We start from the raw sequence: 40926 nt of genomic DNA on the forward strand, positions 1-40926 counted from the left end.
AAGGCGCCTTCGAGCACATAGACCGTCACCGGAAAACGGTGGGTATGATAGACGGTCTTGTCACCCGGCTTGAACGTCGCCGTCATGACCCGCACGGTTTGCTTGTCGTCCTTAGGCAATCCCTCGACGACCTGCTGCAGCACCATATTGGGCTTGGCGATATTGGACGTTGCCGCGCCGTGCTGTTGCGCCAGTGCCGGATTGCTTATGCCGATACCGGTGAGCAGGGCGATGCCCGGGAGGAGATGGCTGCGCATGTATCGCTCCTTTGTTGGCCAATCGCCGCGTTGTTTCGATGCAAAGCTTAAGGGGACATGGCCGTGCCGCGGGAGCCGCAAGATTGCTAGGGCCCGCTCCAAAAGTGCATAATGGGTCCATGTTCGACTGGAACGACCTGAAATATTTTCTCGCCGTTGCGCGCCATGGCAGCACGATCGCTGCCGGCAAGGCGCTTGGCACCAGCCAGTCGACCGTGCACCGCCGGCTCGAAGAGCTCGAACGCCGGATCGGGCAGGCGCTGGTGACCCGGCAGGCGAGCGGCTATCGCCTCACCGAATACGGCACCACGCTATTGCCTTTCGCCGAACGCATCGAGGCCGCGGTCGGGGATTTCCAGCGGCGGGCAACCGATGTCGAGCAGGACATGAAGGGCGCGATCCGCGTCACCTGTCCGGAGCCGATCGTCATCCGCATGACGCAGGCGGGCCTGATCGAGCGGTTTCATGCCCGCCATCCGCATCTGCGCGTCGAATTCATCACCAGTGACCGCTATCTCGATCTATCAAAGGGGGAGGTGGACATAGCCTTCCGCTCCGGCGATACCGATGACGAACTGATCGGCCGGAAGATCGCGGATTCGTTCTGGGCCGTCTACGCCAGCCGTGACTATGTCGAGCGTCACGGCAAGCCCGACCGCGTCGAGGACTTGTCGCAACATCTTCTCGTAGGCTTCGACGAGACGCTGGCTGGTCACCGCGCCGCGAAGTGGCTGAAGGACGTCGCGCCAGACGCCAGGATGCCCGTGCGCAACAACAGCGTGCTTGGCCTGGTCTCCGCGGTGAAGTCCGGCGCAGGGTTAGGGCCGCTGCCGACGGCGCTCGGCGATGCGGAGCCGGACCTGGTCCGCGTGCTCGGCCCTGTTCCGGAGCTGACGCGTAGCTGGCGGCTGTTGACGCATCCCGATATCCGCCGCGTGCCGCGCATTGCCGCGTTCTTCGACTACATCGTCGAACAGCGCGACGCGTTGAAATCGATTTTGACGGGATGAGGTCACAGATCGATCGTGATCTCGATCGTCGCCGCCTCGCCGAACCGCGCGCGGACATGCTGGCCGCCGCGTACCGGCAGCATGCCGGTCATCGAGCCGGTGCTAACAGTCTCGCCGGCGCGAAGCCCGTCGCCCCATTGGCGGCGCTGTTCGGCCAGCCACCACAATGGCCGCAGCGGATCGCCCATCACGTCAGCGCCCACACCCTCGCGCCGCAATGCCCCGTCGATCTCGAGCCGGACTGGCATGGACGCAAGTCCCTCGCGCCAATTCTCGATTCTGTCGCCAAAGACGTAGCGTCCCGACGCGCTGCCGTCGGCGAGAATGGCAGGCAGCGGCGGCAGGGCCTTTCTCGGATAGCGGCATTCCGCCACTTCGATGCCGGCGTGAACCTCGGCGATCGCCTCGATCGTCTCGGCAAGCGTCCAGGGTTCGTCTCGCGGCGGCAGGTCGCGCGCCAGCGTGACGAAGAACTCGCATTCGATCAGCGGGTCGAGCAATTCCGCCGCCTTGAAACGCATGGGCGAGGTGCAGGCAAAGCGGCGGAACGTCCGGCCATAGATTGGTCCGTCCAGTTGCAGCTTGCCGCGCACGGCGTCCGTCGTGCCGGCAATCTTCCAGCCCAAGGGCTCCCAACCAAGCCGCTCCGCGACGGCCTGGTTGACGGCGTAGGCGTCGCTGGTTGTTTCAGGTACGAGATCATCGGGCAGGGTCACTTGGCTGACGTTGCGCCGCGCGTGCGCGAGCAGGTTCGCCAGCTCTTCCTGTTTTCCGGAAATTGCTTTCACGTTCGCCTCATCGCCCCTGAAACACCGCGGCGCGCCGTTCGATGAAGGATTGAATGCCTTCTTTTGCGTCGGCGCTGTTCAGCACGCGTTCGCGTACGGTCGGAATATAGGCGATGGCCGCCTTCTCGCCGTGCTCGACATACTTGAGGGCCGCTTCCTTGGTGACCTGAATGCCGAGCGGCGCATTGCGGGCAATGATCGCGGCGAGCGCCATCGCGCGTTCGATCTGCTGGCCTGCCGGCACCACCTCCTGGATCAACCCGATCTCGCGGGCGCGCGAAGCCGTGAACTCATCGCACAGGAACAGATGATACATCGCGTTGCCCCAGCCGGTACGCGACAGGAAGCGGAAATGAGCGCCGCCGAGCGGCGCGATGCCGCGTTTGGATTCCATCTGGCAGAAGCGGCTGTCATCGGCGGCAACGACGATGTCGCCCGCCAGCATCAGTTCGATGCCGATGGTGAAGACGATGCCTTGCACCGCTGACACGATCGGCTTCTTGCAGCGCTTGCCGAGACCGAACACGTCGACATTGCCTTCCCTGATATTCCGCTTCTCGGCGGTGGGGCCGAAGAATTTCGGCATGTCGAGCCCGGCCGTGAAATCCTTGCCTTCGGCGCAGATGACGCCGACCCAATAGCTGTCATTGTTGTGCAGTTCCGTCAGGGCGTCCGACAATTGCTCCATCATGGCCGGCGAGAACGCGTTCTTCTTGGCGGGGTTGTCGATGATGATCTTGAAAATGCGATCATGGGTTTCGGTGCGGATTTTTCCTTCGCTCATGGTCTATCCTCTCGGTCCTGAATATCCTGGAAATGGCGGTGCGCGTGTTCGCTATCGCTCGTATTTGACGGCGAGCGCGGTGCGGATCGCCGCGGCGCGTTCCGGCGAAAAGTGCGATGCGCCGTGTTCGAGCAGGTCAATGAACGATAGCACGCCGCCGCGCGAGCCCCAGCTTCCTTCCTCGATGATGCGGAAATTGATCCACCAGGCGGGCGAGGGCGCCTTCATCCCGCAAGCCGCCGCAAGCGCGGAATGGATGTTGCGGATGACGGTGGCGCGATCTTCGCGCGTCCAGCAACAATCCATAACCACGACGTCGAGCACCATGACGTCGCTTGGCGTGTCCGAAAGCAGCTCTCCGCCATGCGCGATCATATCGAGCGGACGCTCCGCAAAATGCACCTGATAGCCGCGGCGCGCCTCTGGCGTGAGTTTGCCGACCTCCGGCATCAGCACGGCATCCGTCAGCGTCTTCGCCAATACGCGGCGCTGATCGGACATCAGCCGCCCCTGCGGCGTCATCACATGGATAAACGTCATCGATCGTTGCCTCCCGCTACCGGCTATGACAGCTGGCATAGTGCGATCGGGCTGGCTGGCTATGTCAAGCGTCATATTCTACAATGGCGCGACTCAAAGGGAGTTCCGATGTCGTCCGATACCCGCGCAAAAATGGTGGCCGGCGCCGCAGACCTGATGAGCCGGCGTGGCGTCAATGCCACCAGCATGCGCGAGGTGGTCCGCCATACCGGCACGCCGCGCGGCTCGATCGGCCATCATTTTCCGCGCGGCAAGCAGCAACTGATTGAGGATGCGCTGGTGTTTGCGGGCAAACAGGTCAGCGGGCCGCTACAGCATCTCACAGAGACACGCGGGGCCGTTGCGGGCCTGCGCGCCTTCATCGCGCTGTGGCGCGGGACGCTGGAGCGGACGGAATTCCAGGCCGGCTGTTCGGTGCTTGCGGTCGCGGTTGAGCAATATGTCAACGATGCCACCGAGAAGGATAGCGAGCCTGATGAAGCCGCGCAGCAGCATCTGCTCGATCTCGCTGACGGCATCTTCGCCGATTGGCAGCGGATCATGTTCACGGCGCTGCGGCGCGAGGGCGTGGCGCCGGCGCGCGCCCGGCGGCTTGCCGCGCTCGTCATCGCATCGACAGAAGGAACGGTCGCGATGTGTCGCGCCGCGCGCAGCGCCCAGCCGCTCGATGATGTCAGGCAGGAGCTCGAACTGGTGCTGTCAAGCGCGCTGGCGAAGTGACAGCGAAGCCGCGCTTGCTGCCGTTCAGGTCATCGCGGCTTCGTGACTCCTCAAGGAAACGACTGTCCATTCAGAATAACTCACGATGCCAACGCGGCTAGAAGCATCCGCGCCAGGTTTGCGCTGAGGTAAGGCTTCGGCAGCAGCAGCACGCCAGCATCGAGACGGCCGTGATGTACAAGGGCGTTCTCGGCGTAACCAGAGGTATAAAGCACCTTGAGCTCTGGCCGCCTTTTGACGGCCTCGGTCGCGAGCTGGCGGCCGTTCACTCCCCCGGGGAGCATGACGTCGGTGAACAGCAGGTCAATGCGTTCCGGTCCATCGATGATGGCCAGCGCCTCGGCCGCATTGCCGACGGCGAGCGTGCGGAATCCGAAACGGGTGATTTGCGCCAGGACATATTGGCGGACCAGCGGATCGTCCTCGACAATCAAGATCGTCTGGTCGCTATGTTCGCCCGCATATCCGCCAGTCTCGCCGGCAGGCTCTTCCGGACCGCCACCCGTGGCCTGCGGCAGGTATAGCTTCACGCTCGTGCCGTGGGCCTCTTCGCTGTAGATCTTGATATGTCCGTTCGACTGTTTGGCGAAGCCGTACACCATGCTGAGGCCGAGCCCCGATCCCTTCCCGGCCTCCTTGGTGGTAAAGAACGGTTCAAACACTTTTTCGAGCAGGTTGCTCGGAATACCTTCCCCGGTGTCACTCACGGCAATCATGACATAGTTGCCAGGTCTCACCTCGCTGTTCAGGCGGGCATAATTTTCATCGAGCACCACGTTCTTTGTTTCCAACGTCAGCTTCCCGCCGTTGGGCATGGCGTCCCGCGCATTCAGGGCGAGGTTCAGGATCGCGGTCGAGAGCTGACTGGGATCGATCAGAGCCGGTGCGGAATCGTGCGCCAGCATCGATTCAATCTCGATGTGCTCGCCGAGGGTCGGCCGCAGCAGCCGCGCTGCATCGATGATCAACGCGTTGACGTCGGTATTGCGCGGCTGCAGCGGCTGCCGGCGGGAGAAGGCCAACAAATGCTTCGTCAGCTCGGCCCCTCTTGCTGCGGCCCCGCCCATCAGATCGGTGATCTGAGTGAGATGTGGGCGATCCTTGACGGCATCGCTGAGGATTTCGATGGTGCCGGTGATCACGGTCAGAATGTTGTTGAAATCGTGCGCCACGCCACCGGTGAGCTGGCCGATGGCTTCCATCTTCTGCGCTTGCCGGACTTTGGATTCGGTGGTCTCTTTCTCTTCAAAACGCTTGACCATGGCCTCGGCCTCGCGGCGTTGCCTGACTTCCTCCTCGAGTGCGGCATAGGCGTTCGCAAGCTGAATGCGTGTGGGCAGCACCAGGATCCGCGGCAGCGCCAGCAGTAGTGCTGCCGTGACCGGGACCGAGATCAGCGCCAAGAAGGCTTTGGTGAGGGCCTCGATTTCATAGGCCGGCGCCCACATGGTGTAGATCGACAGCAGGCGTGTCACTCCGCAAACCGCGACGAAGATCGCGAATATCAAAAATACGCCCCGGAACATCAGCTCACGGTGGCGCCGCCACACGAAGAACGCGAGGACGAAAGCCGTGGTAAAGAAGGCGACGGCGACCATCGCGTCGGAAACGACATTCAGCCAAATCAATTCCGGCTTCCACAGCAGGCCCGCGCCGTGCTCGGTGAGCTTCGACATGCGAAAAAGCTCCAACAAGCGGCTGCATGCGCGCAGCCGCACGCTTCCGATCTCTCCGTCGGATGACGCAAACTATTCAGCTTTTTCGCAACCTGCGCAAGCGCAGCGCCGGTTCGACGAATATTGTCGCGCCGATCTGAGAGGCATCAGAACCTGCATGTTGTTCCCGGGAGCAGGCGTGCCTGATTGCAAGGGCAATAGCAGCCTTTGGGATCGAATCAACTCGCGGGGTTTTGGGCTGAGGACGCGGCCAGTGCCTGCCGCATCTCGGCAGGCGTAGCAGGCTCGGCACCATGACCGCGCACCATCCGCACGGCCTCTTCGACCAGTTCGAGATTGGTCGCCTGCGTCCCCAGCGGGGCATCTTCGAGGCCAACGCGGATATGGCCGCCGCGTACGATCGTATCAGTGAACAGCGGGCGAAGATCGGCGCTCACGCCCGCAATCATCCAGGGCGCGCCGGGCGCTTCCTCCTCCAGCAGTGCGTGGTAGGCCGCGAGCGCATATGGCTTTGGTGGAAGGCCGACCGCGATCAGATTGCAGAACATGAGACGATAGATCGGCACCTTGACGCCGGCCACGCGCGCCAGTGCTGCGCCGGCACGCAGGAAGCCGGGCTCGTAGATCGCAAAGTCGGTATGCAGGCCGTGGCGCGCCGCGAGATCGAGCGCATACCGGATCTGGGATTCAGGATTCATGTAGGTGCCGCCGGGCGCTGCGGTCGCTGTCGTTTTTGTCAGGCTCAAATTCGCGCTGCCGGGATCGATGACGGCAAAATCCAAGAGGCCGCGCGCGGCAAGTTCTTCGATGTCGGCAAATCGAGCCGCGACATCGGCGAGCGGGCTGCTGTCGTCGCCTGTGGTTATGAAAGCCGGATAGGAGGGATAGACCGGCACATCGACCTGGTTGCGAATGCCTTCGATGATGCGGGCATAGACCTGCCAGTCGTAGGTCTGCGGGCCGCCGCCATCATAGGCATGGACGTGAATGATGGTGGCGCCGGCACGCGCGCAGGCGACGCCCTCGGCGATGATGGTCTCAACGGTATCGGGAATGCCGGGTTGGAGCGCGCGGCCCCACGAGCCGTTCAACGCCGCCTCGATCCAGACCTTGCGCACGCTATTACTCTCCTGAAGATTTGGTCCTCCCATCTATAGGGCATGTACACATGACGAGCGATATCCGATTTTCCCGAAGTTCTGGAGACAGCATCAGGTTAGAGTCACCGAAGCCGTTCCAATGAATCAGATTTCGCAGTCGGCTGAGTTCAAAGCCTTGCGCAAGCCACCAAACGCGCTTAGCCGACAGGGCTCGGTGTCGCTGGCGGCCTTTCGCCGCTCGGAAATGGTAGTTCGCTTGATAGTGGTTGTCTTTGGCTTCGGCTTAGGACGGGCGACAATGACCTTCTTTGGTTTTGGATCGTGCCGATTGCGGTTGATCACCCTCGGGGGCTTCGAAGAACCGACACTGATGCCTTCTGACGGAGAAATGCGTTCGTCGACGAGAGCATGATGACTTTTCTTATCGTCATCCCGCTCCATCTCTTTGATTTGAGCATGATCTCCGCGCAAACGCGTTTCGCGTTTGTCGCGAGGGAGAACCGGTACCGACTTTTCGCTAACGCGGCCCTCTGGGTCCGGATCATGCTCTAGAGCAGGCTGCGCCGGCGTCTCGCTGCTCGCAGCGGCGATTTCAAGTCGATCAGCCTTCGCCAACGCAACATGTGAATCGGAAACGCCTACGGTTGTATCGGCAAGGGGCTGGACGACCACTGCTGCACTGCGCACTGGAGTTCTGAGTTCCATTGCCGCTAGCACGCCTACACCCAATGGGATGAGGAGGCCCAACAACATCATTCTCAGCATGATGCTCCTCCGGCTTGTTTAGTGCCGGTGAAAATTCTCCGATCTAATGAGGCAACTTGGCGGCGGCTCGCGTAACAACTTGGCCCACGTACAGGCCGTTTGCCGACAGGGTTAACCGTTAACTGCCGGCCTGGATGTTCCTCACGCGCGAACATTGAATGGAGGAACAGGATCGTCCATCAGAACGTCGGCGGCGTGCAGGCCGAGATCACTTCACAAGGCTTGGCGCCGACGCAGCGAAAACGATGCGGCCGGCGGCTTTCGAAATAATAGGCGTCGCCGGGATCAAGGATGCGGCGCTCGTCATCGACGGTCACCTCGAGCCGGCCTGAGACCACGATGCCGCCTTCCTCGCCGTCATGGGTCAGCGGCACCCGGCCGGTGTCGCTGCCCGGCTCGTAGCGCTCCTTGAGAATTTGCAAGCTCCGGCCGAACATGGTGTCGCCGACCTGGCGATAGGAGATCGGTTGCTTGCCGATCTCGGTCAGTTCGTCGGAGCGGTAGAACGCCTTTCGCGGCCGCTCCGGCTCGATCGCGAAGAATTCGGCGAGACCCATCGGCAGCCCGTCGAGGATGCGCTTGAGCGCGCCAACCGACGGGTTCATCTGGTTCGATTCGATCAGCGAAATTGTCGAATTGGTCACGCCGGAACGCTTCGCCAGTTCGCGCTGCGACAGCTTGTGCCGGGCGCGCACGAAGCGGAGTCGCCCGCCGATATCGACACTCATCGACAAATCCCTGTTGCAAGTGTTTCGGATCGAACAAATATGCCTCGATGGGGCCAGCAAAATCAATGGGTTGCAGGAGCGAAGAAAAGGACTTGTTGTGCCTTCCCGAGCGTGGCCCGGTGGTACCTTGAGCTGCCAGCAAAGGAGCTACCCGTGACCCTTCATCAGAAGCCGAACACCCTGCAAACCGATTCGTTCTGGATGCCGTTCACGGCCAACCGGCAGTTCAAGAAAGCGCCCCGCCTGTTCGCCTCCGCCGAGGGTATGCACTACACCACCGTCGACGGTCGCAAGGTGATCGACGGCTCGGCCGGCCTCTGGTGCGTCAATGCCGGCCATGGCCGCCGCCAGATCGCGACGGCCGTCGAGCGGCAGTTGATGAATCTCGACTTCGCGCCCTCGTTCAACATGGGCCATCCGCTCGCGTTCGATTTCGCCGAGCGGCTCGCCGAGATCGCGCCCAAGGGGCTCGACCGCATCTTCTTCACCAATTCCGGTTCCGAGTCGGTCGACACCGCGCTGAAGATCGCGCTCGCCTACCAGCGCGCCATTGGACAGGGGACGCGGACGCGCCTGATCGGCCGCGAGCGCGGCTATCACGGCGTCGGCTTCGGCGGCATGTCGGTCGGCGGCATGGTGGCGAACCGCCGGGCGTTTGCGACCCATCTGCCTGGCGTCGACCACATCCGTCATACCCATGATCTCGGCCGCAACGCCTTCGCCAAGGATATACCGGAGCATGGTGCCGAACTCGCCGATGATCTCGAGCGGATGGTGGCGCTGCATGGCGCCGATACCATCGCCGCTGTCATTGTCGAGCCGGTGCCGGGCTCGACCGCGGTGCTGCCGCCGCCGAAGGGCTACCTGAAGCGCTTGCGCGAAATCGCTGACAAGCACGGCATTCTCCTGATCTTCGACGAAGTCATCACCGGCTTCGGCCGCCTCGGCACGCCGTTCGCAGCGGATTATTTCGGCGTCACGCCTGACATGATGACGACCGCCAAAGGCATCACCAACGGCACTGTTCCCTGCGGCGCGGTGTTCGCCAGCCGCAAGATCCACGACGGGCTGATGAACGGTCCGGAAGGAACGATCGAGCTGTTCCACGGCTACACCTATTCGGCGCATCCGACCGCCTGCGCCGCGGGGCTGGCGACACTCGACATCTACAAGGACGAGGGGCTGCTGACCCGCGGCGCGTCGCTCGCCGAATACTGGCGCGATGCGTTGCATTCGCTGAAGGGCCTGCCGAACGTGGTCGATATCCGCAACATCGGCCTGATGGGCGCGGTCGAAGTCGCGCCGCGCAAGGATGGGGTTGGTGCGCGCGGCTATGACGTCATGGTGGACTGCTTCAATCGTGGGCTTTACCTGCGCATGAGCGGCGACTCCTTTGCGATGTCGCCACCCTTGATCGTCGAGAAGAGCCATATCGACGACATCGTTTCGATCCTCGGCGACGCGATCAAGCGTGTGGCCTGATCCTTGCTCGCAAGGCATAGCGTTTTCAAGCGAAGTGGACCCCGGTTCGCGTGAAGAAAACGCGTCAAGATAAAACCTGGACCCCTGTTTCGATTTCAATCGGAGCAGGGCGCCAGAAGCCGCGGCGACCTTGCCGCGGCGGATGCGTGAGGGATCGTGAAAGTCATCGTTCTCGGCAGTGGCGTGATCGGCGTCACGACAGCCTATTATCTGGCGCGCGCCGGCCATGAGGTAACGGTCGTCGACCGTCAGGCCGCGCCTGCGCAGGAAACCAGCTTTGCCAATGCCGGCGAGGTGTCGCCCGGCTATTCCTCGCCCTGGGCGGGGCCGGGCGTGCCGGTGAAGGCGATCAAATGGCTGTTGATGCGGCACGGCCCGCTGGTGATCTGGCCCAAACTCGATCCTGTGATGTGGATCTGGGGGCTGAAGATGCTGCGCAACTGCACGGCAGAGCGCTATGCCGTCAACAAGAGCCGGATGATCCCGATCGCCGAATACAGCCGCGACTGCTTGCGCGCGCTGCGTGCCGAGATCGGCATCAAGTACGACGAGCGCAGTCGCGGCACGCTGCAGCTCTTTCGCAAGCAGAAGCAGCTCGATGGCACCGGCGACGATATCGCGGTGCTCAAACAATATGGCGTGCCCTACGAAGTGCTCGACCGCACCGGCTGCATTGCCGCCGAGCCGGCGCTCGCTGGCGTGAAGGACAAGTTCGTCGGCGGGCTACGGCTGCCGCAGGACGAAACCGGCGATTGCCACATCTTTACGCAGGCTCTCGCCCAGGAAGCCGCAAAGCTCGGCGTGCAGTTCAGGTTCAATACTGATATCGAGCGGCTGGTCGCGGATGGCGGCAAGATTTCTGGTGTCGTTACCAGCGCAGGCCTGCTGCAGGCCGATGCCTATGTCGCGGCGCTGGGAAGCTGGTCGCCGCGGCTGCTGAAACCGATCGGCATTTCCGTTCCGGTCTATCCGGTGAAGGGCTATTCGATCACGGTGCCGGTCACCGATCCCGACGGCGCGCCGGTCTCGACCGTGATGGACGAGAGCTACAAGGTCGCGATCACGCGGCTGGGTGATCGCATCCGCGTCGGCGGCACCGCGGAAATCTCGGGCTATTCCAACCGGCTCGACGCGGCACGGCGGGCGACGCTCGATCACTCCCTGACCGATATGTTTCCGCGTGGCGGGGACCTCGGCAAGGCAACATTCTGGTGCGGCCTGCGCCCGATGACCCCGGACGGACCGCCGATCATTGGCGCGACACGCTACAGCAATCTGCATCTCAACACCGGACACGGCACGCTCGGTTGGACCATGGCGTGTGGCTCGGGGAGGGTGATGGCGGATCTGATATCGGGGCGGAAGCCGGATATCGACGTGAGCGAGCTCAGCGTGAGCCGGTACGATCACCGGTTTGGGTGAGGGCGCACAACGCCCGCCACCGTCATTGCGAGCGAAGCGAGCAATCCATCTCACAGCGCGGGGATAGATGGATTACTTCGTCGCTTCGCTCCTCGCAATGACGGTGGCGCTAGCTCGTTTCCGTCACCGCATCACCCGTGATCGGGAGGATCGAAGGCGCGGATAGCAGGCAGCGTGCCGGAATACTTCTCGCACTCGACCACCGTCACCTGACCGCAGCAACCTTGTGCCAATCGCGATGTGCCGATGTCGCGGGTGAGCACGTTCGGATTGCCATGGACGCAGAGCGGATGTTCACCGGCTTGCGGATCGTACCAGGCGCCGGTGGACAATTGCACGACGCCGGGCATGACGTCGTCTGTAACGGCGGCGGCCGCCAGGCACGCGCCCCGATCATTGAACAGGCGGACGATGTCGCCATTGGCGATGCCGCGGCGCGCCGCATCGACAGGGTTGAGACGGACCGCTTCCCGGCCGGCAATTTTTTTGGACTGGCTGTAGGCACCGAAGTCGAGTTGGCTGTGCAGCCGGGTCGCCGGCTGGTTGGCGATCAGCGTCAACGGGTGGCGCGAATCTGGCGCTTCGGTCGAGGGCAGCCATGCCGGGTGGGGCGGGCAATCATCGTAACCGAAGCCTGCGATGGTTTTCGAGTAGATCTCGATCTTGCCGCTTGGCGTCGGCAGTTTGTTGCCAACGGGATCGTTGCGGAAGGCGCGCAGGAAGCCGCCGTCATCGGGGGCTGACGGCAGCGCGAGTTCGCCGCGTTGCCAGAACTCCTCGAATTCAGGCGCATCCCAGCCGGCATCGGCCAACGCGCGCCGTGTCGGCTCGTAAAGATGCGCCAGCCATTGCCTGGTGTCGCGACCTTCCGTGAAGGCGTGTTCGACGCCCAATCGCCGCGACAGTTCGGCAAAGATGTCGAAATCGTCGCGCGCTTCGCCGACCGGGTCCATGGCCTTGCGCATCGCGATCAGCCTTGGATCGGTGCCCGCGGCGCCGATGTCATCGCGCTCCAGCGTCATCGTCGCCGGCAGCACGATGTCGGCAAACTTCGCCATCGGCGTCCACGCGCTCTCGTGCACGATGATGGTTTGCGGGACATTGAAGGCCCGCCGCAGCCGGTTGATGTCCTGGTGATGATGGAAGGGATTGCCGCCCGCCCAATAGACCAGCTTGATATCAGGATATTGCATCGACCGGCCGTTGTATTCGAACCTCTCGCCCGGATGGAGGAGCATGTCGGCGACGCGCGCGACCGGGATGAAGTCGCTGGTAGCATGCCGAGGGCACCGAGCGCGTAATTATAACCCCCGCCGGGCAGGCCGATCTGGCCGAGCATCGCCGCAAGCACCGCGCCCATCCAAACCGGCTGCTCGCCAAATTGCGCCCGCTGCAGGGAATGCGAGACCGTGATCAAGGTGCGCCCGCGCGGCAACCGGCGGGCGAGATCGACGATCGTGGCAGCGGGAATGCCGGTGATAGCGGCCGCCCATGCCGCGTCCTTTGGCGTGTTGTCGTCGCGGCCGAGCAGATAGCGTTCAAAGATTTCGAAGCCGGTGCAGTAGCGCGCGACAAAGTCGCGGTCCCATAGATTTTCGATGCGGAGCGTATGCGCGAGCGCCAGCATCAGCGCCACGTCGGTGCCGACCTTGATCGGCAGCCATCGGGCGCCAGCCTCTTCCGGCATGTCGTCGCGCAAGGGAGTGATGCCGTAGAAGACGGCGCCGCGGCGCGCGGCCTTCTCCATCGCGTCGCGCTCGATATGCCGGCTGATGCCGCCGCTTGCGACATCCGAGTTCTTCAGCGCCATGCCGCCGAACGCCAGCACCGTATCGGTATGCTCGGCGATCTGATCCCACGTCACGTTTCGGCGCGAGATGTCTTCGTAGCTGCCTAGGACATGCGGCAGGATCACGGCCGAGGCGCCGGCGCTGTAGCTGTTCACCGAACGCACATAGCCGCCGAACGCCACGTTCAGGAAGCGGTGAACCTGGCTCTGCGCGTGGTGGAAACGTCCGGCGCTGGCCCAGCCATAGGAGCCGCCATAGATCGCGGCAGCACCATGTTCGGTTCGGATCCGCGACAATTCGTTTGCGAGCAGGTCGAGCACTTCGTCCCAGGGGCACGCGACGAATTTCTGGTCGAAGGTGCGCGCGCTGGGGGCGCTCCGATCCAGCCATGCCTTGCGCACCATCGGCCGCAGGATGCGCGCTTTATGGCGCATCGCAGTCGTGAAGTTCGCCAACATCGGTGAGGGCCCCGGGTCGTTCTCGTAAGGCCTGATATCCAGCGTCGCGCCGTTCCACCGTGCCGAGAAGGCGCCCCAATGCGCGCTGTGCGGGCTCCAATCCTCGCGAGCTTGATCCATGTCTTGTTCCAGACTGTCGTTCATGACGCCTGCGTCACGCAATTCACCCACAGCACGACCGCTTTCGCATCTTCCGCCGGATTTGAGAAGCGGTGGGGCCGGCGGCTGGCGAAGCGAAAACTATCGCCGGTTTTCAGCAACCAAGTCTCGGCGTCGACCGTCAGCGTCATCTCGCCTTCCAGCACCAGGCCCGCTTCTTCGCCGTCATGGGTATAGAGTTCGTCGCCGGTGTTGCCGCCGGGTTCCATGTGCACGAGAAACAGGTTCAGGCGGTTTTCCGTTCCGGCCGGGCTCAGCAATTGTTTGGAAATGCCGGTGCGCCACAGTTTCAGTTCGGCGCGCTGCAACTGGCGCGTCACCACGCCGCCGGAAGCGGCATCATCGCTTGGCCGCGAGCCGAACAGTGCGGCAATGCCGACGCCGAGCACGTCCGCCAGCGTCGCCAGCACGCGAAGCGAAGGCGAGGACAGGCCGCGCTCGATCTGGCTGAGGAAGCCGATCGACAGATCGGTGCGCGCCGCGATCGTCTCCAGCGAAAGTCTGTGTTCGCGGCGCAGATCGCGAATACGGCGACCGACCGCAAGGTCCATCGCGGGCTCTGCCGGCCTGGCGGCAGCCTTCGCCCTCGGCCTGCCCTTTGCCTTGCCGGCCTTCACTTTGGCCTTGGGCGCCGGTTTTCGCATTCTGTTGCCACCGCTCACGTCAGACTGCTTCCTTCATGTGCATGAAAATCGCTTGCAATGCCGCGGCAAGTGTGACCACAATTTCATAATGGTGAAAATAGGCCGGAACGGCATCGACCGCAACTCTTTGGTCTAAAAGGCGGGCGAAAGTTCGGACCGGCGTTCAATCCGGGAGGTGGTGCGATGGCTCTCAAACGTCTCGTTCAGGCCGCGATCGCGGCTTTTGTTCTTGCCGCCGCGGTGCCGGCATCCGCGCAGCAGGTGTTGAAAGTGGGATCGACGCCGACCGGCGTGCCCTTCACCTTCCTCGATACCAAGACCAACAGCATCCAGGGCATCATGGTCGATCTCATCACCGAGATCAGCAAGGACGCCGGCTTTAAGGTGCAGATCGAGCCGATGCAGTTCTCGACACTGATCGCCTCGCTCACGTCAAACAAGATCGACATCATCTCGGCGGCGATGTTCGTCACGCCGGCGCGCAAGGAAGTGATCGATTTCTCCGAACCTTTCTACAGCTATGGCGAAGGACTGCTGGTGCCGAAGAGCGACAGCAAGAGTTACACCAAGCAGGATGATCTGAAAGGCGAGGTGGTCGGCGCGCAGGTCGGGACCGCGTTTGTCGACGCGCTGAAGAAGTCGGGCCTGTTCAGCGAGGTCAAGGCCTACGACACGATCCCGGATATTTTGCGCGACGTGAATGCCGGACGGCTGAAGGCCGGCTTCGCCGACTACCCGATCCTCGCTTACAACCTGAAGCAGGGCGGTTTTCCGGAGGCGCGCATCGTCGAGAGCTACAAGCCTGCGACCATAGGTTCGGTCGGCATCGGCGTGCGCAAGGGCGACACCGAGCTGCTCGCCAAGATCAACGCGTCGCTGGCGAAGCTGAAGGCGAAAGGGACGGTGGAAAAGATCCTCGATAAATGGGGCCTGAAGGCGCAGGGTACCTGATGCAGGCGTTCTGGCGCGACACGGTCGAGTTCCTGCCGATTCTGATGAGCGGCGTGGCGCTGACGATTATCGTCACGATCGGCTCGCTCTTGCTGTCGACCACGCTCGGCCTGGTCTGGGCGCTGATGCGGGTATCCGGTATCGGCGTCCTCACGGGCTTCAGCGCCGGGCTGATCAACGTGATCCGCGGCATCCCGATCATCGTGCTGCTGTTCTATCTCTATTTCGTGATGCCGGAACTCGGCCTCACGCTGACGGCGCTGCAGGCCGCGATCTTAGGGCTGGGCATCGCCTATTCGGCCTACCAGGCCGAGAATTTCCGCGCCGGCATCGAGGCCATCGACAAGGGACAGATCGAGGCGGCGCAGGCGATCGGCATGGGCTGGTGGCAGACCATGCGCCGCGTGGTGCTGCCGCAGGCGGTCAAGATCGTGCTGCCGCCCTACGGCAACATCATGATCATGATGCTGAAGGATTCCTCGCAGGCTTCGACCATCACGGTCGCCGAGCTCGCGCTGCAGGGCAAGCTGATCGCGTCTTCCACCTTCAAGAACACCAGCGTGTTCACGCTTGTGGCACTGATGTATCTGACCATGAGCATTCCGCTCATTCTTCTGGTCCGTCACTTCGAAAAGCGGGCGGGCCAGAAATGATCGAGCTTGCCAACGTTCACAAGAGTTTTGGCAAGGTCGAGGTGCTGAAGGGCATCACGGCGTCCGTCGAGAAGGGCGAGGTGGTCTGCATCGTCGGCCCGTCTGGCTCAGGCAAATCCACCATCCTGCGCTGCATCAACGGGCTGGAAAGCTATGACAGCGGCGACATCCTGGTCGAAGGCGCGCGGGTCGATCGCAATGCGCCCTCGATCGTTGCGATCCGTACCCAGGTCTCGATGGTGTTCCAGCGCTTCAACCTGTTTCCGCACCGCACCGCGCTCGAGAACGTCATCGAGGGACCCATCTTTGTGAAGAAGGAGCCGCGCGCCGCGGCGTTGGAGCGCGGCCGCGCGCTGCTGGCGCAAGTCGGGCTTTCCGACAAGATCGAGACCTATCCGCCGCAACTGTCCGGCGGACAGCAGCAGCGCGTCGCGATTGCGCGGGCGCTGGCGATGGAGCCGAAGGCGATCCTCTTTGACGAGCCGACCTCGGCACTCGATCCGGAGCTGGTTGGCGACGTGCTGTCGGTGATGCGCAAGCTTGCCGATGACGGCATGACCATGGTGGTCGTCACCCATGAGATGGGATTTGCCCGGGATGTCGCGGATCGCGTGCTGTTCATCGACGGCGGCGTGATCGTCGAGCAGGGGCCGGCGAAATCCGTCCTCAACCAGCCGCAGCATGCGCGCACGCAGGATTTTCTGCGGCGCGTGCTGCATCCCTTGTAAGCATCCGGTTACTACTCATGAACGCGCCTGCAACTCTGCCGCTGCCGCCAAGTCTCTACGCCGATACAGCGGTGGCGCCGACACCGGCGCCGCCGCTCGATGGAGACAAGAACGTTTCGGTCGCGATCATCGGCGGCGGCTTCACCGGGCTGTCCACGGCCTTGCACCTGACCGAGCAAGGCGTGGATACAGTCGTGTTGGAGGCGCAACAGCCGGGCTGGGGCGCATCGGGCAACAATGGCGGCCAGGTCAATCCGGGCCTCAAGCATGATCCCGATCAGATCGAAGCCGATTTCGGCACCGAGCTCGGCGGCCGCATGATCGCGTTTTCCTACGGCACCACCAACTATACGTTCGACCTGATCCGGCGTTACCAGATTCCCTGCGAGGCGCGGCAGAACGGCACGCTGCGCGCGGCTTACAATGAAGCAAGCGCGGCAGGAATCGAAAACACCGCCAAGCAATGCATCCGCCGCGGCATGCCGATAAAACTTCTGAACCGCGAGCAGATGCGCGAGATTACCGGCACCGACCGCTATCTCTGCGCCATGCTGGACAATCGTGGCGGCGACCTGCATCCGCTGAGCTATGCGCGCGGGCTGGCGCGCGCGGCGATCGCGGCCGGCGCTGCCGTGCATGGCGAAACGGCGGCGCTTTCCTTGTCTCGTGCAGGCGCCGGCTGGCGTATCGAGACGCCGCGCGGAACGGTGCGCGCAGAGAAAGTGCTGCTGGCGACCAACGGTTTTACCGGCGATCTCTGGCCGGGCCTGCGCCGCAGCATCGTACCGGTATTCTCCTCGATCGCAGCCACAGCGCCGTTATCCGAAGAAGTCGCGCGCACGATCATGCCGACGCGGTCCGTTCTGTACGAGAGCGGGCACATCACGGTCTATTACCGCATCGATCAGCATAATCGCCTGCTGATGGGCGGCCGCGGACCAATGCGCTGGATCAATAAGCCTGCCGACGTCGCCTATCTCATGCGTTACGCAGAACGGCTTTGGCCGCAGATAAAAGGCGTGAGCTGGACCCACGGCTGGAACAGCCGGCTCGCGATCACGCCCGATCACTATCCCCATGTGCATGAGCCCGCCGAAAACTTGCTGATCTCGCTCGGCTGCAACGGCCGCGGTGTCGCGCTCTCGACCGCGATGGGCGCGCAGCTCGCGCGTCGCCTCATCGGCGGGAAGAATGCCGAGATCGACATGCCCATCACCGGCATCAAGCCGATGGCGCTGCATGCGTTTTGGCCGATCGGCGTCACCGCCGCTGTCGTGGCGGGGCGAGTGCGGGACCGGCTCGGGACCTAGCGGCACGGCGGCCGAAGACCTTCGATCGACCAAAGAGGCATCACACTCGTCTTGGACGGAACCTTCCATCCCCGGCGAACGTTCGCTTGCGCAGGGCCAAATTCGAGGAGGTCAAGATGCGCAAGCAGCTATTGTTGTCGACGGGGATTATTTGCCTGATGCTGGCGCCGGGTCTGTCGTACGGTCAGGCCCCCGGCGGAAGAAGTGAGGAACCGAAGCAGATGCAGCCGAGCGATCGTGGCAAGGGTGCTGCATCGCAAGAACGCGGCGCCGAGCGGGCGCAGGAACGCGCCAAGGGTGCGGAGCAGAAGGCTCAAGGCGCGGCGGATCGTGAAGAAAGAGGAGCCGGTTCCCGGCAGGCGGGGGAGAAGGGCAAGGCGGCACCTGGGGCCGAGCGTCCAACGGCTGCGAGCGAAGACAGCAAACGTGGCCGTGGCGATGACGCGAAGAGGGCCACGGAGCAAACCAAGGGCGCCCGCCCGGGTGATCGGGAGGCCGACCGCGGTCGGGATGCCAAGGAGAGCGCTAAGGACAGTGCCAAAGACAGCACCAAGGGTACCGCCGAGTCCGGGAAGACCAAGAGCGGAACAACGACGTCCCAGAAGGAGCGCGAGGGCACAACCACCACCCAGAAGGAGCCGAGCCGCGATCAACGGGACAGAACCTCAAAGGATGCGGCTGAGCAGGGCAAGGAGACGGACCGGCCGGGCACCGCGACTGACACCACACGGACACAGACCCAGACCACCCAGACGCAAGACCGCCAGCAGATATCGACCGACAAGCAGGTGCGCATTTCTGAGACGTTGACCCGTGAGCGGCTGGCGCCGCCTCAGCGCAATCTCAACGTCTCGATCCGGGTGGGCGAGCGAATCCCGCGGCACGTGCGGGTCCAACGGCTGCCGGCCGCAATCGTCTCGATCGAGCCGGAGTACCGCGGTTATGACTACTTCACGACCGAGGAGGAAATCGTGATCGTCGAACCCCGCACGCAGCGGATCGTAAGCCAGATCCCGCGTGACGCGTCGCGCATTCGCGCGGCGGGCGGCGAGACCGGCAGTGGACGCGCGGCCGACGCGATGGCCCAGGCCGGCGGTGCGCCTTGCCGTATCATGCGCCGGGATACTGCGGGCAATATCACCGAAGACTCACCTACAACCGTTGGTTCGACTGCGCCGCAGGATTCGATCAGCGTCACCGTTCGCGCGCCGGGCGGCGGAGGGCAGACGAACCCGATTGCATTGGGTGCATCCGATGGACAGATCGTGGTCGCAATGCAAGGCGGCGACTGCACCGTAACGATTGAGCCGCAGACGCGATAGGTCTGCGGCCTCACGTCAAACGGCAAGATGAATCGCCTCTTTCGTCATGGCCGGGCTTGTCCCGGCCATCCACGTCTTTTCTCGGTTGATTGAAGCAAAGACGTGGATGCCCGGCACAAGGCCGGGCATGACGGTTTCCATGAGAGCCCTTATCTCATTCCGCCACGGCTTCGCTTCAGCTCTCCGCTACCGCCTCGCTCCAGGCGTGGAACGGCTCGGTGGCGCCGCTGTTGGTGCTACCATCGCGCAGCACGACGCTGGGGCAAGCGAACTTCATCGGCAGGTTCTGGATCCGCGCCTCTTCATAGTCGAACCGCGCGCCGAGCGCCTCGCGCGCAGCCTGAGGCAGACGCTTGTCGCCGATTACGACTGCGCCTTCGCTCGCGTCGATGCGCGGCTGATGGATCGCGGCGTCGAGGTCCATGCCGTAATCCATCACGAAGGACAGAAGCTGGCTTACGGCCGGCAGAATGCGCCGGCCGCCGGAAGCGCCGACCGCGAAGCGGCGGCCGTCGGCCGCCTGCGCCAGCACCGGCGTGTAATTGGTCAGGCAGCGCTTGCCGGGGGCCAACGAGTTTGGCGTGCCCGGCGTCGGGTCGAACCACATGATGCCGTTGTTCATGGTGATGCCGGTCTGGCTAGATACGAATTTGGAGCCGAACGTGGACAGCAGGGTCTGCGTCACCGCCGCCATGTTGCCGTCGCGATCGACCGCCGAGAAATGCGTGGTGCAAGCCGGCGCCAGCGCTTCCGCGCCGAGCGCGCGCCTGCCGTCTTCGTCGCCCATATCTTTCAGGCGCGCGCGATAGGCCGACTGCAGCGCCGATGCATAGGCGAGGTAGGCCGCCGCATCCGGTCCGCCGCGCGCCGGCTTGAGATCGTTCTGCAGCAGGCCGAGCGTGCGCGCCAGCGTGGGACCGGCGGTGAGTTCGGGCGTCGCGAACACCTTGCCGCCGCGATAGGGGATCGCCAGCGGCTCACGCAGATGCGCGCGAAACGGCGCGAGGTCTTCCACTGAGAGTGCGCCGCCGGCGGCCCGGATATCCTCAGCGAGACTCTTCGCCAGATCGCCTTCGTAGAAGTCGCGCGGGCCGGTGCTGGCGAGCTGCGCCATCGTGGCCTTGAGCCGGTCCCGCGGCAGGCGGACCACCGACCTGATGCCCCATTGCGGATTCGGCGGCAGCCCGTCCTGCAGATAGGCCGCGGCGCTTGCGGGATAGCGCCGGAGGTCCGCCGCTGTGCTCGAGATCATCAGCGTCGTCCACCAGTCGACCAGGAGGCCTTCGCCGGCGAGCTTGACGCTCGGCGCCAGCAACTCCTTCCACGGCAATTTGGCGTGACGGCGATGCGCTTCATCCATGCCCGCGACCACGCCGGGAACGGCAATCGAGCCGGGGCCATGAATGTTGCGGTCGTCCTTCACCCGCGGCCAGGGAAAAATATCGGAAGCCGCGCCACCGCCGGTCAGCGGATAATCCTCTGGCCGCAGGCTTAGCGGCGCACGCATGCCGTAGTCGATCACCTCATAACGGTCTTCGCGCGCGCGGTAGAGCACCATCGCGCCGCCGCCGCCGGGTCCGCTCATCCAGGGCTCCAGCACGCCAAGCGCAAACGTCGTCGCAATCACCGCATCGACGCAGTCGCCGCCGGCAGCCAGCACCTCGGCGCCGACCTCCGCGGCCCGGCTCGATTGCGCGGCGACGATGCCGCCTTTGGAGGTGACGGCCGGTTTGCGGATCACTTGGGTATTCGAGAACTGGTCGCGCATCAAATTTGCCTTGGTTTTTATTATGTTTGTGGAGACTGCCACGCTCTCGATATCAGCCCGTCGATGGCCGTTCTAGGCGAATTTCAGCGCCCCAGGAAGAACCCCGGCGCTGAGCCGTTCGGCTTTTCCAAGTATAGCGCCACACCGAGAAAGCCGTTCCGGTTGACGAAATTTGGCTTGAAAAATCGCCGCCACGGCGCAATGTGTCCATCACCGCCGGCCTCGTAAGGCGCCGGTGACTGGGGGACTGGCGCCGCTGCCAGGCAGAGCACAAGAGATGCCCCACGCTGTCAACCTGCTGCTTGGCCGGCTTGCACCAGCGACCTTCGCGCGGCTTGCGCCTTACCTGTCAGTGGTTGACCTGTCCGCTGCAGAAGTGCTTGCCGAACCTCACCAACAGCTCCAGCGGGTTTATTTCCCGCACTCAGGCATCATCTCCTGCGTTGTCGAATTGGCCGACGGCGGCGAGATCGAAACCGGCATGATCGGTCGCGATGGCGTGTTCGGCGCGAGCCAGGCGCTCGATAACAAGATGACGCTCAACCGCGTGACGGTTCAGATTAGCGGTAAGGCATCGATCATCGGCTCGGACAGGCTCCGCGCGCTTGCCGGCGAGCTGCCGGATTTCAAGGCGATGCTGACGAGGTACGAGCAGTTCTTTCTTTCACAGGTGCAGCAAACTGCCGCCTGCAATGCCGTCCATGACATCGAAGCACGCACCTGCAAATGGCTGTCGCGCATGTACGACCTCGCCGGTCCCGATCTGCCGTTGACGCAGGAGTTCTTTGCCGGGATGATGGGAGTCAGGCGTACGAGCGTGACGACCGTGGCCGGCGCATTGCAGAGCGCCGGATTGATCTCCTACAGCCGGGGGCGGCTCCACATCGTCGATATCAGCCAGTTACGGACGCGGGCCTGCGAATGCGATGAAGTCGTTCGGTCGCACTATCGACGGGTGTTTCGAGTGGCCGAGGCTAGCGAAATGAATAAGTCGTGACAGGTACGTTCGGCGATGCGCGCGATAGCTATCTGAAACTTCAGCAACGAATGCCTCAACATCGTCTGACTTCAAAAATATTGGCCAGATCATGACATAAAGACGTGCGAAGACCTCGCGGTTTGAATTGGCCTCAAGGCTCGATAATGGCACATTTGGGCACCGACGAGGCTTCTGCAAAGGGGGTGCCGGCCTTGACCGCGGACGCATTCATTCACCTGCCTGATCTTCGCGCGCGGGTGACACACCCGGAAAAATCGCTGCTGCGGCTGACGCCCGAAATGTTTTCGATGTGGGAGCAGCGTGCGCGGGCCGCAGGATGGCCGGCGGGCTGGCGGCTGCCGGACGAAGCAATCGAGGCGTCCCGGCTTGCGGTGCTCGGCGATCACAAGGCGGGCGACGACCTCTGGATCTATTCCTACGGCTCGCTGATGTGGGACCCCGGATTCCATTTCGCCGAAGTGCGGCTCGCCGACGTCGAAAACTATCAGCGTCGCTTCACGCTGAAGATCAATCTCGGCCGCGGATCGCCCAACCATCCGGCCCTGATGCTTTCGCTGGAGCCAGGCGAGGGATGCTGCCGGGGATTGGCGTTTCGCATCGCGGCAGCCTCCGTGCATGCGGAGTCTGCTATCCTGTGGCGGCGCGAGATGCTACGCGGCGGCTATGCGCCGGCGATGGTGCCGATGACCACGCCGCAGGGGCCGATCTCGGCGCTCGCCTTTGTCTCGAACCCCGCGCACCCGAGCTATGTCGGCGAGCTGCCGCTCGCCGAGACCGCGGCGATGATCGCGAGCGGGAAGGGCGTCCTCGGCACCAACCAGGAATACCTGGTGCAACTGGCGATGCAGCTCGATGCGCTGGGGATCGAGGATCCCTATGTCGCTCAATTGCATGCGCAGATCGACGGCGGCTGCGGCGCGTGAGGCGCTCGGTTATCGGCGACCTGCAGCGTCTCGGCCGCGGAGTGATACGCGCGGGGGGCTGTCAACAACCGAGCGGCCAGACCCGCAAGTCCAGCCGCTCCGATATTGTTGCCTCGCGGCTTACTCTGCCGCAGCGTTGACCGCGATCGGCGAGACGTCCTCGCTACTCTCTTCCAGCTTCCGAGGCAGTCCCGCAAAGCCGCGCAGCGCTTCAGCCATCTTCGCGCGTCCGCTGACGCCGGTGATCACGACATCCACCATCATCAAGGACGTGTGGATGTGGCCACGCGCCTGAAGTTGCTCGACCGGGACGCCTGCGGCAGCCAGCGCCTGGGCATATTCGATACCCTCATCGCGCAGCGGATCGAACTCGCAGGTTGCCACGAACGCCGGGGGCAGGTTCGTCAGATTGCCGCGCAACGGCGATACGCGCGGATCGGTGCGATCGGCGGGCGAACAATAGATGTCCCAGAACCAGAACATCAGCGATCGCGTCAGGAAATATCCGGTCGCATTGTCGGTGTAGGACGGACGGTCGAACCTGCAATCGGTGACCGGGCACACCAGGACCTGGCCCGCGATCTCAGGCCCGCCGCGATCGCGCGCGAGCTGGCAGGTGACGGCGGCGATGTTGGCGCCGGCGCTCCAGCCTGCAACCAGCACCGGCCCAGACCGTCCGCCAAGCTCGGCCGCATGCTCGGCGATCCAGCGCGTCGCCGCATAGCCATCCTCGGCCGCCGCCGGGAAGCGATGCTCGGGCGCATGGCGGTAACCGACGCTGACGACGATCATCCCGCTGCGACGGCAGATGTCGCGGCAGAACGGATCGTCGGATTGTTCGTCACCGAATACCCAGCCGCCGCCGTGGAAATAGACCACGATCGGATGCGGCCCCGGCGTTGCCGGCCGATAGAGACGGTAGGACAACAGACCATCGGCGCCGTGCAGCACGCCGTCGCCGACCTCGCCGACCGGGCGGCCGGCAGGACGGCCCTTGTTGAATTCCGTGACGAAGTCGCGCGCGCCTTGTGCTCCAAGTGATTCGATTTGCGGCAGGTTCATCTCCGCCAGCATGCCCAGCACCAGCCGCACGTCCGGCTGCAGGCGAACCACTTCGCCGTCGTTGCATTGCTCTGAAACGTTCGGGCCCGACAGGCGGAAGCCCAGCATGCCGCGGCCGACGACCTCGTTGCAGATGCTGCGATACGGGCCGACGCCGCCGGTATAGGGCATCACGCCCTGCGCTTTGCCGGGAACGTTGGCGCCTGTGTACCAGGTGTTGGCGAGCCGATGCAGCGTGATCATTGAACAGTCGGCCATGTGCCGCGCCCAGCCGGCCTGCGCCGTCTCGGTCGCGTCAATCGTTGTGAAGCCGGCCTCGCGCATCGCCGCCAGCCGGTCGACCACCCAGTCGACATGCTGCTCGATCGAGACCGTCATGTTCGACAGCACCGATGGGCTGCCCGGGCCGGTGATCATGAACAAATTGGGGAAGCCCGCGACGGTGAGCCCGAGATAGGTCTGCGGGCCGTCGGCCCAGACGTCGGACAGCGATTTGCCATCGCGGCCCGTGATCGGATGAACCGCCCTGATGGCGCCGGTCATGGCGTCAAAGCCGGTCGCGAACACGATCATATCGACGTCGAACGTGCGCTTGTCGGTTGTAATGCCGGAAGCCGTGATCTCTGTGATCGGCTCCTGCCGCAGGTTTACCAGCGTGACGTTGGAGCGGTTGTAGGTGGCGTAGTAGTTGGTATCGAGGCAGGGACGCTTGGCGCCGAACGGATGGTCGTGCGGGGTCAACGCTTCAGCCGTCTCCGGGTCCTTGACGATGGTGCGGATTTTTTCGCGGATCAGGTCGGCGAGCAGCGCGTTGCCGTCAACGTCGACGCCCTGGTCGGCCCAAAGCTGGGTCAGAATGTAGACGAGATCGCCGGTGGCCCACGCTTGCTCGAACCGCTCGCGCCGCTCGGCGTCGCTCAGTTGCCAGCTCACCGCCATCTGTTGCGGATAGGGGACGCCTGCGAGCGACCAGCGCGCCTGTTCGCGGTAACCGGCGCGGTCGCCTTCGAGCATAGCGAGGCGGTCCGCCGGCGCAGCACCATTATGGGCGGGCATGGCGAAGTTCGGGGTGCGCTGGAACACGGTGAGATGCTCAGCCTGCTCCGCAATCAACGGGATCGACTGGATGCCCGATGATCCCGTGCCGATGACGGCGATGCGCTTGCCGGCGAGCTTGACCTCGTCATGCGGCCAGCGGCCGGTGAAATAGATCTCGCCCTTGAAGTCCTTGACGCCATCGATCTCCGGCGGTTTTGGCGCGGAGAGACAGCCGGTCGCCATGATGTAGTAGCGGCAGGAAATGCTTGTGTCATTGTCTGTCGTGAGCTGCCAGCGCTCCGCGCTCTGATCCCAATTCGCCGCCGTGACCTTGGTGCGAAAACGGATATCGCGCCGCAGGTCGTATCGGTCGGCGACGAAGCCGAGATAGCGCAGGATTTCAGGCTGGGTCGCGTATTTCTCCGACCATTGCCACGCGCTCTCCAGCTCCGGATCGAACGTGTAGCTGTAGTCGATGGTCTGGATGTCGCAGCGTGCGCCGGGATAACGGTTCCAGTACCAGGTGCCGCCGACGTCGCCGGCTTCCTCGATCACGACGGCCGAGAAGCCGGCCTTGCGCAAGCGATGCAGGAGATAGAGGCCGGCAAACCCGGCGCCGACCACGGCGACATCGACCTGTTGCGTCGTGCCGCTGTTGGTCGATTCAGAAGAACGTGCTGCGACCGCTGCGTCTGGCATGCCACTCCTCCCGTGCGTTTTATAGTTTGGAGGAGGCTACTGCTGCGTGCTCGGTTTGTCATTAGGGCAAATACAATCGTTGGATGTTCTTGCGCGATACGATCTGCGGAGGCTCTCGATCCGCGATTTCGCGAATTCTTCGTGTGAAGCAGCGACTTACCTGCGACGCTCTGTACTCTCTCGACGTCGTCCCTGCGAAAGCAGGGACCCATAACCACCGGCGGAAGTTTTGCGAAAGGCGTCTGCCACGCTGCCATATCGAGAGATCACGCGGTATGGGTCCCTGCGTTCGCAGGGACGACACTGAGTGTGCTGCGCGCTCGTTTTCGAACTTCAAGCAGCCATTATCCGCGAAGGTGATCCAGAGGGCTTCGCTTCGCTACACGCGCTTGCGGCGCTCACTCGCGCGGCGGCGCTCGCTTCCGCCGGCTGTCCAGTTCGGGCTGAAATTGAGCGTGAAGTCGCGAAAGCTCTCGATCGCCGGCGAGAGCGATGCGCTGTTCCGTACGAACATCGCGATCTTCCATTTGACGGCCGGCTGCAGCAGCGGCAGGAAAGTCAGTCCGAAGCCGCGCACCAGCGGCTCGGCCATCGAGGGGCAGATCACGGCGCCCTGTCTCACCCGCAGCATCGACAGCGCGGTGTTCACCCGGTGCACCGGCACCAATTCCCTGGGGTGATGCCGGGGCGGCACGTTGCTCAACACGTTGATGGCGATGTTGGGCATGTAGTTGAGCAGCGGCCGCTCGCGGAGATCCCTCCAACTGACCGACTTGGCTTTTGCCAGCGGGTCATCGCCGCGCAACGCCACAAAGAGCGGGTCGGCGCAGATCATATGCGCTTCCACCTGATAATCCGGAACGACGCCGGCCGGTCCGAAGCCGATATCGGTAGAGCCGTTCTGCAGGCCCGCCAGCACTTCCTGGATCGGCACATCGTCGAAGCGGACGTCAACGCCCGGATGGCTGTCGTTGTAGCCGGCGATGAGCTCCGGCAGCAGCGTGCAGGAGAGCGTTTCGGGCGCCGCGACGCGCACCAGTCCACGGCGCAGCTCCTTGAGATTGGTCAGGTTGTCGAGCGCTTCGTCCAGGTTCGAAAGTACGCGCCGGGCCATCGGTGCAAAGGTCTCGCCGACACTAGAGGCAGAAACCTTGCGGGTCGTGCGGTCCAGCAGGCGGACGCCGACGCGGCTCTCCAGTTCCTTGATCAATCCTGAGAGCGCGGCCTGCGACAGGTGCATGGCCTTGGCGGCTTCCGAGAAGCTCGCAGCCTCCAGCACGGCCACGTAAGCGCGCAACTGCCGCAGTGTCACATCCATCCTCATGCCGCCTCCGAGCTTTCACCGCTTTCCGTATTCATAGGCTACGCTTATCAATCGGTCAAAAAATACACATTGTTCGATAGAAGGCGCGTCTCTATCGTTGCGGTATCGATAAGACGAAGGGCCAGGCGATCCAGCAATGCGATCGCGCCAACGCGGCTCGATAAAAATGGGACGGACGCGCCGGGCTGCAGCGCTTTTCACGCGGCCCTTATTCCCAAGAGGCATCTATGAAAGTCACACGCCGAACCCTGCTGGGGACCATCGCCGCCTGCTTCTCGGCTGCTCCAGGCTTTCCTGCGTTTGCCGAGGCCGATTGGCCGTCGCGGCTCGTGCGGCTGGTGTCGCCCTACGGGGCGGGCGGGGCAAACGACATTTCGTTGCGTATCCTGGCCGAGCAACTCGGGCGCAGCTTTGGCCAGCAGTTCATCGTCGAGAACAAGCCGGGCGCGGGCACGCGCATTGCCAACGAACTGGTCGCGCGCGCGGCGCCGGACGGATACACTTTCCTCTATGCGGCCGCGCCCTATGCCACCGCAGAAGCCCTGTACGGAAAACTGAAATACGAGCGCAAGGATCTGCAGCCGGTGGCGATGGCTGTCATGGCGCCGCTCTTTCTGATCGTCAACGCCAAGGCGAGCTTCAAGAATCTGCAGGAGCTGATCGCCTACGGCAAGGCGCAGCCCGACGGCCTTACCTTCGCCTCTCCGGGCGCCGGCTCTCAGCCGCATCTCGCGGCCGAGCTGCTGCTGAGGGACGCCGGTGTCAAGGGTCTCAATGTCCAGTACCGCGGCGATGCGATGGCCTACACGGAGCTGCTCGCCGGTCGCGTGGACGCCACCCTGACCGCGATCAGCACAGCGTTGCCGCATATCCAGAGCGGCGATTTTCGCGTGCTGGGCGTCGCTTCCGCCGCCCGCAGCGACATCTATCCCGCGGCTCCGACCTTGCACGAGCAGGGCTTTCCAAACGTGGTTGCTTCCGGCTGGTTCGGCTTCATGGCGCCATCAGCCACGCCGCAGCCGATCGTCGAGCGGATGCAGCAAGAGATCAATCGCGCGCTTGCCGATCCCGAAGTGAAGCAGAAGCTGCTCGCCCAGGGGCTGGAGGCGCGCCCCGGCACCGCGGGCGAGTTCGGCAAATTCATCGACGACGAGACGCGCAAATGGGGCGAGGTGATCCGCACGGCGGGCCTCAAGGGAGAATAGTCTAGTTATGCCATGAGGGACGATGCTCCCAGCATGGCGAATGTTACGAGAATAACTTGCGGTCACGAATCTTTCGCTCGTCAGTATAATACTCGCTCCACCACGCCTTCTCGCCGCGCTTTCGCGGCGGCTTGGCCAATTGCAGTTTCGTTCTGGCCTTCCTGGATTCGGCTTGCGCAACACGGAAATGATAGTGATCGAAGATTCTGAGCGCTTCGATCATATAGGACACGGCAATACGCCGGTCCTTTATCAAAAGAAGATTCTCGCCATTCGATGTGTCGGCCGGAGGTGAAAAATTGTAGGAGCCGAAGTAAACGCGCGCGGTGGGCTTGTCGAAATCAATTACCACGAACTTGTGGTGCATTCGATTTCCCCCGCCTCCTTTTGGTTCTGACTTGAAGGGCTCCGGCACGTTCTTCGAAAGCGCCGCTGGAAAGACCGGCTTGACCTTGCCATCCGGCTTCTGAAAATCCAGGCCTCCGACTTTTTTGTCGGAGATGCCATAGAGAAAGATACCTTTGGCCTTGGCCAGTTTCTCGACCGCCTCGCGAATAGGTCCTTCGGTCTGATATAGAAATGCCAGGGAAAACAGTACGCTGGATTCCGCCGACTTCATGTCTTCCGCAATGCTGTCGAGCAGTGCGTTGTCGCTGATATGCGGAGAGAAGGCAATTTCTGCATCGATATTGTCGAACCCAAGACTATTCCACTCGGCTGATCTCGTGGCACCGAAGCCAGACACCTTGTCGTTCTCCCAGTAACTCTCGAATGCATCAAGAAAGGGCTTGATGGCGGACTCGCCGGTCAGGACGACGGCGTTGTTGGACTGAACATAGAACCCGCGCCACGAGAAATTCGTCGAGCCGCAGACGGCTTTCTTCAGATTCGGTCCATCGACAACGATCGTCTTGTTATGTTGGAGCGCGCCCATCTTCTGGCGCTTCACATTGTCTTTTCCGGCTGTTTTCACGAGTCGCTTTGCGGCCTGCGACTCTCCCGATTCAGCAGGTCCGTGTTCCCCGGCATTGTCTATGATGATCTTCAGGCGAGAGCCCAGCTTCTCCAATCGGGACACCACTTCAATTTCGCTCAGATCGTAAGCAATAACCCGAACCTCCGCGTTTTCATCCTCAATCGCCTGATCCAGAACCTCGAGAATGGCGTGGCGGGCTTCAAAGCCCATCCAGGCGAGCGCCTCATCCTTCTTGGGATGGGTGGGGATGAACTTGAGGCCATCCTTGGCTTTTGCAGGCAGGAGCTTGGAAATCGTCTCGTACCTGTCGACAAACGCCTGCGACAATACGAACCCGCGTGTGTAAGTGACATTGAGCTGATCCGGGTAGGTTTCCCGGCGCAGTTCAATGGCCGCCTCCTGCGGCTCGCCAAAACTCAGCTCGTCCTGCTCATTCATGAAAACCGGGGTGACCCGGTAGATGAATTCTCCGGCCAATTCGGCGTTTCGAGGAAAATGCACCCAGCGAAATTTCTGTATGGGCGATTGCATCGAGGTCAGCCGATTTGGATTGGTCTTTCCGTCGGCGCCTGGAAACGCGATCCGGTTCTTCAAGCTAAAGAACCTCTTGCCGTCCGGCTCCTTGTATTCGATGGCGAAACCGACAAAATCGAGCGGCGGCTCATCGTCCTTCCAATCCATCGCGACCAGAGCCATGCCATCGCCGCGGTGAATCTTGAGGGTAAAGAGCGCGTCGGCGTTGCTTCCTGTGACCTGAAATTCAGACATTGGCGCGCCCCCAAGTTGAAGTTTTATGCAACTTTAAGGCGATCCAGGTCCGATCCGCAATGGCGAAGTGACGGCCGGAGCACTATCTTTGAATTGTCACAGAAACGGCGGTGGCCAAGCCCATATCGAGCGATTATTGGTAGTCACGGGGTAGACACTCTGGAACGCGGGCCCGGCGAGAGATCGTGAGTTTCTTCGAGCGTTTAAAGACAGAAGCGTCCGTGGAGTGGCGGGCCTACACCGAACATCCCTTCACGGAAGGGCTGGCGGACGGCTCGCTCACTGAGGCGGCGTTTCGTCACTACCTCGTTCAGGACTACCTGTTCCTGATCGAGTTTGCCCGCGCCTACGCGCTCGCCGTCTACAAGTCGCCAAGGCTCGCCGACATGCGCGAAGCGGCGGCAGGCCTCTCGGCGATCCTCGACGTCGAGATGAACCTGCATGTGAAGCTCTGCGCCGGCTGGGGCCTGTCGCCGGACGATCTCGAACGAGCCCCTCCGGCGGTCGAGATGCTGGCCTATACACGCTACGTGCTCGACGCGGGGATGCGCGGCGATCTGCTCGCGCTCAAGGTGGCGCTGGCTCCTTGCGTGATCGGCTACGCGGAGATCGCGACGCGGCTCGCCTCAAAGCCCAATGCGGTCGCTGCGACAAATCCCTATCATGTCTGGATCGCCGAGTATGCCGGTGCGCCATATCAGGAGGTCGCGGCGAATGCGCGGACGCACCTGGATGGTCTCGCCGATCGCTACGTCACACCGGCCCGCGAGGCCGAGCTGATCGCAATCTTCAAGGAAGCCACCCGGCTCGAGGCAGATTTCTGGGAAATGGGTTGGCGCGCAGGCCAGCGTTGAACAGTCATCGACGGCGTGTCGGGCCGGCAAGCCCCGCGAAACGTGTTTGCCGGCATCTCGCGTGGAAGAATAGCAAGCTCAGTTCGCATACAAGCCTTCGACGATCGGCAATCGCGCGGCGCGCAGTGCCGGAAACAGTCCGCCGATCAGGCCTACGATCAGCGCAAGCGCAACACCCTCGGCGATCAGCCAGGGACTGAGCTTGAAGTCGAACACCACCTGCGTGAAGTTGCCGCCAAGGGTCGAAGCCGTGACGCCATCGAAAATCAGGTAGGTCGCGGCAGCCCCTAACAGGCCGCCGATGACGGCGAGCAACAGCGATTCGGCCAGCGTCCCGACAAAGGCTGGGAAGCCGCCGAAGCCGATGGCGCGCAGCGTTGCGATTTCCGTCGCGCGGGCTGCGACCGACGAATACATGGTGTTGAGCGCGCCGGCGACCGCCCCCAGCGCCATCGCGATTGCGAGCGGCCAGCCGAGCTTCTGAATCAGATCAGAGGTCTGCGACGCCTGTTCTGCAAAGTAGGCTGCTTCGGATTTGACATCGAGCTTCAGCCGCGGATCGTTGTCGCTATAGCTTTTGAGCTCATCCAGTGCGGCCGGCCCGGTGAGGCGCGCGCGCACGGTCTGGACGATGTTGTTGCGGTTGAACAGGCTCTGCACCACGTTGAGATCGGCCCAGATCTCGGATTCGAACACGCTGCCGCCGGCCTCGAATACGCCGACGACGTTCCAGCGTGTGGCGCCGAACGACACGGTAGAGCCGAGGTCTAGTCCTTCGAATTCCTGCAGCAATGCCTTGCCGACCACCACTTCGTTGCTGCCGCGATTGAACATGCGGCCTGCGGTGATGCGAACGTCCTTGCGCAACTCGGAGCCCTGTTCGCCAATCCCGCGCAGCGGCAGATTGGCCTTGGTCTTGGTCGTGCGCTTGATGCCGTCGACCACAAGATAGAGTTCCGGCGAGATCAGCGGCTTGCCGTCGCTGCCGCGCGCAATGCCGGGTCCATCCTCGATCAGCCGCACCTGATCGCGGCTCACGGTGCTGTTGATCTCGGCCTGCGAGCCGGCCCGCAGCACGATGGCCATGTCGTCGGCGCCGGATCCCGCAATGGTGCGCTGGAAGCCGTTGGCCATCGCCAGGAATGCGAGCAGCACGATCACCACCAGCGCGATCGCGATCACGGTCGAAAGCGACAGCCAGCGCCGCTGTCCAATGCTTTTGAGATTGATGGCGGTGACCGCCGCGACTTGAAGCCAAAGCGAACGCATGCCTATCCCCGTCCGAGCGCGGTTGCAATTTTGAGCCGCATGGCGTTGAGCGCCGGGATGATCCCGGTGATCAGCCCCAGCGCGATCATCAGCGCCAGCCCCTGTAGAGCTATGGCCGGCGATACGGCAAAGCCGGGCACGACGTTGGCGAGGCTGTTGCGCAGCGCCATGGCGATCAGCGCCGCGATCGCCAGTCCGGGAATGCCGCCGAGCAGCGCCAGCAACACGGATTCGCCGAGCACCATTCCCAGGATCCGCGGGCCTGAAAAGCCGAGCGTCTTCAATACGCCGATCTCGCGCGTCCGCTCCCGGATCGACAGCGCCATGGTGTTGCCGACGATCATCAGGATGGTGACGAAGGCGGCGCCGACGACCAGCAGCACGATCAGCGCGATGTTGCCGAACTGCGCCGCGAACGCCTTGCCGAACGCCTTTTCGGTATCGGTCGAAGTCTCGGCCGTGGAATTGGCAAACATCGCGTCGATCGCTTTTGCCACGCGATCGTTGTTTTCGGGCGAGGTGGTCTGCAGGATCATCCAGCCGATGGTGTCCTTGCCGAAACTGCGGGTTTCGTCGAAATAGGGGTACTGGAACAGGAGAAAGTTGGTGTCGACGTGCTCGGCCTTGCCCTTGACGATACCGGCAATGGTGAGATCCCAGGTGTGGCCGCCGCTCTTCTGGCTGAAGATGTTGCTGTTAAGAGGAATGCGATCGCCGATCTTCCAGCCCCACTTCTGCGCCAGGCTTTCGCCGACCACCGCGCTGCCGCGGTCACGCATGAAGGCCTGAAGCTGTTCGGGCGGGACTTCGAATTCGCTGCGATACACGTCGAAATAGGTGTTCGGCTCGATCGCGAGCGCCATGATGAAATTCTTCGGATCCTGATAATAGCCGCCGAACCAGTTGGCGAAGGTCACCTGCCGCACCCCTTCCACCGCGCGCACGCGAGTGAAGTAGGCGATCGGCATCGGCTGGGTAAAGTTGATCTTGTTGACGGTGATCATTCTATCAGCGGCGGCGGCATCCTCGCCGGCCGTGAAGGCACGGTAGAATCCGGCGAGCACGCCGAAGATCATGAAGGCGATCAGGATCGACACGATCATCAGCACCGCGCGCAGTTTGCGGCGGAACAGGTTTTTCCGGACCAGGTCGAAGTCGTTCACGCGGCAAGCTCCCGTTCGACGAACCGGCCCTTGTCGAGATGCAAGACGCGCTTGGCGTAGTTTGCCGCGGCGGGATCATGCGTAACCATCACGATGGTCTTGCCGAGTTCGCCATTGAGCAGTTGCAGGATCGTAAGGATCTCGTCGGCGGATTGCCGATCGAGATCTCCGGTCGGCTCGTCGCACAGCAGCAGGTTCGGATCGGAGACGATGGCGCGCGCAATCGCAACGCGCTGCTGCTGGCCGCCCGACATTTCCCGCGGACGGTGCTTGATGCGATCGGCGAGCCCGACCACGGAAAGCGCGGTGTGAACGCGCTCGGCGCGCTCCTTGCTGCGCAATTTGGTAAGCAACAGCGGCAGTTCGACGTTCTGCGCCGCGGTCAGCATCGGCATCAGATTATAGAACTGGAAGATGAAGCCGACATTGGCGGCTCGCCAGGCGGCAAGTTCGCCCTCGGAGAGGCCGTCGATGCGCTGGTCTGCAACCGCAATCTCGCCCGCGTCGGCGCGGTCGATGCCCCCGAGCAGATTGAGCAGCGTGGTCTTGCCCGAACCGGACGGCCCCATGACAGCAATGAAATCGCCGCGGGGAATCGCAAGATCGAGATGATCGAAGATCGAGATCGTCTCTTTTCCCTTGGTGAAACGCTTAGCTACGCCGGTAAGGCGAACCATCGGATGCTCGGCTGTCACGCTTGTCTCCTCTAAGGCTTCCGGCTGTAGGCTATTTCGCGGCGGTGGCTTCAGCGGCGCCATTTGCCTTGGCATCGCGCAGAAAGTTCACCTTCACCGCCATGTCGGGCAGAATGCGCGGGTCCTTCTTGTCGAAGCGAATCCGAACCTTGACCGTGGCCTTCTCGCGGTTCGCAGTCGGAACGATGGCGATCACCGAGGCGGGAATGGTCCAGTCCGGATAGGCATCCAGCATCGCGTTGACGGCGCCTCCGGGGGTGACGCGGCCGATGAAGGCTTCGTTGACGTCGACTTCGATTTCGATCGAATCCATGTCGACGATGGTGCAGATACCGGTGCGCGTATAGCCGCCGACCGACATCGGTGAAATCATTTCGCCCGGCTGGGCGCTGCGGTCGATGACGACGCCGGCAAACGGCGCCCGGATCTGATGCTTGTCGAGCATCGAGCCGCTGCGCTTGGCGTCGATCTTGGCGGTCTCGAATTGCGACTGCGCCTGGCGCAATTGCGCGCTGAGCACGCCGACCCGCGCCTGCGCCTTGGTCAGGTCGGCCTCGGTCGCAAAATTCTTCTGCGAGAGTGTTTGTACACGCGACATGATCCGGGTCGCGTCCTCCAGATCGGCGGTGATCGCGGCGATCGCGGCGTCAGCGGTCTCGGCGCGCGAGCGGGCCAGCTCATAATCCTTTTCGGCAAGCACACTATCGAGCCGCGCGACGATCTGGCCCTCGGTCACCGTCATGCCTTCGTCGATGAAGACCTCGACCACTTTGCCGGTGATCTCGGCCGCAACGGTTGCCTTGCGGCGCGCCACCACATAGCCGGAGGCCGCCAGATTGCCGGCCGCCTTGTTATTCGTTGCAGTCTGCTGCGGGGGCTGCGGCGTCTGCGGCTGTGCGGCGGGCTGCTGTGCGGTCTGCGATATGGTCTCCTTGGGCGGGTCCTGCCTGCCAAATTCAAAAGCGGCAAAGGCGGCGAATCCGATGACGCAGACGGCAATCGCGGCCGAGATCGGCAGCCAGCGGCCGGCCGATCGTTCCGTCTTGTTGGCGCTGCGATCAATAGTCAGCGATCTCAGCAGTTTGCTCTTGTCGTCGGTCATTGCTCATTCCATCCGGCTGCCCACTGAAGTTCCCGCGCGGGCGGCGTCATTGTCGCGCAGGTGGTCTCGCTCGCAGCCGGTCTACATCTCTCGCCATCAAAGGGGCAGGCGCTCAAGCTCTCCGTGAGGCGGTGTCCCCAGCTCGGTTGTAAATCCGGTAAAGCTCTCGCGAGCGCCAGGCGGCGCCCGTTTTTCGACGAGGCGAATGGCACGTATTTAAAGCCTAATAGTGACGGAGGCAATTCCTGGAACCAGCTGGAGTTGTACGCTCCGTGTTGCCAGTTGTGGCCATGAGCACCGAGTATCCTTCGCTTGGGAAGCCTGTCGATCCCGGATTGCGCTCAAAACCCGGCAAAACCCAGCGGCGGGAACCGTCGCGTTCAGTCTATCTCGATCGCTACCTTCCCGAAATGCGCGCCGCTTTCCATATGGGCAAACGCCTGTTTCGCCTGATCGAACGGAAAGATTTTGTCGATCACCGGCTTCATGCGACACGCCGCGATGGCATCAACCATCGCCTGGAGGTCCTCGACCGATCCGACGGTGACGCCCTGCAGCCGCTGCTGCTGCATGACCATCAGCGGCAGCCGCAGGTCGGACGGCGGCGGCCCGGCGAGCACGCCGATAAAGGCGATCGTGCCGCCGATCCGGGTCGCCCGGATCGATTCGTTCAGCGTTCCGACCCCGCCCACCTCGACGACCAGGTCGACGCCGTGGCCGCTCCACTCGCGGGCCTTCTTTCCCCAGTCGGGTGTCGCCCTGTAGTTCAAGGTAAAGTCGGCGCCGAGCTGCTTGAGGCGTTCGATCTTCGCATCGCTGGATGAGGTCGCGATGACGCGCGCGCCGCACATTTTGGCAAACTGAAGTGCGAACAGGGATACCCCGCCGGTACCCTGCGTCAGAACGGTCTGGCCGGGTTTCACGCTGCCCAGCTTGACGGTTGCGCTCCAGGCCGTGAGCCCGGCGCAGGGCAGCGCGGCGGCTTCGATATCGCTGAGGTGCTTCGGCGTTCTGACCAGCGCGTGCTTCGGAAAGATCCGGTACTCGCTGAGGACGCCGTCCACCGCGCCGCCGAGGGCGCTGCGCATCTTTGCTTCGCTTGGTTCGCCGGCGATCCAGCTTTCGAAGAAGCTTCCGATGACGCGGTCGCCGGCTGCGAATTCCCGCACGTTCGGGCCGACCCGCTCGATCACGCCCGCACCGTCCGAGGCCGGCACCAGCGGAAATTTCTGACGCGAACCGTAACCGCCCTTTACGGTGAGCAGATCGCGATAGTTCAGCGTTGCCGCTCTCAGCCGAACCAGCACCTGACCGTCACCGGGCTCCGGCACTGGCTTGTCGACGAGGGCAAGTCCATCGATTCCGTCCGGTCCCTGCAGCTCATAGCACTTCAACGGGGTTCTCCTTCGGCGCAGCCGGGTAAGCGCCATATTGCCGCAAATGTTCCGGTTCCGCCAAGCCTATGGATCAGAATCGCGCGGCCATCTCGGCCAGCCGCCGATGCGCACCTTCGCGTGCGGTGCGGATCGGTTCGAGCGGCCCCGTGGTCGGTCCAATCGGCACGAAACGCACGTCGCTGACGCCGATGAATCGGAGCGCCTCGCGCAAGTATGGCGTCGCCATGTCGATGCGGCCGCGATTCATGCCGGTGATGAAATCGCTGCCGCTCGCCAGGATCACGATTGTCGGCCTGTCCTTGAACAGCGGCAGATATCCTTGCGCCGGATCGTAGCGAAACGCCAGCCCGGGCTGCGTGATGACGTCGATCCATTGCTTCAGCCTGTAGGGAATACCGAAATTCCACATCGGCGTTGAAATCAGCACGCGATCGGCGAGCGCGAACCGGAGCGCGATGCGCTCGGTGACCGCAAAGGCGTCGCGCTGCGAATCCGTGAACGCCCGCCCGCCGATGCGGGCGTATTTGGCCTCCAGTACATAACCCTCGAAATCCGGCAGGTGATCCCGCCACAGGTTCATCACGTCGATGTCCCAGTCCGGCCGTGCCTGACGGAAGCGGTCGATAAAGACCCGCGCGCCGGCGGAGGATTCCGAGTCTGCGCGCGGCGAGCAGCTCAGGTGAAAGAGTTTTGGCATGGCCACACTCTGTTCATCCCAATCCTCTGATGACCGCATCGGCGTTGGTGACGACGGCGACGTTCTGCATCGCGAAATTGATGGACGCGTTGTGCCAGTCGGCATTCATGGTCGAGCAGCAGTCTTCCGGCACGATCATGAAGTAGCCCTTGTCGGCACCGGTGCGGGCGGTGTGCTCGATCGACATGTTGGTCCAGGCGCCGGTGTTGATGATCATGTCGCGGCCGGTCGCCTTGAGGATGGTTTCCAGCCTTGTGCCTTCCCAGGCGCTCATGCGCATTTTCTCGACGACGAAATCGCCGGCGCGCGGCTCGAGCCCCGGCACCGGCGCGGCGCCCCAGCTTCCGCGCACCATCGCGCCGCTGTCGACCAGCCCTTCAAACAGCGGCGCGTTGAGCGTGACGCCGGGCGCGCCCGGCTCGACGATGAACCAGACATGGATGATGACGACGCCGCGCGCCCGCGCGGCTTCTGAGAGGCGGCGGACATTGTCGACCACCCGCTGCTGCCGCGCGTGGCCGGGCGATCCGGAATCGGCGAACGCGCCGCCCTCCATGATCACATCGTTCTGCAGATCCTGAATGATCATCGCGCAGCGCCGCGGATCGAGCTGCATGTCGCCGGCGGCAAGTTGCGGCGGCGCCGGTTGCGCAGAGCCGGTGTCCGGGCCGGTCGACGTGCGGCCACTCATATAGGGCTCGTGGCGCGGTCCGGCCTTGACCGGAATCGCATAGACCGAATGGGTCGCGGTCAAATACAGCGTGCGAAAATCCGGGCCGCCCCAGGCGAGATTGGCGACGAGTTCGGGAACGCGCACCTTGCCGAGCAACTCGCCTGATGGCGAATAGACCCAGACGCCGCCGGGCGCCGTGACCCAGACATTGCCGCGCTGATCACACTTCATGCCGTCGGGCAGGCCGGGCTCGAGCTCGGAGCGGATGCCGCTGGCGAAGATGCGCGCATTGGCGAGCGAACCATCAGCCTCGACATCGAAAACACGGATCAGCGCCTGCGTGGTGTCGTTGACGTAAAGCAGGCGCTCGTCGGGCGAGAAGCAGAGGCCGTTCGGCTGGTCGAACAGATGACGGTCGACCACGAGTTTCGGCGGGCCGCCGCCGTGCGGAACGCGATACACGCCCTGGAAGCCGAGCTGGCGCGGCCGCTCGACGCCATAGACCGGCATGCGGCCATACCAGGGGTCGCTGAAATAGATCGCGCCGCTCGAATGCACGCAGACATCGTTCGGGCTGTTGAGCTCCTGGTTCTCGAAATGCGAGGCGATCACCTCGCGCCTTCCGTCGGGGCGCTCGCGGATCAAGGACGAAGTGGCGTGCTCGCAGACGATCAAATTGAGTTCGGCGTCATAGGTCATGCCGTTGCATTTGTTCGAAGGGCGCTTGACTTCGACAACGCCGCGCTTGGCATCCCATCGCCGGCGCACATCGCCCGGCATGTCCGAAAACAATAGGTAATGATGGGTGGGGTGCCAGATCGGCCCTTCCGTGAATTCGAAACCGGTGCCGACCTGGCCGACCGGCGCGTAGGGATCGATCAACGTTTCGAATTCCGGGCGCAGCGTGACATGCGTCATCGTTCCGTCCTTTCAGCCTCAGGCCGGGAACCAGTGGCGCTGGGGCAGGCTCTGAACCACCGGGCCGGGCACCTGATCGTGCAGCCGGCCGACCACCACGCCGCCTTCAATCTTCGCCGGCCGGTCGTGAACCGGGAGCAAATAGCGCGAATTGCTCAGGAGTTTTTTGATCGCCGCCTTTTCCGCCCGCTTGCTGGTGCCGTGATTGCCAGTCGTTCGCGGCTCGGCGTCGTGGATCTCGCGGAAGGGCGTGACGATCTGGTCGTTGAAGTCGTAGATCACGTCGCCGCAGATGGTGGCGATGCCATCCGCGGTATGGACATGGATGTTCATCGAGCCTTCGGTGTGGGCGTTGGCGGCATCGCAATAGACGCCCGGCATCAGTTCGATCGGACCGGTCACTTCGAGATCGAGGAAGCGCAGCGCGCTCTTGGTGTGCAGGCGGTCGATCAGATGCTTGATATCGGGCGCCGGATATTGCGGATGCATCAAGCCGGAGACGGAATATTCCAGTTCCTTGCGGTTGAGCACGACCGTGGTGTTCATCGGAAACAGATCGTCCTTGCCGGCGTGGTCGATATGCAGATGGGTATGGCAGACGTAGCGGACGTCGCCCATGCGCACGCCGTGGCGCGCAAGCTGGTTCTCGATCATGTTCTCGTGGAACTGAAGCCCGCGCATGCCCAGCGTTTCCATGATCTGGTTCGAGCGATAGCCGGTGTCGACCACGACCGGATAGGGACCGCCGACGATCAGGAAGCCGAGCGTCAGGACACGGCGGGTGCGGCCGCAATCGCGGCCGAGCACGAGAAAGCTCGATTCCAGTTCGATATCCCCATAGTCCAGGATCTTGATTTCAAGCGGCATATATTCCCTCCCACATTCTTTCAATCGGCGGATCAGCGTGCGCCGTCATCGGTCAAGCCGGTAGACGCGCGAGGCTGTTTTTCTCAGGACTGCATCGCGTTGGTCCGCTGGAAGCGAGGCGGTTGCGGCGAGATAGGCATCGACCAGTTCGCGATAGCTGGTCCAAAGTTTTTCGATCGGAAAGTTCGAGCCGAACAGGCAGCGGTCAGCGCCGAAGATCGCGACTGTCTCGGTGAGAACACTGGCTACATGCGCGGGGTCGTTGCGGTGGATGAAGGTGCCAAGGCCGGAAAGTTTTGATACGACATTCGGGCAGGCCGCGAGCCGGGTCATGCCGGCACGCCAGGCCGCGCGCCCTTCAGGCGAGAGGTCTTCCAGCATGCCGGCGTGCTGCAGGATGAAGGTTACATCGGGACAGGCTTCGGCGAGCCCCGCAGCATCAGCCATCTGCGGTGCGAACACCTGCAGGTCGAAGCTGAAACCATACTCGGCGAGTCGCGAGATATTACGCCATACTAGCGGATCGGCGCAGAGGTCCGGCCGCGCCGCAAAACGATAGAGCGGGTTTTCGTGCCAGTGCAACTGCATGCGCACGCCGCGCACCAATGGATAGCGCGCCAGACGGTCGAGCTGCGGGCGGACGTCTTCAACGTTGAAATCGGCATAGGAGACGATGGCGTGCGGCCAGCCATGGTCCTTTGCGGTCTCTTGCACCCAGGCGGTTTCGTCCTCGAAGCGATCATTGGCCCAGTTGGTCTGCACATAGACCGACCGCGTTACGCCTGAGCCGGCGAGATCGCCGAGATATTCCTCGATCGGATAGTCGCGCCGAATCGGCTCGTAGGGGCCAAAAATGCGCGGCTGCATCGGGCCGACAAGCCAGGGCAGGTCGGCCTGGCGCCAGATATGATGATGGGCGTCGACGATTTCGGTCACGCGGCCTTCCTTTGTCCGAGCGAGAGCACATGAGAGACGATCGCGGCGGTAGCCCCGCCGCCAGCCAGATCATCCACGAAGCGCCGGATCGCGATCAGCGCTTCGGTCTGCGGCTGAAAGCCGGGGCCGGCGGCGAGCGGCGTCAGCCAGCTCAGGCGCCAGGCGCGCCGCGACAAATTTGCGACGGCATCGCGCAACGCAGCAGGATCGCCGCGTTCGAGGCCGTCGGAGACGATGACGACCGCAGCGCCGCGCGCATAGCCGCCGAACCGGGGCACGGCCAGGAACGCCTGCAGCGCGTCGCC

Annotated in this window: 37 protein-coding genes and 1 pseudogene; 13 read left to right on the forward strand and 25 right to left on the reverse strand. The window is 63.0% G+C overall.

The window, feature by feature from the left end; genetic code table 11:
• Nucleotides 1-257 (reverse strand): cupin domain-containing protein (locus CP49_RS46615; protein ID WP_057855877.1); only part of this gene is annotated, 257 nt, incomplete at its 3' end.
• 119 nt (nt 258-376) lie between these two features.
• On the opposite strand from CP49_RS46615, the gene CP49_RS41645 reads away from it, so the two are divergent.
• On the forward strand, nt 377-1267 hold the full coding sequence (locus tag CP49_RS41645) for a LysR family transcriptional regulator (RefSeq protein ID WP_057855878.1): 891 nt from the start codon (nt 377-379) through the stop codon (nt 1265-1267).
• Nucleotides 1268-1269: 2 nt separating this feature from the next.
• Here CP49_RS41645 and CP49_RS41650 read toward each other — a convergent pair whose 3' ends face one another.
• The 3 genes from CP49_RS41650 to CP49_RS41660 are packed head-to-tail and all read right to left on the reverse strand — an operon-like array spanning nt 1270 to nt 3379.
• Nucleotides 1270-2055 (reverse strand): 2-keto-4-pentenoate hydratase, encoded by a 786-nt coding sequence (locus CP49_RS41650; protein ID WP_057855879.1) that lies wholly within the window; start codon nt 2053-2055, stop codon nt 1270-1272.
• A gap of 7 nt (nt 2056-2062) precedes the next feature.
• Nucleotides 2063-2839 (reverse strand): crotonase/enoyl-CoA hydratase family protein, encoded by a 777-nt coding sequence (locus tag CP49_RS41655; RefSeq protein WP_057855880.1) that lies wholly within the window; start codon nt 2837-2839, stop codon nt 2063-2065.
• Nucleotides 2840-2890: 51 nt separating this feature from the next.
• On the reverse strand, nt 2891-3379 hold the full coding sequence (locus tag CP49_RS41660; protein ID WP_057855881.1) for a hypothetical protein: 489 nt from the start codon (nt 3377-3379) through the stop codon (nt 2891-2893).
• A gap of 108 nt (nt 3380-3487) precedes the next feature.
• Between CP49_RS41660 and CP49_RS41665 the strand changes: the two genes are divergently transcribed.
• The gene (locus tag CP49_RS41665; protein WP_057855882.1) at nt 3488-4099 is read left to right on the forward strand and encodes a TetR/AcrR family transcriptional regulator; all 612 of its coding nucleotides are present in this window, start codon (nt 3488-3490) and stop codon (nt 4097-4099) included.
• Between the two features lie 80 nt (nt 4100-4179).
• Here the strand turns inward: CP49_RS41665 and CP49_RS41670 are convergent, their stop codons facing one another.
• From CP49_RS41670 to CP49_RS41680, 4 genes are all read right to left on the reverse strand, one after another.
• Nucleotides 4180-5775 (reverse strand): ATP-binding protein, encoded by a 1596-nt coding sequence (locus CP49_RS41670; RefSeq protein WP_057855920.1) that lies wholly within the window; start codon nt 5773-5775, stop codon nt 4180-4182.
• Nucleotides 5776-5993: 218 nt separating this feature from the next.
• Nucleotides 5994-6893, reverse strand: coding sequence for a beta-keto acid cleavage family enzyme (locus CP49_RS41675; RefSeq protein ID WP_057855883.1), 900 nt, complete (start codon nt 6891-6893; stop codon nt 5994-5996).
• Between the two features lie 126 nt (nt 6894-7019).
• A complete protein-coding gene (locus tag CP49_RS45665) occupies nt 7020-7640 on the reverse strand; it encodes a hypothetical protein (protein ID WP_156438941.1) in 621 nt (206 codons plus the stop codon).
• A gap of 179 nt (nt 7641-7819) precedes the next feature.
• Nucleotides 7820-8368: a cupin domain-containing protein gene (locus CP49_RS41680; RefSeq protein ID WP_057855884.1), complete on the reverse strand. Its 549-nt coding sequence runs from the start codon at nt 8366-8368 to the stop codon at nt 7820-7822.
• Nucleotides 8369-8521: 153 nt separating this feature from the next.
• On the opposite strand from CP49_RS41680, the gene aptA reads away from it, so the two are divergent.
• On the forward strand, nt 8522-9850 hold the full coding sequence (gene aptA / locus CP49_RS41685) for an omega-aminotransferase AptA (RefSeq protein ID WP_057855885.1): 1329 nt from the start codon (nt 8522-8524) through the stop codon (nt 9848-9850).
• 156 nt (nt 9851-10006) lie between these two features.
• Nucleotides 10007-11272 carry a D-amino acid dehydrogenase gene (locus CP49_RS41690; protein WP_057855886.1) on the forward strand — a complete coding sequence of 422 codons (1266 nt, stop codon included), beginning with the start codon at nt 10007-10009 and terminating at the stop codon, nt 11270-11272.
• Between the two features lie 131 nt (nt 11273-11403).
• On the opposite strand, the pseudogene CP49_RS41695 reads toward CP49_RS41690, so the two are convergent.
• A pseudogene (locus CP49_RS41695) lies at nt 11404-13664 on the reverse strand (molybdopterin-dependent oxidoreductase).
• Nucleotides 13661-14323, reverse strand: a complete 663-nt coding sequence (locus CP49_RS41700) for a cupin domain-containing protein (RefSeq protein ID WP_057855887.1) — start codon at nt 14321-14323, stop codon at nt 13661-13663. The pseudogene CP49_RS41695 and the gene CP49_RS41700 overlap by 4 nt, the downstream one beginning before the upstream one ends.
• A 183-nt stretch (nt 14324-14506) precedes the next feature.
• Between CP49_RS41700 and CP49_RS41705 the strand changes: the two genes are divergently transcribed.
• From CP49_RS41705 to CP49_RS41725, 5 genes are all read left to right on the forward strand, one after another.
• Nucleotides 14507-15274 (forward strand): ABC transporter substrate-binding protein, encoded by a 768-nt coding sequence (locus CP49_RS41705; protein WP_057855888.1) that lies wholly within the window; start codon nt 14507-14509, stop codon nt 15272-15274.
• On the forward strand, nt 15274-15927 hold the full coding sequence (locus tag CP49_RS41710) for an amino acid ABC transporter permease (protein ID WP_057855889.1): 654 nt from the start codon (nt 15274-15276) through the stop codon (nt 15925-15927). The genes CP49_RS41705 and CP49_RS41710 overlap by 1 nt, the downstream gene beginning before the upstream one ends.
• Entirely contained in the window at nt 15924-16655 is a 732-nt protein-coding gene (locus tag CP49_RS41715) for an amino acid ABC transporter ATP-binding protein (RefSeq protein WP_057855890.1), read from the forward strand. Before CP49_RS41710 ends, CP49_RS41715 begins: the two co-directional genes overlap by 4 nt.
• Before the next feature lie 17 nt (nt 16656-16672).
• A complete protein-coding gene (locus CP49_RS41720) occupies nt 16673-17965 on the forward strand; it encodes an NAD(P)/FAD-dependent oxidoreductase (RefSeq protein ID WP_057855891.1) in 1293 nt (430 codons plus the stop codon).
• A gap of 116 nt (nt 17966-18081) precedes the next feature.
• Nucleotides 18082-19287 (forward strand): DUF1236 domain-containing protein, encoded by a 1206-nt coding sequence (locus CP49_RS41725; protein WP_057855921.1) that lies wholly within the window; start codon nt 18082-18084, stop codon nt 19285-19287.
• A gap of 15 nt (nt 19288-19302) precedes the next feature.
• On the opposite strand, the gene CP49_RS48860 is transcribed toward CP49_RS41725, so the two are convergent.
• Entirely contained in the window at nt 19303-19428 is a 126-nt protein-coding gene (locus tag CP49_RS48860) for a hypothetical protein (protein WP_276326497.1), read from the reverse strand.
• A 34-nt stretch (nt 19429-19462) separates the two neighbouring features.
• Nucleotides 19463-21055, reverse strand: coding sequence for a gamma-glutamyltransferase family protein (locus CP49_RS41730; protein WP_057855892.1), 1593 nt, complete (start codon nt 21053-21055; stop codon nt 19463-19465).
• Nucleotides 21056-21332: 277 nt separating this feature from the next.
• Here CP49_RS41730 and CP49_RS41735 point away from each other — a divergent pair, with 277 nt between their 5' ends.
• Nucleotides 21333-22052 carry a Crp/Fnr family transcriptional regulator gene (locus tag CP49_RS41735; protein WP_057855893.1) on the forward strand — a complete coding sequence of 240 codons (720 nt, stop codon included), beginning with the start codon at nt 21333-21335 and terminating at the stop codon, nt 22050-22052.
• A 194-nt stretch (nt 22053-22246) separates the two neighbouring features.
• Entirely contained in the window at nt 22247-22978 is a 732-nt protein-coding gene (locus CP49_RS41740; RefSeq protein WP_057855922.1) for a gamma-glutamylcyclotransferase, read from the forward strand.
• Between the two features lie 120 nt (nt 22979-23098).
• Here CP49_RS41740 and CP49_RS41745 read toward each other — a convergent pair whose 3' ends face one another.
• Complete coding sequence (locus CP49_RS41745; RefSeq protein WP_057855894.1) at nt 23099-25777, reverse strand: flavin-containing monooxygenase; 2679 nt, start codon at nt 25775-25777, stop codon at nt 23099-23101.
• A 379-nt stretch (nt 25778-26156) separates the two neighbouring features.
• The gene (locus tag CP49_RS41750) at nt 26157-27101 is read right to left on the reverse strand and encodes a LysR family transcriptional regulator (RefSeq protein ID WP_082646514.1); all 945 of its coding nucleotides are present in this window, start codon (nt 27099-27101) and stop codon (nt 26157-26159) included.
• 227 nt (nt 27102-27328) lie between these two features.
• On the opposite strand from CP49_RS41750, the gene CP49_RS41755 reads away from it, so the two are divergent.
• A complete protein-coding gene (locus CP49_RS41755) occupies nt 27329-28306 on the forward strand; it encodes a Bug family tripartite tricarboxylate transporter substrate binding protein (protein ID WP_057855895.1) in 978 nt (325 codons plus the stop codon).
• Between the two features lie 43 nt (nt 28307-28349).
• Here the strand turns inward: CP49_RS41755 and CP49_RS41760 are convergent, their stop codons facing one another.
• Nucleotides 28350-30050 (reverse strand): phospholipase D-like domain-containing protein, encoded by a 1701-nt coding sequence (locus CP49_RS41760; RefSeq protein WP_057855896.1) that lies wholly within the window; start codon nt 30048-30050, stop codon nt 28350-28352.
• A gap of 185 nt (nt 30051-30235) precedes the next feature.
• Between CP49_RS41760 and tenA the strand changes: the two genes are divergently transcribed.
• Nucleotides 30236-30904 carry a thiaminase II gene (tenA, locus tag CP49_RS41765; protein WP_057855897.1) on the forward strand — a complete coding sequence of 223 codons (669 nt, stop codon included), beginning with the start codon at nt 30236-30238 and terminating at the stop codon, nt 30902-30904.
• Between the two features lie 78 nt (nt 30905-30982).
• Here tenA and CP49_RS41770 read toward each other — a convergent pair whose 3' ends face one another.
• The 10 genes from CP49_RS41770 to CP49_RS41815 form a co-directional block, all read right to left on the reverse strand.
• Nucleotides 30983-32173, reverse strand: coding sequence for an ABC transporter permease (locus CP49_RS41770; protein WP_057855898.1), 1191 nt, complete (start codon nt 32171-32173; stop codon nt 30983-30985).
• Between the two features lie 2 nt (nt 32174-32175).
• Nucleotides 32176-33336 (reverse strand): ABC transporter permease, encoded by a 1161-nt coding sequence (locus tag CP49_RS41775; protein ID WP_057855899.1) that lies wholly within the window; start codon nt 33334-33336, stop codon nt 32176-32178.
• Nucleotides 33333-34013, reverse strand: coding sequence for an ABC transporter ATP-binding protein (locus tag CP49_RS41780; protein ID WP_057855923.1), 681 nt, complete (start codon nt 34011-34013; stop codon nt 33333-33335). Before CP49_RS41780 ends, CP49_RS41775 begins: the two co-directional genes overlap by 4 nt.
• A gap of 49 nt (nt 34014-34062) precedes the next feature.
• Nucleotides 34063-35133, reverse strand: coding sequence for an efflux RND transporter periplasmic adaptor subunit (locus CP49_RS41785; RefSeq protein WP_057855900.1), 1071 nt, complete (start codon nt 35131-35133; stop codon nt 34063-34065).
• A gap of 380 nt (nt 35134-35513) precedes the next feature.
• A complete protein-coding gene (locus tag CP49_RS41790) occupies nt 35514-36527 on the reverse strand; it encodes a zinc-dependent alcohol dehydrogenase family protein (protein ID WP_057855901.1) in 1014 nt (337 codons plus the stop codon).
• 73 nt (nt 36528-36600) lie between these two features.
• Nucleotides 36601-37227, reverse strand: coding sequence for an FMN-dependent NADH-azoreductase (locus CP49_RS41795; protein WP_057855902.1), 627 nt, complete (start codon nt 37225-37227; stop codon nt 36601-36603).
• Between the two features lie 13 nt (nt 37228-37240).
• On the reverse strand, nt 37241-38818 hold the full coding sequence (locus CP49_RS41800; RefSeq protein WP_057855903.1) for an isochorismatase family protein: 1578 nt from the start codon (nt 38816-38818) through the stop codon (nt 37241-37243).
• An 18-nt stretch (nt 38819-38836) separates the two neighbouring features.
• Nucleotides 38837-39685: an MBL fold metallo-hydrolase gene (locus CP49_RS41805; RefSeq protein WP_057855904.1), complete on the reverse strand. Its 849-nt coding sequence runs from the start codon at nt 39683-39685 to the stop codon at nt 38837-38839.
• A 45-nt stretch (nt 39686-39730) separates the two neighbouring features.
• Nucleotides 39731-40621 (reverse strand): amidohydrolase family protein, encoded by an 891-nt coding sequence (locus CP49_RS41810; protein WP_057855905.1) that lies wholly within the window; start codon nt 40619-40621, stop codon nt 39731-39733.
• Nucleotides 40618-40926, reverse strand: a 309-nt coding sequence (locus CP49_RS41815) for a VWA domain-containing protein (RefSeq protein ID WP_156438944.1), incomplete at its 5' end; no start/stop codon positions are given. The genes CP49_RS41815 and CP49_RS41810, both read right to left, overlap by 4 nt.

This window comes from Bradyrhizobium valentinum, assembly GCF_001440405.1.
In the GTDB taxonomy this organism is placed as follows: Bacteria; Pseudomonadota; Alphaproteobacteria; order Rhizobiales; family Xanthobacteraceae; genus Bradyrhizobium; species Bradyrhizobium valentinum.

Excerpts from the sequence above, each read along its gene's own strand:
- CP49_RS41645 (WP_057855878.1), top strand. The coding sequence starts at position 377 with ATGTTCGACTGGAACGACCTGAAATATTTTCTCGCCGTTGCGCGCCAT.
- CP49_RS41655 (WP_057855880.1), bottom strand. The coding sequence starts at position 2,839 with ATGAGCGAAGGAAAAATCCGCACCGAAACCCATGATCGCATTTTCAAG.
- CP49_RS41660 (WP_057855881.1), bottom strand. The coding sequence starts at position 3,379 with ATGACGTTTATCCATGTGATGACGCCGCAGGGGCGGCTGATGTCCGAT.
- CP49_RS41665 (WP_057855882.1), top strand. The coding sequence starts at position 3,488 with ATGTCGTCCGATACCCGCGCAAAAATGGTGGCCGGCGCCGCAGACCTG.
- CP49_RS41670 (WP_057855920.1), bottom strand. The coding sequence starts at position 5,775 with ATGTCGAAGCTCACCGAGCACGGCGCGGGCCTGCTGTGGAAGCCGGAA.
- CP49_RS45665 (WP_156438941.1), bottom strand. The coding sequence starts at position 7,640 with ATGCTGAGAATGATGTTGTTGGGCCTCCTCATCCCATTGGGTGTAGGC.
- CP49_RS41680 (WP_057855884.1), bottom strand. The coding sequence starts at position 8,368 with ATGAGTGTCGATATCGGCGGGCGACTCCGCTTCGTGCGCGCCCGGCAC.
- CP49_RS41700 (WP_057855887.1), bottom strand. The coding sequence starts at position 14,323 with ATGCGAAAACCGGCGCCCAAGGCCAAAGTGAAGGCCGGCAAGGCAAAG.
- CP49_RS41705 (WP_057855888.1), top strand. The coding sequence starts at position 14,507 with ATGGCTCTCAAACGTCTCGTTCAGGCCGCGATCGCGGCTTTTGTTCTT.
- CP49_RS41710 (WP_057855889.1), top strand. The coding sequence starts at position 15,274 with ATGCAGGCGTTCTGGCGCGACACGGTCGAGTTCCTGCCGATTCTGATG.
- CP49_RS41715 (WP_057855890.1), top strand. The coding sequence starts at position 15,924 with ATGATCGAGCTTGCCAACGTTCACAAGAGTTTTGGCAAGGTCGAGGTG.
- CP49_RS41720 (WP_057855891.1), top strand. The coding sequence starts at position 16,673 with ATGAACGCGCCTGCAACTCTGCCGCTGCCGCCAAGTCTCTACGCCGAT.
- CP49_RS41725 (WP_057855921.1), top strand. The coding sequence starts at position 18,082 with ATGCGCAAGCAGCTATTGTTGTCGACGGGGATTATTTGCCTGATGCTG.
- CP49_RS48860 (WP_276326497.1), bottom strand. The coding sequence starts at position 19,428 with ATGGAAACCGTCATGCCCGGCCTTGTGCCGGGCATCCACGTCTTTGCT.
- CP49_RS41730 (WP_057855892.1), bottom strand. The coding sequence starts at position 21,055 with ATGCGCGACCAGTTCTCGAATACCCAAGTGATCCGCAAACCGGCCGTC.
- CP49_RS41735 (WP_057855893.1), top strand. The coding sequence starts at position 21,333 with ATGCCCCACGCTGTCAACCTGCTGCTTGGCCGGCTTGCACCAGCGACC.
- CP49_RS41745 (WP_057855894.1), bottom strand. The coding sequence starts at position 25,777 with ATGCCAGACGCAGCGGTCGCAGCACGTTCTTCTGAATCGACCAACAGC.
- CP49_RS41750 (WP_082646514.1), bottom strand. The coding sequence starts at position 27,101 with ATGAGGATGGATGTGACACTGCGGCAGTTGCGCGCTTACGTGGCCGTG.
- CP49_RS41755 (WP_057855895.1), top strand. The coding sequence starts at position 27,329 with ATGAAAGTCACACGCCGAACCCTGCTGGGGACCATCGCCGCCTGCTTC.
- CP49_RS41760 (WP_057855896.1), bottom strand. The coding sequence starts at position 30,050 with ATGTCTGAATTTCAGGTCACAGGAAGCAACGCCGACGCGCTCTTTACC.
- CP49_RS41770 (WP_057855898.1), bottom strand. The coding sequence starts at position 32,173 with ATGCGTTCGCTTTGGCTTCAAGTCGCGGCGGTCACCGCCATCAATCTC.
- CP49_RS41780 (WP_057855923.1), bottom strand. The coding sequence starts at position 34,013 with ATGGTTCGCCTTACCGGCGTAGCTAAGCGTTTCACCAAGGGAAAAGAG.
- CP49_RS41785 (WP_057855900.1), bottom strand. The coding sequence starts at position 35,133 with ATGACCGACGACAAGAGCAAACTGCTGAGATCGCTGACTATTGATCGC.
- CP49_RS41795 (WP_057855902.1), bottom strand. The coding sequence starts at position 37,227 with ATGCCAAAACTCTTTCACCTGAGCTGCTCGCCGCGCGCAGACTCGGAA.
- CP49_RS41800 (WP_057855903.1), bottom strand. The coding sequence starts at position 38,818 with ATGACGCATGTCACGCTGCGCCCGGAATTCGAAACGTTGATCGATCCC.
- CP49_RS41805 (WP_057855904.1), bottom strand. The coding sequence starts at position 39,685 with ATGCCGCTTGAAATCAAGATCCTGGACTATGGGGATATCGAACTGGAA.